Raw genomic sequence first — 54,380 nt, 5'->3', positions numbered from 1 at the left:
AGCGCCTGCAGAACGCGGACTACGTGGTCCCGGTCGTCAACCGCGCCCGCGCGGGCGGACCCCGGGTCGCCCGGGCGCTCGACGCCCTCAGCCGGGTGCTGACCACCCGCGACCTGGCCTCGCTCAACCAGCAGGTGGACAGCTGGCGGCGACTGCCGGAAGACGTGGCCCGTACGTATCTGGAGCGCAAGGGGCTGCTGTGAGCCGGGGGCGGGTGCGGCCGGTGGCGCGGTCGCCCGCCGCCTGGTCAGGCCTCGGCCACCGAGTCGAAGCGCACGTCCTCGCGGGCGACGCCCCTGGCCTCCGCGTCCACCGAGCGGCGCAGCGCCTCGTGCAGCTTGACCGGGGTGAGCACACCGAGGAAGCGGGCGCCGTCCAGGACCGCGACCCAGCCCGCGTCGTGCTGGAGCATCACGCTGAACGCCTGCTTCAGCGGGGCGCCCACCGGCAGCCAGGCCCCCATCCGGTGCGCCAGATCGGCCACCCGGCTGCCCTCGCCCGCGCGGGCGGCCTCGTCGATGCCGATCCAGCCGTGCAGATCGCCGTCCGAGTCCAGGACGACGGCCCAGCGGCCGCCCTCCTCGCGCAGCCGGTCCGCGGCCCGGGCGGCGGACTCGTCGAGGCGGGCCACCGGGGGCTGTTCGAGGTCGCTGGGTTCGATGGCGGTCACCGAGAGCCGCTTGAGCCCGCGGTCCGCGCCGACGAAGGAGGCCACATAGTCGTTGGCGGGGGTGCCGAGCACCGCCCCCGGGGTGTCGTACTGCTCGATGCGCCCCTCGCCGTAGACCGCGATCCGGTCGCCGAGCCGGACGGCCTCCTCGATGTCGTGGGTGACCAGGAGCACCGTCTTGCGCACCGCCGACTGCATCCGCAGGAACTCCTCCTGCAACTGCTCGCGCACCACCGGGTCCACGGCGCCGAAGGGCTCGTCCATCAGCAGCACCGGCGGATCGGCGGCCAGCGCCCGCGCCACGCCCACCCGCTGCCGCTGGCCGCCGGAGAGCTGGGCCGGATAGCGGGGCCCGTAGACCTCGGGGTCGAGCCCCACCAGGTCGAGGAGTTCCCGGGCCCGCGCGCGGGCCCGCGCCTTCTTCCAGCCGAGCAGGGCGGGCACCGTCGCGGTGTTGTCGAGCACGGTGCGGTGCGGGAAGAGGCCGACCTGCTGGATGACATAGCCGATACGGCGGCGCAGCCGGACCGGATCGACGGAGGCGATGTCCTCGCCGTCGACGAGGATCCGCCCCGAAGTCGGTTCGATGAGCCGGTTGACCATCATCATGGTCGTGGTCTTGCCGCAGCCCGACGGGCCCACCAGGGTGACGAGTTCGCCCTCGCCGACCTCGAAGCTCAGCCCCGCCACGGCGACCGTGCCGTCCGGATACCGCTTGCCGACCTCTTCGAACCGGATCATCCACTCACGCTAAGGGCGCAGCCCCGCCCCCGCCCGGCGGGAGCGCCCCACGAGTGGCCGACCACCGCCGGATGCCTACCCTCGGACCATGACCGATTCGCCCGAGGCCCCGCAGTCCCCGCTCACTCCGCTGCCCGAGGACTGGCAGCGGGCGCTCGCCGTCGTCGCCCACCCCGACGACCTGGAGTACGGCTGCGCGGCCGCCGTCGCCACCTGGACCGACGCGGGCAAGGAGGTCTCCTATCTCCTGGCGACCCGGGGCGAGGCGGGCATCGACACCCTCGACCCCGCCGTCTGCGGCCCGCTGCGCGAACGCGAGCAGCGGGCGAGCGCCGCCGTGGTCGGGGTCTCGGCGGTGGAGTTCCTCGACCACCGGGACGGGGTGGTCGAGTACGGCATCGCGCTGCGCCGGGACATCGCCGCCGCGATCCGCCGCCACCGGCCCCAGCTGGTGGTCACCCTCAACCACCGGGACACCTGGGGCGGCACCGTCTGGAACACCCCCGACCATGTGGCGGTCGGCCGGGCCGCGCTCGACGCGGTGGCCGACGCGGGCAACCGGTGGATCTTCCCGGAGCTGCGCGAGGCCGGACTCGAACCCTGGGACGGGGTGCGCTGGGTGGCCGTCGCCGGGACCGACGCCCCGACGCACGCCGTGGACGCCACCGAGGGCCTGGAGCGCGGGGTGCGCTCCCTGCTCGAACACCGCACCTATATCGAGGTGTTGACCGAGGAGGACCCGGAGAGCTACTGCCGCTCCTTCCTCACCGGCTTCGCCGAATCCCTCGCCCCGCGCTTCGGCGGACGGCCCGCGGTCGCCTTCGAGCTCTTCGGCCGCTGACCGCGCCCGCCCCGGCCGGTCAGCCGTTCGCCCACAGGAGGTCGACCTGGGCGGCCTCGCTCGCGTTCGGTACCGCGTTGGTGCAGGCGGGGCCCGGTCCGCCTCCGGACATCAACTCGCTGCACGGGCCGGAGAAATGGTCCGGCAGGCCCAGGATGTGCCCCGTCTCGTGGGTGACCACGCGCAGCGGAGCACCGACGGGCAGGAAGACCTGGCCCTGGCCGTGCCCGTCGGTGTCGGTGTGGGCGCTGCCGTCGGTCTCGACGTAGCTGAAGTCGGCGGCGCCGTCGACCTCCTTCAACTGCACCGCTTCCACTGCCGAGTTCCAGATGCTGGTGCTCTGGGCGATCTTCGCGTCGAGGCTCGGCGCCAGGTCGTCGTTGTAGGTGAGCACCACGGTACGTACGGACTGCCCGGTCCCTTGTCCGGTCTGCTGCTCGGCGCTCGCGGTCCCGGCCGAGAGCGCGGCCAGCGCGAGGCCCAGTGCGGCGGCCGCGGTCCGGCGGGCGCGGATCCGGGGCCCGGGGCGTGCGGTGCGGGTGCGGTTCATCTGGTCCTCCTCGCCTCGGCGCCGGGTGCACCGGCCGCCGTTCGGTTCACCGTCGTCCAGCAGTCTTGGCCCGTCAGCCGTGGCCGGGGAGACGGCAACGCGCCATTCCCGCACGGGACTTGGGCCGCGCGAATCTGCCGCGCGCGGAGTATGCGCCAAGCGGGGCGGGGGTGGATTCGGTCCGTGCGGTTGTGCGCCGCTCTGGTCCAGGCCTATGTTCCAAGCTGCGCGTTCCCGGCCCGAACCGTGCACCTCTGTGCATGGAGAGGGGTCGAAGTCCGCCGGTCCTGCTGGTACTTGATGGGTTCTGTGGAGGACGAAAGTGCGACGACGTCTGTCCCGCTCGGTTGTGCTCGGTGCCGTGACCGCCCTGCTGGCGCTCTCGCTCGGCGCCCCGTCCGCCGGGGCCGCGCCCCCGCCCGGCAGCCCTCCGCCGATCACCCCGGCCCCGCAGTCCGCCACCGTCCGCGCGGACTCGGTCACCCTCACCGGGGCCGTCACCCTCGTCGCGGGCGAGCGGAGCGACCGGGCGGCCGTCCAGGTCACCGAGCGGGCGCTCAAGGACGCCGGAGTCCGCCGGATCGTCCGCGCCGACGGGCCGCGCTCCGGCCGTCTCACCGTCTGGGTGGGCGGCCCCACCGAGCAGCAGGCCTCGGCAACCGCCCTGCGGGCACTGGGACTTGACGGTCCCTCAGGGCTGCCGGAGGGAGGCCACGTCCTCGGCATCGGCGCCGGGCGCATCGTCCTGTCCGGGGTCGACGCGACCGGTACGTACTACGCCGCCCAGTCCCTGAAGCAGGTCCTCGACGGCGGATCGCACCCGGGCCGGAAGCTGCGCGGACTGGAGGTCCGCGACTGGCCGGCGACCCCGATCCGGGGCGTCATCGAGGGCTTCTACGGCTTCCCCTGGTCGCACGAGGCCCGGCTCGACCAACTCGACTTCTACGGCGCGCACAAGATGAACATCTACGTGTACTCGCCGAAGGACGACCCCTATCTGCGCGAGAAGTGGCGCGAGCCCTACCCCGCCGACCAACTCGCCCGTATCAAGGAGCTGGTGGACCGCGCCCGGGAGCGGCACGTCGAGTTCACCTACGCCCTCTCGCCCGGACTCTCCGTCTGCTACAGCTCGGACGCCGACGCCGAGGCGCTGACGGACAAGTTCCGGACGCTGTGGGACATCGGGGTGCGTACCTTCGCGGTGCCGCTGGACGACATCAGCTACACGGACTGGAACTGCCCTGCGGACGAGGAGCGTTGGGGCACCGGCGGCGGCGCGGCCGGTGCCGCCCAGGCCCATCTCCTGAACCGGGTGAACAAGGACTTCATCGCCGCGCACGAGGGCGCCGAGCCGCTCCAGATGGTTCCCACCGAGTACTACGACGTCAAGGAGACCCCGTACAAGAAGGCGCTGCGTGAGCAGCTCGACAAGGACGTCCTGGTCGAGTGGACCGGGGTGGGCGTCGTCGCCCCCACGATGAGCGTCGCGGAGGCGAAGCAGGCCCGCTCGGTCTTCGGGCACCCGATCCTCACCTGGGACAACTACCCGGTGAACGACTATGTGCCGGGGCGCCTGCTGCTCGGCCCCTTCACCGGCCGTGAGGCCGGGCTCGCCGAGCAGCTGGCCGGGATCACGGCCAACCCGATGGTGCAGCCCTACGCCTCGAAGCTCGCCCTGCACACGGTCGCCGACTACACCTGGAACGACCGCGCCTACGACCCCGCCGCCTCCTGGAAGTCCGCGCTGCGGGAACTGGCCGGGGGCGAGGGGCGCACCGCCGACGCCCTGGAGTGGTTCGCCGACGCCAGTCACGAGTCCGCCCTCGACCCGCGGCCGGCGCCCCGACTCGCCGCCTCCGTCGAGAAGTTCTGGCGGGACGGGGACGCGGCCCGGCTGGACCGGGACCTCGCGGCCTTCGGCAGGGCGCCCGCGGTCCTGCGTGCCCACCTGCCCGAGCAGGGCTTCCTGGACGACGCGGCCCCCTGGCTGGACGCCGCCGAGGCCTGGGCCGCCGCCGACCGCACCGCCCTCGACATGCTCACCGCCGCCCGCTCCGGCGAGACGGCACGGGCCTGGAAGCTGCGCCAGAAACTGCCCCGACTCCTCGCCCACGCCTCCTCGTTCACCGTGGACGTGCTCGACGGGCGGAAGGTGCGGGCCCTGGTCGCCGAGGGCGTGGCCGACACCTTCGCCGACGAGGCCACCGCCGCCTTCGACCGGCTGCTCGGGGTCCCCGGCCGCCCGAAGGCGGGCTCCGACCTCGGCACCCATCAGAGCAACGCCCCGGCCCGGATGACCGACGGCGACGACCTGACGTACTACTGGAGCGACGGCGCCCCCGGGCCCGGCGACGCGGTCACGCTCGACCTGCGGTCCGTCCGGGAGCTGGGCACCGTCACCCTGGCGATGGGCACCCCCGGCAGCCCGGAGGACTACCTCCACAAGGGCGTCCTGGAGTATTCCGCCGACGGCAAGGACTGGAAGGAGCTGGAGGCCTTCACCGGCCGCGAGGAGGTCACCGTCACGGCGCCCGAGGGCACCGAGGCGCGCTATCTGCGGGCCCGGGCGAGCGCGGCCCAGGAGAACTGGCTCGCCGTAAGGGAGTTCGGGATCAGCGGCCGGGTCGCGGAGGTCACCGGCGGGCCCGCCGCCGCGGAGGGCAGCAGCCTCGCCTCGGCCGCCGACGGGGACCCGGGCACCCTCTACCGCGCCGCCCGCGCCCCCGAGGCGGACGAATCGCTCACCGTCACCCTGGAGTCCGCCCGCGAGCTGACCTCGCTCACCGTGCTCCAGCCCGAGGGGCACGCGGTCGCGGCCACCGTCGAGGTGCACGGCGAGGAGGGCTGGCGCCCGGTGGGCGAGGTGGCCCGGCCGTTCGACCGCCTGGACGTCAAGGGCGGCGCCGACGCCGTACGCCTCCGCTGGCGGGCGGGCGGCGCGGCCCCGCAGATCGCCGAGGTCATCCCCGGCTGAACCCGCCGTGGGACCGCCCAACGGCCGTATGCAGGCACGCTGTTGGACCCGTGACGAGAAGCCGCCGCAACGGGCGGCCCCCGGGAGTGCACCCGAGGGCCGCCCGTCCGCGCCGAGTTGACGACCCGTCAAGTCGCCCCGGGCGGCACGAGGGTGGCGGTGAACCGGTGGTGGACATCGGGACAACACCTGCCGCGGGCCTGTCTGCCCGGCCCCCGGGACCGCATACTCGCTCAGGTCCCCACGGCGTCCCACCCCCGGAGGCAGCATGCCCCTCACCACGCGCAGGAGAGCCCTCACCGCCCTCGGTGCCGCCACCGCCGCCGGAGTCGCGGCACCCGTACTGTTCGGCGGCCCCCTCGCCCCGGCCGCCCGCGCCGCGTCCGCCACCGGGGGCCACCGCCCCCGCCCGCACTGGCGGGCGCACGCGCACAACGACTACGAGCACCCCCGGCCGCTCCTCGACGCCCTGGACCAGCGGTTCGGCAGCGTGGAGGCGGACGTCTACCTCGTCGAGGGCGAGCTCCTGGTCGCCCACGACCCCGTCGACCTCGATCCGCGGCGCACTCTCGAATCCCTCTACCTGCGCCCGCTGCGCGAACGCGTCCGCGCCAACCACGGCTGGGTGTACGGGGGCCGGCCCCGGCCGCTGCAACTGCTCGTCGACCTCAAGACCGAGGGCGCGAGCACCTACCTGGCGCTCGACCGGGTGCTGCGCCGCTACCCGGAGCTGTTCACCGGCTTCCGCCACGGCCGGGTGCGGCGGCGCGCGGTCACCGTGGTCGTCTCCGGCGACCGCGCCGCCCGCGAACCGATGGCGGCCCAGGACACCCGGCTCGCCTTCTACGACGGCAGGCTCACCGACCTCGGCACCGCGGCGGACGCCTCCTTCATCCCGCTGATCAGCGACAACTGGGCCCTCAACTTCGGCTGGCAGGGCACCGGCCCCTTCCCGGCCGCCGAACGCCAGAAGCTGCGCACCCTGGTCGCGGGCGCGCACGCGCGCGGGCAGCAGCTGCGGCTCTGGTCCACGCCCGACCTGCCGGGACCGGCGCGCGAGGCGCTGTGGGGTGAACTCCTCGCGGAGGGCGTCGACTTCCTCAACACCGACGACCTCGCGGGACTCGCCGCCTTCCTCACCGCGCACGGCGCCTGACCCGCTCGCCCCGGCCGTCCGCCACGACGAGTCCCACCCGTTCGGGGGACACGCCGGAGCCCGGAACACTCCGCCCGCTACGCGACACTTGCGGCCAAAAGCCGCGGTGTCGACGTGGCGGAGGAGTGTGACGTGGCCATTTCCATCTCTGTGGTGCTGCTGCTCGCGATCTTGGCGGTGGTCTTCATCCGCAACGGCGCGATGAAGGTCTCCCACGCGATCGTCTGCATCCTGCTCGGCTTCTACCTGGCGGGCACGAGCATGGCCCCGACCATCAGCGACGGTCTCACCGCCACCGCCGAGATCGTCAGCAGCCTCGACCCCTGAGCCCGCCCCCGCCAGACGCACGGCGGCGGCCCGGCGACGGCACCCGGACGGATCCGGGGCGCCTTGTCGCCGGGCCGCCGCCTGCGCGCCGTCAGGACGCGTTGACCAGGCTTATGTACCGCTGCCAGTCCCAGTGCGGGCCCGGGTCGGTGTGGTCGGTCCCCGGTACCTCGGCGTGCGCGAGGATGTGCGTACGGGTCTTGGGGATGCCGTACTTGTCGCAGATCGAGGCGGTCAGCTTGGCCGACTGGATGTACATGGCGTCGGTGAAGTACTGGGGCTTGTCCACCCAGCCTTCGTGCTCGATGCCGATGCTGCGGGTGTTGTAGTCCCAGTTCCCGGCGTGCCAGGCGATGTCCTTCTCGCGGACGCACTGGGCGACATGCCCGTCCTTGGAGCGCACCACGTAGTGCGCGGAGACCTGCTTCGCCGGGTTCTGGAAGATCTTGAGCGTGTCGGCGTAGGTCTCCTGGGTGACGTGGATGACCACGTAGTCCAGGGAGTAGCTGCTCGGGCGGCTGGAGACGGTGTAGTTCTGGGTGCTGGCCGGCTTGCTCTCGGCCGGGGGGTAGTCGCTGGTGCGGGTGCCCGCCAGCGCCCGGCCGCCGAGGGGGAGCAGGGCGGCGGGCACGGCGAGCGCGGCGCCCTGCAGCAGGCGGCGTCTGGTGGGGGAGTACGGTGCGCGTTCCATGGCTGAACTGCCTCTCGTGGGGGACCTGTCGGACCGGAGGGGGCGCTGTGCCGGGGAGCGGTGGTACGGGGACGCCGCGGAGCGGAGCACGGCGCGGCGCCCACTGACTCGGGCCGCGGTGCCCCCTTACCGCGGACGCTCGGACGGGGCAGCGCGGCGGAGCGCCCCGGCGGTGGTCATCGGGCCGACCGGAGTCGGCGGAAGTACCGTACGGCGCAAGGGTGTTGGGGCGGAAGAGTGCCGTCTGCACAGAACCGGGAAAGGCTGCCGGGGCGGCAAAGGCCCAGCGGGACGCGCGTTGCTCGGGCAGGCGCCGTACGGCGGAGGGCGACCGCTCCGCTCCGGCGGCGGAGCCGCCCGCCCGGCCTCGGACGGACGAACGGGCGTGGCACACAAGGCCGTTGCCCGGCGCGAGCGCGACCGCCCGTGCTCACCCTTCGGCGGACACCGCCGCGCCGGGCTGGCGCGCGCCCCTCGGGTGCGGGATGCTGTGCGGCCAGTGCGGCGTGCAGTACGGCGTGTCAGGTACGAAGGCGGAGAGTTCATGGTGACAGCAGGGCCCGAGGGTCAGTCCGACATCGAGCCGGGTACGTACGAGATCGAACCGGGCGCCTCGACCGTCCGGTTCGCCACCCGTGCGATGTTCGGTCTTGTGCCGGTGCGGGGCAGCTTCGCCCTCCGGGAGGGCCGGATCACGGTGTCCGAGCCGGTGGAGGCGTCCTCGGTGGAGGTCGTGATCGACGCCGGGGGCTTCGACTCCGGCAACCGCAAGCGCGACGAGCACGTGAAGTCCGCCGACTTTCTGGACGTGGCCGCCCACCCGGGCATCGCCTACCGGGGCACGGGCGTCAGCCGTACCGCCGAAGGGGCCACGCTGCAAGGGGAGTTGACGGTCAAGGGCGTCACCAGGCCGGTGGCCGTCACCGTCGATGCCGTCGCGGTCGAGGGCGGCCGGCTCACCGCCCGGGGCACCGCGACCGTCGACCGGTACGCCTTCGACATCACCACCGCCAAGGGCATGACCGGCCGCCGCCTCACCCTCACGCTGGACATCGTCGCCAGTCGTTGAGTCGTTGAGTCGTTGAGTCGGCGAGTCGGCGAGTCGGCGAGTCGGCGGGGACGGGGGCGGGGCCGGGGAGCGCCCCGCCCCGTCCTCGTACGGGGGCGCCGATGCTCCCGGCCCGGCGCCCCCCCCGATGAACCGGGCGCCGGGCCTGTCCGGACGCCCCGATCAGCCGTCCCCGGCGGTCAGCGAGAGTGCCGTGGCCGGATCGCTCTGCGGGGCTCCCGCCTGTCGCCATCCGTCCGCCGCTCGGGCGAAGGGCCACCAGCGGCCCTCCTCGTCCAGCCGGAGCTGGCGTTCCCCGCCCGGTTCCGTCCAGCGGTTGCCCGTACGCTCCAGCGGGGGCGCCTCGCCGTCCGCCCACGCCGTGGCGAGCCCGGACCGGGCGCGGGTCAGCTCCGCCTCGGCCGGTTCCCACTGCTCCGCGAGGACCCGCAGCCCGCTCGCCCCGCCCTCCCGCCAGGCGCGCAGCTCGGCGGCGAGGTCCTCCGGCGCCGCGCCGAGGGCGGCGGTCAGCCGTGCGGCCACCGGCGGGGGCGGGTCCGCCGCGAGGAGCCGTACCGCGTCGGGCCGGAAGTCGAGCGGGGTGTGCTCCGGGACGCGGTCCGGGGCCAGGGCCTGGGCGAGGAGGCGGCGGGCCTCGGCCGCCGCGGTGGCGGCGAGGAAGGCGAGCGCCTCGGCCTCGACCGGGGCAGGCGGCGCCGACTCCGTGTCCAGGGAGGGGAGTTGGGGACCGGCGGCGGGCACAGGATCCGGTGCGGGGACCCCGGGCAGGAGGGAACCCGCGGCGAAGGCCTCCCGGGCGTCCACCCCCGCTTCGGCGGTCTCACCCGCGGCCGGGCGGCTGCCGCGCTCCTGCAGGGCGGCCACCAGCGAGGCCTCGCCGAGCCCGCGAAGGAGCAGCAGGACGAAGGGGTCCTCGTCCAGAAGCCGGGCGGCCTGGTAGCACAGGGCGGTGCTGTGGGCGCAGTGGTCCCAGGCCCCGCAGTCGCACTTCGCCTCCAAGTCGCCGATCTCGGGGAGCAGTCCGACCCCGGAGAGGGCGGCGTCCTCGGCCAGCTCGTGCGGCATCTCGTGGGCGAGCAGCGCCGCCACATGCCCGGCGCGTTCGGCCGCCATGCCGAGCAGGCGGTCCCACTGGGCGGTGTCGAAGCGCTGCAGCAGCACATCGGTGCGGTGCCCGCCGCCGTCCCGGTCGCGGACCATCGCGGTCAGCCGTCCGGGACGCACCGAGACGGCGCCGACCGCGCCGGAGCGCGCGAGCCGGTTGCCCGCCCGGAGCCCCGCGGAGTCCAGGGCGGTGTCCTCCAGCGCCTTCACCCAGGCGCGCCCCCACCAGCTCACGGCGAAGGCCCGGCCGTGCGCCGGGGGCGCGGGGGCGAAGACGAGTTCGGTGTCGTCGTCGGTCTCAGGGGTCCGGGGCCCGGTGGGTGTCTCAGCCATCTGTTCCTCCCTGGAGGCTTACCAGCGCGGCCAGTTCGGCGTCGGTGAGTTCGGTGAGCGCCGCCTCGCCGCCACCGAGCACCGCCTCCGCGAGCGCCCGCTTGCCGCGCAGCAGGGCGTCGATACGGTCCTCGACGGTGCCCTCCGCGATCAGCCGGTGCACCTGCACCGGGCGCGTCTGGCCGATGCGGTACGCGCGGTCGGTGGCCTGGGCCTCGACCGCCGGGTTCCACCAGCGGTCGTAGTGGACCACGTGGGAGGCGCGGGTGAGATTGAGGCCGGTGCCCGCGGCCCTGAGCGAGAGCAGGAAGACCGGGACCGTGCCGTCCTGGAAGCGGTCCACCATGGCCTCGCGTTCGGCGACCGGGGTGCCGCCGTGCAGGAACTGGCTGCGGATGCCGCGCTCGGCGAGCCGTGCCGCAAGGAGGCGGGCCATCCGTACGTACTGGGTGAAGACCAGTACCCCGGTGTCCTCGGCGAGCATGGTGTCCAGGAGTTCGTCGAGCAGGGCGAGCTTGCCGGAGCGGCCCGCGAGGGCGGGGCTCTCCTCCTTGAGGTACTGCGCCGGGTGGTTGCAGATCTGCTTGAGCGCGGTCAGCAGGCGCACGATCAGCCCCCGGCGGCCCATGCCGTCCGCCGTGGCGATCTCGTCGAGCATCTCCCGGACGACCGCCTCGTAGAGCCCGGCCTGCTCGGCGGTGAGCGGGACGGCGTGGTCGGTCTCCGTCTTGGCGGGCAGCTCGGGGGCGATGCCCGGATCGGATTTGCGGCGGCGCAGCAGGAAGGGCCTGACGAGGCGGGCGAGCCGGTCGGCGGCGGCCGGATCGGTGCCGCGCTCCACCGGATCCGCGTACCGGGTGCGGAAGTCGCCGAGGCGGCCGAGCAGTCCCGGGGTGGTCCAGTCGAGGATCGCCCACAGCTCGGTGAGGTTGTTCTCCACCGGTGTGCCGGTGAGGGCGACCCGCGCCGGGGCCTCGACGGTGCGCAGGGCCCGGGCGGTCGCGGAGTACGGGTTCTTGAGGTGCTGGGCCTCGTCGGCCACAAGGAGGGCCCAGGGCGCCGCGCGCAGGCGTTCGGCGTCCAGGCGCATGGTGCCGTACGTGGTCAGCACCACCTCGCCGGGGGCGAGACCGTCCAGTCCTCGGGCGGGGCCGTGGTGGCGGCGGACCGGGGTGCCGGGGGCGAAGCGCTCGATCTCCCGCTGCCAGTTGCCGAGCAGCGAGGCCGGGCAGACCACCAGGGTGGGGCCCGCGGTCGCGGGGTCCTGCTGGCGGTGCAGATGCAGCGCGATGAGGGTGAGGGTCTTGCCGAGGCCCATGTCGTCGGCGAGGCAGCAGCCGAGCCCGTTCCCGGTCAGCCGGGCGAGCCAGGCCAGGCCCCGGGCCTGGTAGTCCCGCAACTGGGCCCGTAGAGCCGCCGGTTGGGGCAGCGTAAGGGCGTACTCCGGGGCGGTGAGCAGATCCCGGAGCCGGGCGAGGCGGCCCGAGGCGGCCACCTCGACCTGCTGCCCGCCGATCCGGGCGGTGCCGGTGAGGGCGGCACCGAGAGCCTCCACGCCCCGCAGGGTGCCCCCGGGGCGCTCGCGCAGCGCGGCGGCCCGGGCCGGGTCGACGAGCACCCACCGCTCGCCGAGCCTGACCAACGGGCGTGCCGCTTCGGCGAGTTGGTCCAGCTGCGCGGCGGTGAGCCGCTCCTCGCCGAGGGCGAACTGCCAGCGGAAGGAGAGCAGCGCCTCCGGGTTCAGCAGGCCGGAGGATCCCGTGCTCTCCTCGCCGGAGACGACCGCGCGGGCCGAGAGCCCCCGCGCCAACTGCTTGGGCCAGTGCACCTCGACCCCCGCTTCGGCGAGCAACCCGGCGCCGGGGCCCAGGAGTTCGGCGACCTCCTCGTCGGCGAGCTCCACCGCCCCGGGCACCGCCGAGGCGAGCAGCGGGTCCAGCGGCGGCCAGTGCCGGACCGCGCGGCGCAGGGCGAGCAGGGTGTCGGTCCTGGCCCGGGGCCCGAGCGCGGCCTCGGCGCCGCTGTCCGGGGCCCACAGCAGGGCGGCGTCCACCACGAGCGCCGGATCCTCGGCACTGTGCACCTGGAGCACGGCGCGGAAGGGCGCCCCGCTCCCGCCGTCCCGGCCCTCCGCGGCCCCGGTGAGCCCCGGCGCCTCGATCCGCAGCGAGAGGCGCAGGCCGCCCCCGTGCAGTACGGCCAACTCCTCCGCCCAGGTGGCGAGTTCGGGCCGCGGCTCGGTGCCGGTGCCCGCGAAGGCCGGGCCCCCGGCGGCCACTTCGGCGGCGGCGGTACGCGGCAGCCCGTCGGCCACCGCGTCGAGAAAGGCGCGGACCAGGGCGCCGGGCTCCGCGATCCGCCGGCCCTCGGTGCCGGGGACGGGCAGATTGTGCGCCAACGGCGGTGCGGAAGCGGCGAGTTCGAGCAGCCGCCGGTTCTCGTCGGGCTCCAGTGGTGCGCAGCGCCACTCGTCCGCGCCGTCCTCCCTGAGCCCCGGCAGCAGCCTGCCCCGCGCGATCAGCGTGAGGGCGTACAGCGCCGCCGCGCCCCAGAAGCGGACGGCGGGATGCGCCTCGGGGTCGGTATGCACCCGGCCGAGGACGGTCAGCGCCTCGGGCACCGGGAGCGCGAGGGTGCGCACCGCGCCGATCCCGGGTTCCCCGTCGGGGCCGGGCAGTACGAGGTCGAGCGCCGCACCGGCACCGGGCAGCGGCGCCTCCTCCTCCGGCGCCCAGAAGTGGACCCGGCCGCCGCGCGCGGTGCCGGGCACGAAGACGGCGCGGCAGCGCGACAGGCCGGCGTACGCGGGCGGCCCCGCGGCGGAGTGTCGGATCCGTACCGCGGCGGTCTCTGAGGTGGGGGAGACGCTGATGAGAAGGCTCCTCAAGTTTGACTAATAGGGCTGGCGGCGGTTGATGGTACAGCACCCGGACGGGTTGCCGGGCCGCCGTGAACGTGCCCTCGGAGCCGGGGCGGGAAAGCCACATCACGGGACAAACCGCAACCCGGGGGGTGGGCCCAACCCCCCTCCCGCCCAGGGGAGTTCCCCCCTGTCGTCCGGGTGCTGCCGCCATGGTGGCGCCGAGCTGCGGTTTCTACCGTGAGGGAGGTCCATCCGAACCCCGCAGAGCGGAGCATCCGCCATGTCCCCAGCCCTGGCCGCGCCCACGGAACCCCCGGGCGACGGCATCCCGCGCGCCGGCGGCAGCGAGTTCACCCCGCTCCTCAAGGCGGTCAAGGAGGCCGGGCTCCTCGACCGGCGCACCCGCTGGTACGCGGCGGCCGTCTGCGGCAACGCGCTCGCGCTGGCCGCGGTGGTCGGCGCGATGGTGCTCGCCGGGGACCACTGGTGGACCCTGCTGCTCGCGCCGCCGCTGGCCCTGTTCGGCGCGCGCACCGCCTTCCTCGGCCATGACGCGGGCCACGCCCAGATCACCGGCAGCCGCGCCCGGAGCCGGCTGATCGGCCTGGTGCACGGAAACCTGCTCCTCGGCATGAGCTACGCCTGGTGGAACGAGAAGCACAACCGCCACCACGCCCACCCCAACCACATCGACAAGGACCCCGACGTCCTCGCCGACGTGCTGGTCTTCACCCGCCACCAGGCCGCGGTCCGCACCGGGCTGCGGCGCCTTCTCACCCGCCACCAGGCCTGGCTGTTCTTCCCGCTCACCCTCCTCGAAGGCTTCGCCCTCAAGGTGCACGGCGTACGGGACCTGCGACGGCAGCCGCCGCGCGAGCGGGCCGTGGAAGGCACCCTGCTCCTGGTGCACGCCGCGGCCTACACGAGCCTGCTGCTCACCACCCTGTCGCCGCTGCGGGCACTGGTCTTCCTCCTCCTGCACCAGGCGCTCTTCGGCCTCCACCTGGGCCTCGCCTTCGCCCCCAACCACAAGGGCATGCCGATGCCCGACCCCGACGGCGCACCCTGGGGCCATCTGCGCAAGCAGGTCCTCACCTCCCGCAACATCCGCGGCGGCCCGGTGACCGACTTCCTGCTGGGCGGACTCAACTACCAGATCGAGCACCACCTCTTCCCGAGCATGCCGCGGCCGAACCTGCGCCGCGCCCAGCCGCTCGTCCGGGAGCACTGCCGGGCCCTGGACATCCCGTACGCGCAGACCGGGCTCGTCGACTCCTACCGGCAGGCGCTCGGGCATCTCCACGAGGTCGGCGAACCGCTGCGCGCCGCCCCCGGGGGCCGGTGACCTCAGTTCGCCCTCTCCTCCCCGGCCGTCCGCCCGGGCTCCTCGCGGCCGAGGAAGTGGAAGCCGGGCCGGGGGTGCATCAGGAAGTCGTGGTGCGAGATGTTCCAGGCGTAGGCGCCCGCGAGCGCGAAGACCACCCGGTCGCCCGCGCGCAGCCCGGCTGCCGGGACCCCGCGGGCCAGGACGTCCTTGGGCGTGCACAGCTGACCGGCGAGGGTGACCCGCGCGCCGCGCGCCGCGGGGCGGGGCCAGGGGTGCGGCCAGGGCGCCGGGGAGGGCAGCACCGTGCAGGGCTGGTCGTGGCCCTTGGTCGCCGGGGTCCGCAGATGGTGGGTGCCGCCGCGCAGCACCGCGAACTCCTCGCCGTGGCTGTGCTTCACATCGAGGACCTCGCTCGCGTACCAGCCGCAGTACGCGGTGAGGGCCCGCCCCGGCTCGATGCGCAGCCGGAGCCCCTCGTACGCGGCCGACAGCCGGGCCAGCCCCGCGCCGTAGGCGGCCCAGTCGAAGCGCTCGCCGGGGCGCGCGTAGTCCACGGCCATCCCGCCGCCCGCATTGACCTCGGCCACCGGGAGGCGGTGGCGGCGGCCGAGGGCGAGTGACCACTCCACCACCCGCCGGGCGAGGGCGAGTTGGGCCTCGGCGCCGAGTCCGCTGGCCAGATGGGCGTGCACGCCGCGGAACTCCAGGTGCGGGCAGCCGCCGTCGGTGAGCAGAGCCAGGGCGTGGTCCGCCTGAGCCGGGTCCATGCCGAAGGGGGTGGGGCCGCCGCCCATGGCGAGCGCGTTCCCGGCGAGGGCCTCGCCCTCCACCCTCAGGTTGACCCGGATCAGCACCCCCAGGCGCGTGCCCGGCACCACGGTGGTCGCGAGGCTCTCCAGCAGGTGGAGTTCGTGGACGCTCTCCACGTGGAAGCGCCGTACACCGCTCCGCAGGGCGCCCGCGATCTCGGCGGGCGTCTTGCCCGGGCCGCCGAAGGCCAGCACCGCCCCGGGCACGGCCCCCGCGACATGCGCCGACTCGCCGCCCGAGGAGACCTCGAAGCCGTCCACGTACGGGCCGAGCGCACGGAGGATCTCCACCTCCGGGTTGGCCTTCGCGGCGTAGTACAGCTCCACCCCTGGGGGCAGCGCCGCCCTGATGCCCCCCAGGTGGGCCCGGAGCGCCGCCAAGTCGTAGAGGTAGGCGGGCAGTTCCTCGCCGGACAGGGCGAGCACGCGGGCCCGGACCTCGGGCGTGGGCGGGGTCATCGGGGGCTCCAGCCGGTGGGGTGGTCGTCGGGGTGCGCCGGGTCCGCGAGCAGGTTCCGGGCCAGTGGTGAGGGCAGCCGGACATAGGCCGCCTCCCGGTCGGCCTTGCGGGCCCAGCGGGTCAGCAGATTGGCCTTGGCGGGCAGCGGCACCCCGTCGAGGAGACCGGCCAGCCGCGGCGGGTGGCCGTGCGCCGCCGCGCAGGAGCGCAGGGTGGTGCGCACCCGGGCCCAGAGCGCGGCCTCCACCTGCGGGTGGAGATCAGCGAGCACCGCCAGCATCTCGGCCACATGGTTGACGAGCAGGCAGTACACGACCCGGTCCCAGCCGCGCTCGGCGTCGTACGTCATCGGGGCCGCGACCTCGGCGGGCAGCGCCGCGAGGGTGGCCGCGTGGTGCGAGGGCAGCAGCTTGGTGCCCTCCAGATCGCGGAAGAGGACCTGGGCCGGGCGGTGGTCCGCGTCCACGCAGAGCAGGACGTTCTGCAGATGGGGTTCGAGGACGATGCCGTGGTCGAAGAAGGCGGCGAGCACCGGCGGGATCAGCAGGTCCAGATAGGCCGCCCACCAGTCGAGCGCCTCCCGCGGACCCGCCCCGTCCAGGAGCCGCGGCAGCTGGGCCGCGCTGGAGGGGTACTCGTCGGCGACCGCGGCGGCGAGCAGCGCCGTCGTCCCCGGCAGCTGCCGTGCCGCCAGGCCCTCCCGCACGATCAGCCCGAAGCCCTCCAGGAGGTCCAGGTCGGGGCGTCCGTCCGCGCCCGGCAGCGCCAGACTCCGGTAGCCGGGCTCGCGGAGCACCGCGCTGCCGGGGAAGCGCCCCGCCAGCTCGTCGAAGGCGGGCCCGAGCAGCCTGCTCAGGGTCACCGCCCCGGTCAGCTCGTACGCGGAGTTCTTGCGCAGGCAGTTGGTGATGCGCACATTGAGGCTGAACTTGAGGAAGGTCTCGCCGTCGTAGAGGGTGCGCACCGAGGCGGTCGGGGCGAACCGGGCGCCGCCCGGGCCGAGTTCGCGTACGTCCCCGCGGGCGAGCGCGGACCGCAGCGCCGGGTTCTCCCGCAGCAGCGCGTACTGCCAGGGGTGCGTGGGCAGCAGCCGGTAGCCCTCCGGCAGCGGTCCGGACAGGGCGTCCAGGGCGGCGGTGGCACCGGGCCGTACGGACTCCTCGGCGAGCAGTTCCGCGCGCACCGCGAGCAGCAGCAGCGGGAAGGCGGCCCGTGCCTCCGGCGCGAACGTGCGCCAGTCCGCGCTGCTGCCGGAACGGGCCTTGGGCGTGGGGTGGAAGCGGTGGCCCAGCGGCAGCGCCTGCTCGGAATCCAGGTAGGCGGGGCGGCCCGCACCGGCGGCCGGTCCCGCCGCCCGCAGCGCGGCGAGGGCGGCGGAGACGGTGCGGTGGCTGGAGTCGAGCTGGTCGAGGAACTCGTCGTTGTCCACCCCGGTGCGCAGCGTCAGCTCGGTGTGCACGTACTCGGCGATCCCGCGCCAGCCGATCTCCCGCCAGCTCGCGCCGGTCCGCACGGTCACCGGGCCGGTGAAGCGGTGCGCGCCCAGCAGCGAGGTGCGGCGCAGGCCCACCGCGAGCACCACCCCGCAGTGCGGCAGCCGCAGCAGCAGCCGGTCCCCGGACACCGCGGACTGGTGCTCGGGCCCCGAGACCTCCCGCAGCAGGCAGTTGAGGAGGTTGTAGGAGACCGCCTCCTCCGGAGTGGGCAGGGCCGTGGGGGAGGCGGACACGGTGGTGGCCGGCGGATGGGCGAGCGGCGGATCGGTCAGCGAGGGCATCCAGGGCTCCTGCGGGTGCGGGCGGGCGGTCCGGGACAGAGCGGTCGCGGGCGCCGGGGCGCGGCGGCGACCGGGAAGCGGGCACTCCCACCGGGACCGGTGTGCGGACCGGGGCGGACCTCGTCTCGCCCGGTCCCGGGAAGGCGGGGCATCGAGCCGGGGCGGGCCCTCGGGAAGAGGCCCGCGGCCGTGCCCCGCGGTGCCGGGCCGAGGTGCGGCCAGGTCACCGCAACGCCCCGGTCGGCGAGAGGTAGTTGGGCCCGGTCGTGTAGTGCTTGTTGATGTCCGCGGCGCCCGAGCGCTCCTTGGAGAGCAGGGTCCCCGCGCTCACCATGGCCTTGACCGGCAGGTGCGGTGCGTCGAGGACGTACTCGCGAAGGAGCGCGCCGGACTGCCCCTGGCCGGTGCCGAGTTGAGAAGCGGCTTCCTCAAGCCGGGTGCGCACCAGGCCCAGCAGCTCCGGCAGGGGTGCCCGGCCGAGGCGGGCGAGGGCGAAGGCGTAGGCGCCCGCGCACAGGTGCAGGGTGATGGTGGTGAAGACGTCGAGCACCGGCTTGTCGTGCTCGGCGCAGATCCGGGGATCCGCGAAGTCGCTTGCGCGGGGCGCCTGTCGGCCGAGCCGGGCGCGCAGCCTGGTGAGGTTGATCCGCGGTCCGTCGTCGTCCTTGAAGAGCAGCCGCAGCCGGGTGCCGCCGGACTCCTCGTCGAGGACCAGGGAGATGTTCTGCTGGTGCGACTCCAGGGCGATCCCGTAGCCGAGGAGCATCGACTGGTAGCCGAGGAGCAGGCGCCACAAGTCGTCGAAGAGCGCGAGGAGTTCACCGCCGTAGAAGCGGTCCGCGAGATGTTCGGCCACCAGAGCGCCGCCTGGGGCCGGGCCGAGGAGCGCCGCCAGCGGGACCACCACACTCCGGTCGAGTCCCGGGGGCTGGCGCCGGCAGAGCACCGCGAGGAGTTCGTGCCCGGCGTGCGCGTAGACCCGCTCGTCGGCGTGCAGGATCGCCGGGGCGTAACGGGGCTCCCGCGCCAGCACCTCTGCGAGCAGCCGCTGGACCGTGGCGCCGTCGGCGAGGGTGCCCGGCTTGATGGTCCGCCGGTTCCGGCGCCCCAGGGTGGCGGTGGCGAGCGGCAGTTTGAGGTGGAGCGCCGGGTCCCGCAGGCTCGCCACGGTGCGCAGGGAGAGCGTCGGCGCCACCTCCAGGTGTGCCCGTTCGGCGAGGACCGCGGCGTCGGCGAGGCCCCGCTCGCGCAGCGCGCCCGCCAGGGGCGCACCCCAGGTCAACGGGTGGACCGGCAGCATCAGATGACTGCCCTCCAGCCGGGGCAGCCCGAGCCGCGCGGGTGTGGGCCAGGACTCCGGAAGCCGCTCTGCGGTGCCGGGCACGGTGACCGCCTCCCGGGGCAGCGCCAGCCAGCGCAGCGCGAACCTCGGCTGGAACTCCGGTGCGTAGGACCGCAGTTCGTCCTCACCGAGGCCGGAGCGGGCACGGGAGGCCGGATGCACGGGGTGGTCGAGCCGGGCCGCGAGCGATTCGAAGCCCAGGCCCCCGCGGAGCCCCGACCACCGTGCGGGCGCCGGACCATGACGCTCCGTCAGCGCCTGCTCGGCCCACTCGGCCGTCCGCGCGTGCAGCCGCATCGCCGCCAGAGCCTCGCGGCACTCCTCGGCGAAGTGCCCGAAGCCCTCCCGGTCGGCGGGGTCGGCGAGTGCCCCGAGTGCGGCCAGGACGTCCGCCACCGTGGTGAGTTGCCTCCCGGCCGGCTCGTGCACCAGCCGGGGAAGCCGGGCCGCGTACGGGTGCTGGAAGCCCTCCGCCTCGACGGCCAGGGCGAGTGCGGAGCCGTCCGGGAGCGGCCGGCGCAGCCAGCCGCCGTCGGCGCGCTCCTCGTACCGGCTGCGGCCGCGCATCCCCACCACGTCCTCGCGCAGCAGCGCGGAGAGCACCCGCAGCAGCAACTCCCTTTCCTGGGCGTCCGGTTCGGCTGCCTCACGGGGGTACGGAGCGGCCGGGGCCGGTACGCCCGGTGCGGCCTGCGGTGCCGCGCCGGGCCGCCCGCTCACGGGGTGATCTCCCAGCTCCGGTTCGCGAAGAACTCCGCCGCGACCCGGGAGAGGGCCTCGCTGTCGGTGCCCGTGGCGCGCAGGATGCCGAGGTAGTCGCGGTTGGTGCCGTAGTGCTCGTGCCGCTCGCCCAGCGGGCGCAGCGGGCGGTAGGCGAGACGGACACCGTCGACCGTGCGGTCCAGCGCGGCGGGCGCGGCGGTGAGCGTCCCGGCCCGGTCCGCGAGCGCGTACTGCACCCGCCCCACGCCGCCCTCGCGGGCGCCCAGATCGCGGGGGAGCGGCTCCCCGAAATGGGTCCGCAGCACCAGCTCGAACAGCGGCAGGCCGAGGAGATCGGCGAGCAGCAGATCGCAGTGGTCCCCGGCGATACGGTAGTTGACCTCGACCAGCCGCACCCGCCCCGACTGCAGGATGAATTCGGTGTGGCAGGCCCCCAAGCCGACGCCGAGCGCGCCGAGTTGGGCACGCACCTGGGTGAGCACCGGCGCGGAGTGGGCGGCCGTGAAGTCCAGCCGCTCCTCGATGAACCGGGGCGGCGGCGAGACCGTCGTGTGGAAGCCGCCGAGGAGGTGCAGGTGTGCGCCGTCGCCGAGGGTCTCCGCGGTGTACAGCTCGCCTTCCAGGTACTCCTCGGCGAGGAGCGCCGCCCCGGGCCTGCGCTCCCGGATCTGCCGCGCGAGCGCCACCAGTTCCCGCGGCCCCTCGGCGAGGAACACCTCCTCGCTGGCCACGCCCTCCCGCGGTTTCACGACACAGGGGTACGGGAGGTCGGCCGACGCGAGCACCGACGGGTCGTCCAGAGCATCCAGCTCCACCGCGCGCACGGTATCCACTCCCGCCGCCGCCAGGCAACGGCGCATCTCCGCCTTGTTCTTGCACCGCAGCGCCGCCTGCCAGTCCTTGCCCGGCAGCCCGAAGTAGGCCGCGGCGAGGGCCGCTTGGGTCTGGAGGTGGTCGCTGTTGGTGAAGATCGCGTCCGCGGGGCGGTGCGCGGCGATCCGGGTCACCACGGCCCGGAAGTCCCGCACCTCGCAGGCGAGGATCTCGCACCCGACCGCGCCGGCCGCGTGCGCCTCGGGCTGGTCGGTCAGCAGCACCACCTCGACGCCGAGCCGGGCCGCGGCGGGCAGAAAGCCCTCGGTGGCCGAATCCGTCGGGTTGAGAGCGAGCAGGTACATCCGCATCGACGAGGTCCTTCTGTACGGGGTCCCCGGCGCGGGACGGGCGGCGCGGGGCGGGAGGGCGTCCGGGAGTTCCGGTGCGGCACGCCCCGCACCCGGCTCGCCGGACGGCGGCGGGGGCCGGTCCGAAGTCCGCCGGGCGCACCCGGAGTTCAGGGCGACGGGGCGGACGTGGCGCCGGCGGGGCGGGCGGACCCGGCCCGCGGTGGAGCGTGGGGGCGGGGCCGGTGGCACATCGCAGCGGGACACGGTTGCGCCTGGGTGCGCGGGAGTGTCCGGGCGGCCGCCAGTGCGCCGGGGGCGGCGATGGCGGTTCGTTTGCGGATGGGCACGGGGGGTCACATTAGGTTAGGTATGCCTAATGAGCAAGTCGACCCGCTGGTCAGAGCGGGTCCGAGCCATTCTTCAATTCCCTTGGCGGGGGCGGGGTTTGGGGCTTGTGGAAGTGCCGTCGGGCGTGGTCCCGGGTGGTACGGGCGGGCGTGGGCCCGGGCGGTGCGGTGGCGGAGCCCGGGGCTCCGGTCGGTCCCGGCGTGGGGTCCGGGGCAGGGGGCGTACTCCGTCGGCTGGCGCGCCGGGCCCGGTCGGCCGGACCATGGGGGTGGTGCCCCGGGACGCCCCGGGGGAGATCAGGGTCGTCTCAGGGGCGCCCGGCGGAACCGTCGGAGCCCGGGCGTCGTTTCCCTGACAGAGGGGCGGCACCCGCCGCCGAGGAGGCGAGGCGTATGTCGAACAGAGCGAAGGTCGCCGCGGGCGGTGTCGCGGTGGGCCTGCTTCTGCTGATCTGGCTGCCCTGGTGGGCTGCCCTGCTGATCATCGTCGGGGTTCCGGCCGTCGCCTATCTGGCGCTCGACCCCTCGCAGCGGCGCCGCCTGCGCAGGGTGAGCCGCAAGGAACTACGACGCTGACCGTACTGCCGCATGCGGTGCGGAGTGTGAGCATGTCCGCCAGCCCTGGGGCGACTGATGCGGCCCAGGGCTGCCGCCGTGAACGAGGGCTGGTGCGCCCCTGCTCAGGCGGGGCGCACGGCCATCCGGTCGAGGGCGTCGAGGAGTGCGGGCAGGGCGCTGCCGCGGCCGACGGGCAGGACCTCGCCGGGCTCCTCGTCGAGCAGGACGAAGGCGATGTCGTCGGTGCGGGCCACCATGGACCAGCCCGGTCCGTCCACCCGCAGCGTACGGGCGTTCTCGTGCGCGAAGGCCGAGCGGACCCGCCCCACCGGGGGCTGCCGGTCGAGGTATTCGTGGGCCTCCGCGAGGACGCGCTTGACTCCGGGGTGGGACCCGGTGTCCGCGGACGGCGCCGGGGGTTCTTCTGCCGGGGAGGTCCCCTCGGCGGGTTCTCCGCCCGCAGCCGCGGCGGCACCGGCGTCGCCCCCGTCGTCCGTGGCGCTCCGGCCGGTCGCCCCGGAGCCACCCCCTGAGCCGGTTCCGGAATCAGTCCCAGAACCGGCCCCGGAGTCGTCCCCGCCTTGAGCGCCTTGCGTGCCCTCCGGGCCGGTACCTGCCGCACCCTCCGAGGCCTCGGTGCTCCCCGGGGTCTCCGCGCCCTCCGCCCCCGGCAAGGCGAAGTCGGCGTCGTCGATCTGTGCCCGCCAGGCCGCCCACTGCAGGGCGATCTCGTCGGCGCCCAGGCGGCGTTGGGCGGGGCCCCAGCTCTCCGCGTCGGGCGGGGAGAGCGGGCGCTGGTCCTGGAACTCCGGGTCGGGCGCGGGGTCGTGCGGGGCGGGTACCCCGGGTGTGGCGACCGCCAAGGCGAGCGGCCAGCCCGGGAGCGCCGCCACCACGGCGCGCTCGTCGGGGGAGAGATCGTACTCCATTCCGCAGTCCCAGGAGGCGATCGCCACGGCCACCAGCGAGACGTCGTCCACCACGACCGTCCAGCGGGCGCCCTCGCCGTCCTGGCCGAGGACGAGTCCGTAGCCCTCCGGCGCGGGCTCCATCCCGAGCGCCGCGCAGGCCTCCGGATAGTCGTCGCCGAGCACGCTCGGGAACTGCGCGGGCGTCAGCAGCACCGCCGTGAGCACATACAGCGCGTCGTCCTCGGCGCCGGTCACCTCGTCCGTCGCGGCCATGCCCGGCCCTCCCCTTGCGGTATCCGTCGGCGCACCCTAACCACTGCCGGTGGAGCGCGTCGAGGCCGGTGAGCAGGAAACTCCCGTGCCGAAGGGGCCCGGTCGCGCCGCAAACCGGCGCAAGTACGGCCTTGTTCTGCGCCCGGAGCGGAGGTTCCGGTTCCGTGAACGGTCGGCCCCCCGCCGTGCGGAGGCGGCTCACGGTGCCGTGCGGAGCCGTCCCAAGGTCTCCCGCAGCCAGGCGAGTTCGGCCTTGCTGCCGGCGCGGGCGATGGTGAGCATGCCCCGGCGGAAGGGGTCGCCGAGCTCCTCGGCGGTCAGCGGCACCTCGCCCGCGTAGAAGAAGCTCGTCGGCTCCTGGAGGAAGGTGAGCCTGCGCTCCAGGACGGCGGCCTGTGCGGCGGCGTCCGGCAGATGGCGCAGGAAGGCGAGGACGGTGAACCAGCGGTTCTCGTCGGTGATGTCGGGCCCCTGCGCCCCGCCCAGCCTGCGCAGCAGCTCGCCGCGCCCCTCCTCGGTGAGGCGCAGCGTGTGCCGGGGCGCGGCGACGGCACCCGGCTCGGTCTCGCGGGAGAGGAGCCCCGCCTTCTCCAGGCGCTTGATCGCGGGGTAGAGGGTGCTCTCCGCCACGGGGCGTACGTGTCCGGTCAGTGCGGTGAGGCGTTTGCGCAGCTCGTACCCGTGTAGCGGGGTGTCGAAGAGGAACCCGAGGATGGCCAGCTCCAGCATGTCGCCCAGTCTGCACCACCGTCGCCGGGCCGCCCGGGCCGCCGTATGCCTCGACTGCGTAATACCTCGTGTGCGTAGTATTGTTCGCCGACCGGCCGCCCGCCACCGAAGTGGGGCATTCTGCAGTGGTGGCCGCGGTCGTCTTCTGTGTTCGCGGCGCTGTTCTGTGGCGCTGTTCTGGAGTGGTGTTCTTCAGGGGGGAGCGGTCATGCGGCAGACGCGGTTCGACGGCAAGGGGAGCCGGATCCGGTGGACCGAGTCGGTGGGCGCGGGCCCGGCGCGGGTGTTCGTGCACGGACTCGGCTCCGCCTCGGCGGTCCAGCACGCGCATCTCGGCGCCGATCCGCGGCTCGCCGGGCGGCGGACCCTGTACGTGGACCTGCCCGGGCACGGCATCAGCGACCGGCCCGCGGACTTCGGCTACACGCTCGCGGAACACGCGGACGCGCTGGCCGCGGTGCTCGACTTCGCCGCGACGGGGCCGGTGCAACTGGTCGCGCACAGCATGGGCGGCGCCGTCGCCCTCGTACTGGCCCGGCGGCGGCCCGAACTGGTGGGCGGCCTGGTCCTCACCGAGGCGAACCTCGACCCCGATCCGCCCGCCGAGGCGGGCAGCAGCCGGATCGCCGCGTACACGGAGGCCGACTTCCTCGCCTTCGGCTTCCCGGAGGTGCTCGACCGGGTCGGCGCGGGCTGGGCGGCGACCATGCGGCTCACCGACCCGCTCGCCCTGCACCGCAGCGCGGTCTCCCTGGTGCGGGGCTCGCGGCCGGTGATGCGTGAGATCCTGCGGACGCTGCCGCAGGACCGGGTCTATGTGCAGGGCGGTCGCAGCGGCCCGCTCGACGGCGCCGAGGAGCTTGTCCGGCACGGCGTCCGCGTCGTCACCGTGCCGGGGGCCGGGCACAACGTCATGTTCGACCGGCCGGAGGCCTTCGCGGAGGTGCTGGCCGCCAACTGAGCGGTGCCCTGCGGGACTTCGGGTCGAGCGAGGCTGCCGTACGCGGGTGCCCGTGCCGCTCGATGGCGGCGCACCGTTGCTCAGCCGCTCAGCCGCTCAGCCGCTCAGCTGCTCAGCCGTCCGCCCGCTGTGGCGTCAGGCAGGGGCTCAGGCGCGAGTCTCCGGACGCCTGGTGGCGAGGACGAGGTAGCGCTTCTCCTCGTCCGTATAGGAGTCGAGGCGCCAGCCCGCGGCGTCGAGCAGGGGGGCGAGGCGGGGGCGGGCGCGCAGGTCGTCCTCGGTCAGCTGTCTGCCGTGCCGGGCGGCGAGGGCCGCGCGGCCCAGCGGGTGGAAGAGGGCGAGCCGTCCGCCCGGGCGTACCACGCGGGCCAGTTCGGCGAGAGCGCGCGCGGCGTCGGTGAGGTGGCTCAGCAGCCCGGCCGCGAACACCGCGTCGAGCGCGCCGGAGGCCAGCGGCAGCACCTCCGCGTCGGCGAGGAGCAGCCGCGCGGCGCGGTTCCGGCCCTTCCCGGCGGCCTGGTGCAGCATCGCCGCGGTGAGGTCCGCGCCGAGGACCGTGCCCGTCGGCCCCACCGCGGCGCGCAGCGGAGGCAGGGCGCGTCCGGTGCCGCAGCCCGCGTCGAGCACCCGGTCGCCGGGACGCAGGCCCAGCTCGCCGACGGCCGCCGCGAAAGCCGGGTCGTCGTCAGGGAAACGGTTCTCCCAGCGGGCGGCGCGTTCGCTGAAGAACCGCTGGATCTCGGCGCGGGCGGCGGCCGTGCCCGGGTGCTCGCTCATCCCGCCATGCTGCCCCATCCGCCGGACCGGTTCACGACTCCCCGGTGCGGGACAGCGGACCCGGGCCTCAACTCATCGGCAGCCGGGGCCGCTTGCGGACGCTCTTCTTCTGCTCGGCGGCCTCCTCGGCCTTCACGACGGCGGCGTACTCGTCGACGTACTCCTGGTCGGACAGGCGCAGGATGGCGTACATGATCTCGTCCGTCACGGCGCGCAGGATGACCCGCTCGTCCTCCATGCCCGCGTAGCGGGAGAAGTCCAGCGGCTCGCCGAAGCGGATGGCGATCCGGCGCAGGCTGGGCAGGCGCTGCCCGGGCGGCTGGGCCTCGAAGGTGCCGATCATCGCGCAGGGGACGACCGGGACCCCGGCCTTGAGGGCCATCGCCGCGACGCCGACCTTGCCCTTGTAGAGGCGACCGTCGTGCGAGCGGGTGCCCTCCGGGTAGATGCCGAGCAACTCGCCCTTGCCGAGCACCCCGAGGCCCTCGCGCAGCGCCGCCTGGCCCGCCTTCTTGCCGGAGCGGTCGACCGGGATCTGCCCCACGCTGTGGAAGAAGGCGGCGGTCAGCCGGCCCTTGATCCCGGGGCCCGTGAAGTACTCGGCCTTGGCGAGGAAGGTGATCCGGCGCTTGAGGATGGCGGGCATCACGAAGTGGTCCGAGAAGGACAGGTGGTTGCCCGCGACGATGGCCGCGCCTTCCTCGGGTACGTGCTCGAGTCCCTCGATCCGGGGCCGGAAGGCCAGCCGCAGAAATGGTCCCAGAAGGACGTATTTGAGCACGTAATAGAACATGTGGGGGCTCCTCCTGGGGGCCGGGGCCTCGTACTGACAGCGTCACCCCAGCTCAGGGGGATGGCGGAGGGGGACAGTGTAGGCCGCGATGATCGAGGGCGGAACGGCCGGGACGGGGTGAGTTACCCGTAGTACGGCCGCGTGCGTCCGGAGCACGGTCCGGCGCACGCGGCGAGGGCGGGATCAGGTGGTCTGTGAGGCGACCATCCCGACCGTGATCAGGCCCAGCATCACCCAGCCGAACCAGAGCCAGCCGTTGCTGCCGAGTGCCACTGTGTAAGCCGTCACCAGGACGAGCGTCCCCACGGTGACAACCCCCATGGCCTTCGTAGAACCGGGCATCGCGACACCCTTCTCACGGTGACCGCGCTCCCCGGCGCGATCACAGCCTCCCTCCATCCTCCCCGCCCCCGCCGCTCTTGGCCAGAGCCCGGAGCTGGGGGCCGGCGGCGGACGCTCAGCCCTCGCGGGCGTGCAGGGAGGCCAGATAGGCGTTGTACGCGGCCAGCTCCTGGTCGCCGTCCCGGTCCGCGGCACGGTCCTTGCGGCGGGCCTGGCGCTGTTCGGAGCGGTACCACTGGTACAGCAAAGCGAGCAGGACCAGTACAGAGGGCACCTCGCTGAAGGCCCAGGCGATGCCGCCGGCCGCGGTCTGGTCGGCGAGCGCCTCGATGCCGAGCGAGTCCGGGGGGTTCTCGTAGGTGCCGATCATCGGGCTGCTCGCCATCATCAGCGCGATACCGAAGAAGGCGTGGAAGGGCATCCCCGCGAAGAGCTCCAGCATCCGCATCAGATAGCCGGGGCGGTGCGGCCCGGGGTCGATGCCCATGATCGGCCAGAAGAAGACCAGGCCCACCGCGAGGAAGTGCAGCATCATCGCCAGATGCCCGGTGCGCGACTCCATCAGGAAGTCGAAAAGCGGCGTGAAATAGAGCCCGTACAGGCTCGCGATGAAGAGCGGGATGGTGAAGGCCGGGTGCGTGAGCACGCGCAGCAGGCGGCTCTGCAGGAACATCAGGAGGATCTCGCGCGGCCCCTTGCGCCCGCGCCCGGCCACCGGCAGCGCCCGCAGCAGCAGCGTGACCGGGGCGCCGAGGAGCAGCAGGATCGGCGAGAGCATGCTGATCACCATGTGCTGCACCATGTGCACGCTGAACATGACCATGCCGTAGTCGTTCAGCTTGGTGCACATCATCAGGAGCACGCTCAGGGTGCCCAGGGTGAAGGCGATCAGGCGGCTCACCGGCCAGTCGTCGCCCCGCCGCCGCAGCCGCAGCACGCCCCAGCCGTAGAACACGAGGGCCAGCACGCAGCCGGCCAGGAAGACCGGGTCCGTCGACCAGGCGAGGCCCCGGCCCAGCGTGAACGGCGGCAGATCGGTCATCGTGCCGTGCCCGCTGTGATCCATCCGCCGGCTCCTGATTCGTGCTGATTGCGCGTGCTTGGTCCCGCACCAGGGTAGAACCGGCGCCCGCCGCCTCCGCGGGCGGGGGCGGCGCGCGCGGCGGGTGGCCTCAGAGCACCACGCCGGCCTCGTCGTAGCGCGCGTCGGGCACCGTCTTGAGCGTCTCGACCGCCGCCGCCAGCGGGGTCCGTACGATCTCGGTGCCGCGCAGCGCCGTCATCATCCCGAACTCGCCCGCGTGCACCGCCTCCACCGCGTGCCAGCCGAAGCGGGTGGCGAGCACCCTGTCGTACGCGGTCGGGGTGCCGCCGCGCTGGACGTGCCCGAGGATCACCGGGCGGGCCTCCTTGCCGAGGCGGTCCTCGAGTTCGAGGGAGAGCTGGCGCGCGATGCCCGCGAAGCGCTCGTGGCCGTAGATGTCCTTGGCGCCCTCGTCGAAGTCCATCGTCCCGGCGCGGGGCTTGGCGCCCTCCGCGGCCACCACGATCGCGAACTTCTTCCCGGCCGAGAAGCGTTCGCCGACCCGCGCCGCCAACTCCTCGATGTCGAAGGGGCGTTCCGGTACGACGATGGCGTGCGCCCCGGCGGCCATGCCGGAGTGCAGGGCGATCCAGCCGGTGTGCCGGCCCATCACCTCGACGATCAGGACACGCTGGTGCGACTCGGCGGTCGTCTTCAGCCGGTCCAGGGCCTCGGTCGCCACGCCCACCGCGGTGTCGAAGCCGAAGGTCACATCGGTGGCGGCGATGTCGTTGTCGATGGTCTTGGGCACGCCGACGATGGGCAGCCCGCTGTCGGAGAGCAGCCGCGCCGCCTTGAGGGTGCCCTCGCCGCCGATCGGGATGATCGCGTCGAGGCCGAGGTCGGCGACATGGCCGCGGGCCCGCTCCACGCCGTCCCGGAGCTGCGCGGGCTGCACCCGCGAGGAGCCGAGCACGGTGCCGCCGCGGGCCAGGATGCCGGAGACGGCGTCCAGGTCCAGCTTCCGGTAGTCGCACTCGAGCAGGCCGCGCCAGCCGTCGTGGAAACCGATGACATCGTCGCCGTGGTCGACCACGGCGCGGTGCACGACGGAGCGGATCACGGCGTTCAGACCGGGGCAGTCGCCGCCGGAGGTGAGGACACCCATGCGCATAGCCCGGAAAACCTTTTCAACGTGGGCTGACGACCGGACTTCACCGTCCGGATGACGCCGCTCACCCTACCGGCGCCGTCCCGGAATGCGGAAAACCGCGTCCGCCTGCTGGGACGCGCGCCGCCCGCCTGAGCAAGGCGCGGCTCAGGCGGGCCCGGCGGCCTTCTCAGGCGGGCGCGGCGGTGCTCAGGCGGGCTGCTGCGCCGCCGTGATGCGCTCGGAGCGCAGCGCCTCGTACCAGCGGTCGTCGGTCGGCGGCAGTGCGTTCACGTCCAGCGCGAGGCGCAGCAGCAGGTCGGCGATCTGCGGATTGCGGGCGAGCACGGGCCCGTGCATGTACGTACCGAAGACGGTGTCGTTGTACGCGCCCTCGGTGCCGTCGCCGGTGCCGTTGCCCTTGCCGAGGCGGGTGCGGGCGAAGGGCCGGGCGGTCGGGCCGAGGTGGGTGATGCCCTGGTGGTTCTCGAAGCCGGTCAGCTGCGGCAGGCCGAGCGGGGGGTCGATGTCGCCGAGGACGTCGCCGACGCAGCGCTCGCCCTCGCCGCGGGTGGAGACCACATCGAGCAGGCCGAGGCCGGGCTGGCGCTGGTCGAGGTCGTTGATGAACTCGTGCCCGAGGATCTGGTAGCCCGCGCAGACCGAGAAGATGATCGCGCCGTTGCCCGCGGCGCGGGCGAGGCCGCTGTCCCGGCGCAGCCGCTCGGCCGCGAGCCGCTGCGGGCGGTCCTCGCCGCCGCCGATCAGATAGATGTCGCCGGAGGTGGGCACCGGCTGGTCGCTGCGCACGTCGATACGGGTGACGTCCAGGCCCCGCTGGCGCGCCCGACGCTCGACCACCAGCGCGTTGCCCTGGTCGCCGTAGGTGCTCAGCAGGTCCGGGTACACCCACACCAGGCGCAGGCTGTTGTCGCTCATGCTCGTCAATCCTCGCTGGTCAGTTGCCGACGCGGCGGCGCAGGTCCTGGAAGGCGGTGTAGTTGGCGATGACCTCGATACGGCCCGGAGGCGCCATCTGGACGGCCTCGTCGAGGTTCTGGCACACCTGGAAGCTCTGGTGCGCGACCTCCAGGCGGACCGCGAGGTCCAGCTTGCGGTCGCCGATCACGAAGATCGGGTGTCCGGTGAGCCGGGTGTAGTCGACGTCCCACAGCCAGGAGGTGTCGGTGCCGTCGGCGCCGCGGGCGTTGACGGAGAGCACGACCGGCGTCGGCGGCTGGTCGATCAGGGAGAAGGTCTCCAGCCAGCCCGCGGGGTTCTTCGCGAGCAGCAGCCGCAGGTCGCGGCCCTGGAACTGGACCACGTCGTAGCGTCCGGCGACCGCCTGCACCTGGTACATCCGCTCCAGGGCGACCTGCGGGGGCACCCCGAAGACGGCGGCGACCGCGGCCGAGCTGGCGGCGTTGGCGCGGTTGGCGCGCCCCGGCAGCTGGAGGTGGATGGGCCAGGCGGAGCCGTGCGGGTCGAGGACGTACTCGCCGTTGAGGGCCCAGCTCGGCGCCGGGCGGCGGAATCCGCACTCGCCGCAGAACCAGTCGTCGCCGGGGCGCTGCATCACACCGCCGCAGGACGGGCAGGACCAGGCGTCGTCCTTCCACATCTGGCCCGCCGCCACCCAGACGACGTTCGGTGAGGAGGAGGCGGCCCAGACCACCAGCGGGTCGTCGGCGTTGGCGATGACGACGGCCTTGCTGCCCGACAGGCCCTCGCGCCAGTGCTCGGCGAGCATCCGGGTCTCGGCCGCCCGGTCGAGCTGGTCCCGGGAGAGGTTCAGCAGGGCGATGGCCTTGGGCTCGGTGTCGCGGGCCACCCCCGCGAGGTACTTCTCGTCCACCTCGATGACGCCGAAGCGGGCGTCCGAGCCGCCCGCGAGGGCGGAGGTGATGCCCGCGGGCATATTGGCGCCGAGCGCGTTGGAGACCACCGGGCCCGCCGCGCGCAGGGCCTCGGCGATCAGCCGGGTCGTGGTGGTCTTGCCGTTGGTCGCCGAGACCAGAATCACGTCCAGGTGCTGGGCGAGCCGGCCAAGGAGATCGGGACTGAGCCGGAGGGCGACCTTGCCGCCGATCACCGACCCGCTGCCGCGGCCCGCCGCACGTGAGACCGCCGCGGCCGCCTTGCCTGCCGTCACGGCCAGTCTGGCCCGCGGCGGCAGCGGCTCCGTGTTGCCTGCCATCGTTTTGGATCCTCCTCGCGTACGCCGCCGCGTCTGCCCCGGCATCGTGTGCCCTCAGCCTATCGAGATCTCGTCACCGGCCTGAACTGCGGCACCACCAAGGCCCGGTGGAACATCCCGGAACGTACGCTTGCGGCCATGCCGCACCGCCCGATCCCGGGTGCCTCCGGGCACCCCCGCCCGCTGACCCTGCTCGGTGACGAGATCCTGCGCCGCCCCTGCGCCGAGGCGGTCGACTTCGGGCCACGCCTGGAGCACCTCGTCGAGGACCTCTTCGCGAGCATGTACGCGGCCGGCGGGGTGGGTCTCGCGGCGAACCAGATCGGCGAGAGTCTGCGCGTTTTCGTCTACGACTGCCCGGACGACGAGGAGGTGCGCCACCTCGGGCACCTGGTCAACCCGCGTCTGGTGGCGGCCGACGGGATCGAGCTGCGCGGACCGGAGGGCTGCCTGTCGCTGCCGGGCCTGGAGGCGGGCACCCCGCGCTTCGACCACGCCGTGGTGGAGGGCGTCACGGCGCGGGGTGAGCCGCTGCGGGTCGAGGGCACCGGCTTCTTCGCCCGCTGCCTCCAGCACGAGTGCGACCACCTCGACGGGCTGCTCTACCCCGACCGGATCACCGGCTGGCGCCGCCGCAGGGTGCTGCGCGCGGCGGCCCGTACGGCATGGGGGAAGGCGGTGGCGGCCCGGGCGTGAACCCGTCGCTCGCGGGCGTGGACCGGCTACAGGGCCCGGTCAGAACCCGGGTCCGCCCTCGCGGTCGTCGGCCTCGGCCAGTCGGCCCCAGAGCAGGTCGGTGAGCCCGCGGACCAGTTCGGCCCGCGAGCACGGCCGCTCGCCCAGCCACCAGTCGCCCGCCGCGTGCATCATGCCGACGATGCCGTGGCCCCAGACCCGGGCCAGCTGCGCCCCGCCGGGGCCGAGATCGATCCGGTCCTCGATGACCTCGGCCAGCTCCTCGCCGAGTCGGCGCAGCAGGGGCACCGAGTGCACGCCCACGTCGAAGCCGCCCTCGCTGCTCGGCGGCGACTCGGCCGGGTGCATCAGGAAGCGGTAGACCTGCGGCCGGGACTCGACGGCCAGGAGGTAGGTCTCCAGGGTCGACTCCACGCGCCGCCGGCGGTCGGCCGGGGCGTCCAGGGCATCCCGCAGGGCCCGCAGCAGCGCGTCGGTGTGGCGCTTGGCGAGCGCCGCGTACAGGCCGCCCTTGTCACCGAAGTGGCGGTAGAGGATCGGCTTGGTGATCCCGGCCTCGGCGGCGATCGCGTTCATCGAGGCGCCGGGCCCCTCGCGCAGGACCACCCGGTCCGCGGCCTCGAGCAGTTGCCGGCGACGGCGCTCCGCGGGCGCCTCCGGTCCGGACTGCTGCCTGGTGTTCATGAGCTCTCCCCACCCGTGATGATCCGGTCACGCCGGGGCAACGTAACACCCGCGGAGAGGCGATGGTGGACACGGGAGTTGACACGACCTACCCGCCGGTAACATAATCGCGTTACCTCAAGTAACACGCATGTGGATCGCACCCGCTGGAGGGGTCATGTCCGAGTTCACCATGGATCTCAGTGAAGAGCAGAAGGAAATCCGGGAGTGGCTCCACGGCTTCTCGGTCGACGTGATCCGTCCTGCCGCCGCCGAGTGGGACGAGCGCGAGGAGACCCCCTGGCCGGTGATCCAGGAGGCCGCCAAGCTCGGCATCTACTCGCTGGACTTCTACGCCCAGCAGTACTTCGCCCCGAACGGCCTCGGCATCCCGATGATCATGGAGGAGCTGTTCTGGGGCGACGCGGGCATCGCGCTGTCCATCGTGGGCACCGGCCTCGCCGCCGTGGGCGTCGTCGCCAACGGCACCGAGGAGCAGATCGGCACCTGGATCCCGCAGATGTACGGCGACGCCTCCGAGGTGAAGGTCGCCGCCTTCTGCTCCTCCGAGCCCGACGCCGGCTCCGACGTCGGCTCGATGCGCACCCGCGCGGTCTACGACGAGGCCAAGGACGAGTGGGTCCTCAACGGCACCAAGACCTGGGCGACCAACGGCGGCATCGCCAACGTGCACGTCGTCGTCGCGAGCGTCGACCCGGAGCTCGGCACCAAGGGCCACGCCTCCTTCATCGTGCCGCCCCGGACTCCCGGGCTCTCCCAGGGGCAGAAGTTCCAGAAGCACGGCATCCGCGCCTCGCACACCGCCGAGGTGGTCCTGGAGGACGTGCGCGTGCCCGGTTCCTGCCTGCTCGGCGGCAAGGACAAGCTGGACGAGCGCCTCGCCCGCGCCCGCGAGAAGGCCAAGAAGGGCGGCGAGCGCGTGAAGAACGCCGCCATGGCGACCTTCGAGGCCTCCCGCCCGGCCGTCGGCGCGATGGCGGTCGGCACCGCCCGCGCCGCCTACGAGGTCGCGCTCGACTACGCCAAGACCCGTGAGCAGTTCGGCCGCCCGATCATCGACAACCAGGGCATCGCCTTCCAGCTCGCCGACATGCGCACCCAGATCGACGCCGCCCGGCTGCTCGTGTGGCGGGCCTCCTGGATGGCCGCCAGCGGCCAGGCCTTCACCGCCGCCGAGGGCTCCCAGTCCAAGCTCTTCGCCTCCGAGGTCTCCAAGAAGGTCACCGCCCAGGCGATCCAGATCCTCGGCGGCAACGGCTACACCCGCGAGTACCCGGTGGAGCGCATGCACCGCGACTCGGCGATCTACACGATCTTCGAGGGCACCAGCGAGATCCAGCGCCTGGTGATCGCCCGCACCCTGGCCGGCGTGCCGATCCGCTGACCCCCGGCCCGGATCCGGGGACCCGGCGTACAAGAAGCGCCTGCACCCTCCGGTGGAGCCGGAGGGTGCAGGCGCTTTCCCGTCCCTGGCGGGGAGAGCCCCGGCCGGACGGGGGAATCACGGCCGGGGCTCGTACGAGGTGGACACGGGCGGCGGTCGCCTCCCGGCGCGGGGCTCCACGGGGCTTCAGCCGGACGATCGTCCCCGTGGGCGAGATGATGAGGCCCGGGGTCACAGTCCCGCCCGCGTCCACACTGTGAAGAACGACAGGCCGGGTCCCGGTGTTCCCGGCGCCGCCCGCCCGCGGGCGTGAGCCTGCTATACGCCCTCCCAGACCGTGGTGGCGTTGCAGAACTCGCGGATGCCGTGGCCGGCCAGCTCGCGGCCGTAGCCGGAGCGCTTGATCCCGCCGAAGGGGAAGGCCGGGTGGGAGGCGGTCATGCCGTTGACGTAGATGCCCCCGGCCTCCAGGCTCCGCTCGAAGCGGGCCACCTCGGCCTCCTCCCGGGTCCAGACATTGGAGCTGAGCCCGAAGGAGGTGTCGTTCGCCACGGACACCGCCGCGCTGATGTCCGGCACCCGGTACAGGCAGGCGACCGGGCCGAAGGTCTCCTCGCGGTGGATGCGCATCTCGGGGGTGACCTCGGCCAGCACCGTCGGCGGGTAGTACCAGCCCGCCGCGAGCGCCTCCTCGGCGGGCCGCTCGCCCCCGCAGAGCACGACCGCGCCCTTGGCCTTGGCGTCCTCGACCAGTTCCTCCAGGTCGGCGCGGCCCTGCTCACTGGCGAGCGGCCCGACGTCGGTGCCCTCCGCCGTCGGATCGCCCACGGTGAGCGCCCGCATCCCCGCCGTGAAGTACACCGAGAAGGCCTCGTACGCCTCCTCGTGGACGATGAACCGCTTCGCCGCGATACAGGACTGGCCGTTGTTCTGGACCCGGGCGGTCACTGCCGTTCTCGCGGCCTGCTCCAGGTCCGCGGAGGGCATCACCACGAAGGGGTCGCTGCCGCCGAGTTCCAGGACCGTCTTCTTGATCTCGTCCCCGGCGATCGCGGCCACCGAGCGGCCCGCGCCCTCGCTGCCGGTGAGCGTCGCCGCGGACACCCGGCTGTCGCGCAGGATGCCCTCGACCGCGCCGGAGCCGATCAGCAGGGTCTGGAAGCAGCCGGGCGGGTATCCCGCCTCCCGGAAGAGGTCCTCCAGGTAGAGGGCCGTCTGCGGGACGTTCGAGGCGTGCTTGAGCAGGGCCACGTTCCCGGCCATCAGCGCGGGCGCGGCGAAGCGGACCACCTGCCACAGCGGGAAGTTCCACGGCATGACGGCGAGCACCACACCGAGCGGCCGGTACACCACCCGGACCCGGGCGGCGCCGGAGTCCTCGACGTCCTCCGGCCGCGGCAGTTCGTCCGCGAGCAGCCGCTCGGCGTTCTCGGCGTACCAGCGCATCGTCTTCGCGCACTTCGCCGCCTCGGCCCGGGCCTGCGCCAGCGGCTTGCCCATCTCCGTGGTCATGGTGCGCGCGATGCTGTCCCGGTCCCGCTCCAGCAGCTCGGCGGCGCGGCGCAGCAGCTCGGCGCGCCGGGCGTAACCGGTGCTGCGGTAGTCCGCGAAGGCGGAGGAGGCGGTGGCGATCCGGCGCTCGATGTCCTTCTCGTCCAGGGGGTCGAACGTCTTGAGGGTGCGGCCGTCGGCCGGATTCACTGTCGCGATGGGCATGGCTGCGACCTCCTGAGGGCTCACTCCGACCCTGACCCGCCACGTCCGGGGGCGCAACGCGGCACGGACGCGCCCCTCGACACGGCGCCCGCGCCCTCCTCCCCGGGCGCCTTGCCCACCAGGGCGCTCGACTCCGCCCCCAGGCGCCCGGCCACACCGCAAAGCGCTCGGCTCCACACAAGGCGCTCCCCTCCGGACCAAGGCGCTCAGCCGCACCTCGATGCGCCCAGCCACACCGCAAGGCGCTCGACTGCGCACCAAGCCGCCCGGTCGCCCACCAAGGCGCTCCGCCGCACCCGAAGTGCTCGGCTACGCGCCCAGGTGCTCCGCGAGCCGTTCCAGGAACACCGACTGCGCCTTCACCACCAGCCCGGCCGCCTCCTCCAGCGGGAACCAGGCCACCCGGTCCAGCTCCGGAAAGCTCTGCTCCCGCCCGGAGCCGCGGGGCCACTCCATGGTGAAGGTCCCGGGCACCACCGCGGCCGGGTCCAGCTCGCCCTCCACCGCCCACACCGTGACCCGCTTGCCACCCGACTGGCGGACCTCACCGAGGTCGAGGGCCGGTCCCTCCGGCGCCGGGAGCCCCAGTTCCTCGGTGAACTCCCGCCGCGCCGCGGCCCAGGCGGGCTCGGGATCCTCGTACTCGCCCTTGGGGACCGTCCACGCGCCCGCCTCGCGCCGCGCCCAGAACGGTCCGCCCATGTGCCCGAGCAGCACCTCGGTGCCGGGCACCCGGCGGAAGAGCAGCAGTCCCGCGCTGCGCCGCGCGCTCATCCCGGCCGCCCTCAGGCACCGGCCGCGAGCACCGTGTCCACGGTGTCCGCCTCGGCCGCCGGTTTGTCCTCGCGGTAGCGCACCACGCGCGCGAAGCGCAGCGTCACCCCGGCCGGATAGCGGCTGGAGCGCTGGAGGCCGTCGTAGGCGATCTCCACCACCAGCTCGGGCCGCACCCGCACCACGTGCCCGTCGTCCGAGGTGGCCAGCTCCCCGAGCCGCTCGGTCTGCCAGTCCAGCAGCACGTCCGTCAGCCCCTTGAAGGTCTTCCCGAGCATGGCGTACGTACCGTCCTCGCGCCGCGCGCCCAGATGCAGATTGGACAGCTTCCCGGTGCGCCGCCCGTGGCCCCACTCGGCGGCCAGGACCACCAGGTCGAGGGTGCGTACGGGCTTCACCTTGAGCCAGGAGGCGCCGCGGCGGCCCGCGCTGTACGCGGCGTCGAGACCCTTGACCACCACGCCCTCGTGGCCCCGGGCCAGGGTCTGCGCGAGGAACTCCTCGGCGCGTTCCCGGTCGTCCGCCGCCCGCGGTGCGCCGAGCACCAGGCGGCGTACCCGCATCGGTTCGGGGACGAGCGAGGCGAGCCGGGTGTGCCGTTCGGTGAGCGGCAGCGGGAGCAGGTCGGTGTCGTCCAGGGAGAGGACGTCGAAGAAGACGGGGCTCAGCGGGAGGGCGGCCGCGGCGGCGGCGACATCGGAGCGGGAGCCCACCCGGCCCGCGATGTCCTGGAAGGAGCGCGGCCGCCGCTCCTCGTCCAGGGCGATGACCTCGCCGTCCAGGATGAACCGCTCCTTCGGCAACTCCAGTGCGGCGCGGGTCAGTTCGGGCACCCGGGCGGTGATCTCCTCCAGGGTCCTGGTGTAGACGCGCACCCCCTCGCCGTCCCGGTGCACCTGTACGCGGATGCCGTCGAGTTTCTCCTCGACCGCGCAGGGGCCGAGCTTGTCCAGCGCCTGGGCGACCGAGGAGGCGCTGCGGGCGAGCATCGGCTGCACCGGGCTGCCCAGCGTCAGCCGGAACTCCGCGAGCGCCTCTTCGCCCCGCGCCAGCACCGCCGCGGCGACCGGCTCCAGGGAACCGGCCAGCATCACGGCCCGCCGCACCCCGGCCGCGGGCACCCCCGCCGCCTGCGCCAGGCCCTCGGCGGCCACCGCGTCCAGGGCGCCCTGGCGGACCTCGCCGGTCAGCAGCCCGGTCAGGAAGCGCTGCTCCTCCTCGGTCGCGGCGCCCATCAACTCGCCCACCAGGCGCCTGCGTTCGGCCTGCGAACCGGCGCCGGAGACCTCGCCGAGCGCGGTGAGGGCGGCGTCCACCGCTCCGACCGTCAGGCTCGGCGCCGAGGCCGCGGGCGGCGGGTCCTTGAGGCTGCTCCAGCCGACGCCGATCCGGCCCTGCGGCAGCCGCCCCGCCAGATAGGCGGCCACCAGGGGAGCCTCGGACGGCTCCGCGGCCCGGAACAGCTCGGCGAGCAGTGCGGTCTTACGGGACCGCGCGGGAGTACCGGCGACCTCCCGGGAAACCTGGGCCAGCTGTGCGAGGAGCATGCAGCCATGGTGCAACGGAAGCCGGGCGTACGCCCTGCGGCAGCGGCGCGCCACGCAGGGGCGGCGGCCGGGATCCCGCCCTCCGAACGACCCGGCCCTCCGGGAAGGCTCCGCCGACTTCGACAGGCAAACTTGCAAGTTCACCTGCGCAGTGTCTACGGTCGGGCGCATGCCCCCCTCCGCCACCGAGCCCGCACCGGAGCAGCTCGCCGCCGAACTCACCGACGTCATGCGGCTGTTGGTGCGACGGCTGCGCGGAGAGGCCCGGGACTCCGGGCTCACCCCCTCCCAGCGCTCCGTCATGGCGCGGCTCGACGCCGAGGGGCCCGCGACCACCGCGGCGCTGGCCAGGGCCGAGTTCGTCCGGCCCCAGTCGATGCGGGGGACCCTCGCCGCCATGGTGGAGCAGGGCCTCGTCGGACGGCGCCCCGATCCGGACGACGCCCGGCAGTCCGTGCTCTTCCTCACCGGCGAAGGGCAGCGCGTCCTCGCCTCGGTCCGCGCCGCCAAGCACGAGTGGCTCACCGCCGCGCTCACCGAGGAACTCGGCCCCGGCGAGCGGCGCACGGTGGCCGAGGCGAGCCGCCTCCTCGCCCGCGTCGTACGCCACTGAACGCCCCGCCGCCACTGAACGCCCCGCCCCGCGCGGGCACCCCCGCAACCGAAAGGCCGGACCCATGACCGCCACCCGCCTGGACCCCGTCACCGCGCTCGTCGTGATCGACCTGCAGAAGGGGATCACCGCGCTGTCGACGGCGCAGCCCGCCGAGCACATCGTGGAGCGTTCCGCCGCCCTGGCCAAGGCCTTCCGCGCCAAGGGGCTCCCGGTCGTCCTGGTCAATGTGACCGGCGGGGCGCCCGGCCGCACCGAGCGGCACCTCGCCGGTGGTGAACGGCCCGCCGACTGGGCGGAGTTGGTGCCCGGCCTCGGCGCCGAGGACGGCGACCTGCGGATCAGCAAGCAGCAGTGGGGCGCCTTCCACGGCACCGCCCTCGACCTTGAACTGCGCAGGCGCGGGGTCACCCAGATCGTCCTCGCCGGGATCGCGACCAGCATCGGCGTCGAGTCCACCGCGCGCGCCGCGCACGAGCACGGCTACCACGTGACGATCGCGACCGACGCCGTCACCGACATGGACGAGGCCTCGCACACGCACGCGCTGACCAGGATCTTCCCGCGCCTCGGCGAGACCGACACCACCGAGGCGCTGCTCGCCCTCCTCGGCTGAGGCCCGCGGCAGGACGTACGGGCGGTCCCGCCGCGGTCCGTTGCGAGGCCGCCGTCGCCCCGGTTACCGCTCCCCGGTTACCAGTCCCCGTCCGAGACCGGCTTGCCCGGGGCGTCGCCGAGCAGTTTCACCTGGTCCGGCGAGGGCTGCTGCCAAGGGGTGTGGTCCTCGCCGAGCCACTCGCCGACCGGCTGCACCGAGGCGAGGCCCTCGGAGGGCGCGAGATCGGTGCCGCTCTCGTCGTAGTAGTCGTACCAGGGCAGACCGGCCCGGGTGTACGCGGCGCGGTCGACCGGGGAGGGCGGCGGCTCCTCGCCGGTGATCAGCCGCCACTGCGGCGGGGTCACCAGGTGGACGAAGACCCGGCCCGCGGCGCTCGACTCCCAGTCGGTGGGCGGCCGTTCGTCCTCGTACACCTCCTGGCGCATGGTGCCGCCCGCGCCCATGCCCATGGCGGCGCCCGCCGCGGCCATCGGTGCCGCGCCGCCCGGTGCCGGTGGCGGGGCGGCACCCCACCCGCCGAACTGGGCGGCGCCGCGGGCCAGTTCGGCCCGGCGGGCGGCCTCCTCGGCCCGCCAGGCGTCCAGCACCGCCGGGCGGAGAGTGAAGCTCTGGAGCTGCAGTCCGCCCCAGGTCTCCTCGCCGGTCAGCTGCCCCTCGACGGTGGCGCCCATGCCGAGCGGCACCGCGACGAACTGACGCACCGTGCCCTTCCCGGAGTTGATGCCGTCCAGCCAGGGCTGACGGGGCAGCGTGAGGTAGTTCTGCGGGGACCGGTCGAGCGTGTCCGACCAGGGGCTGCCGGAGACCGCGCACACCTTGCCGACGCCGACCTGGAGGGCGGCCGGTTCGCCCGAGTCCACGCCGAAGCTCAGCCACATCGCCTCGCGCAGGTACACCGGCAGCATCACCCCGCCGCGCCGCAGCCACTCCGGCGGCGCCGACTGCGGATAGTCCGCGACCGCGCGCACCGGGAACTCGCCGAGTCCCGGCGGCAGCGGATGCGTCCCGGTCTCCGGCAGCCGCAGCGTCCGCATGAAGCGCACCCGCACCTTCCCCGGCAGCACCACTGTGTTCTGGTCGATCCGCGCCGATTCCGCCACCGGTTGTGTCCCTCCGTACGACTGGTCCTCGCCCCTTTCCACGAGCGGCGGCCCCGATCGGTTCCCGGTGCGGCGCCCCCGCGCCCACGAGGCGGCCGTACCGGCTCTGACCACGGGTAACATCCCTACCGCCGAAGCCGACAAGCAGGAGGACGCGTGCCCGTGACAGCCGATGTGCCGGCCCGACTGCCCGAGATCCTCGCCGCCGCGGCCGAGGACAGCGGCGGCGCGCTGTGGCGGCTGGCCGCCGAGCCGCGGCAGCTGGACGCCAACCTGGTACGGATCGCCCCGCACGGCGGCGTCGGCGCCCACCGGGAGCAGGTCCTCGACGTGCTGCTCTATGTCGCCGAGGGCGGGGGCACCCTGCTCAGCGGCGGCCGGGAGCAGCCGCTCACCCCGGGCACCGTGGTCTGGCTGCCCCGCGGCTGCGAGCGCGCGCTCTCGGCCGGGCCCGGGGGCCTGGTGTACCTCACCGCGCACCCCCGGCGGCCCGGGCTCAGCATCCAGGGAGCGGGGACCGGCCCGGCCGCGGCGGCCCAAGGAGGCGAGGCGGCCTGCCAGTTGCACCGGGTCTGCGCCGACTGCGGCAGGCTGGCCGGGGAGTCGGACGCCCGCTACTGCGCCCGCTGCGGCGCCGCGCTGCCGCACGACTGAACGGGTGCCGCGGCGGGCAGAGAGCCACGCACGGGACACGCGGCACGGACGCGGTACGGCACGGAAGACGGCCGGGGGACGAGAATCCGGGCGGGGACGAGGACCTGCACGGGTACCGGGCCCCGCGCCCGGAGCCGTGCCCGCCCCGCACCCACGTACACCCACCCACCCGTACACGTACACACGCACCGCTACAGCGAAGGATGAGGCCCCATGGCGCAGCAGGTGAAGGCAGTTGTCGCGCACGCGGTCGGCGAGCCGGTCCGCATCGAGACGATCACCGTGCCCGACCCCGGACCCGGCGAAGCCGTGGTGAAGGTGCAGGCCTGCGGCGTCTGCCATACCGATCTGCACTACCGGGAGGGCGGCATCAACGACGAGTTCCCCTTCCTGCTCGGCCATGAGGCGGCCGGGATCGTCGAGTCGGTCGGCGAGGGGGTGACCGACGTGGCGCCGGGGGACTTCGTCATCCTCAACTGGCGTGCGGTGTGCGGCCAGTGCCGTGCCTGTCGGCGCGGACGGCCCTGGTACTGCTTCGACACCCACAACGCCAAGCAGCGGATGACCCTCGCCGACGGCACCGAACTCACCCCCGCCCTCGGCATCGGCGCCTTCGCGGAGAAGACCCTGGTCGCCGCCGGGCAGTGCACCAAGGTCGACCCCTCGGCCTCCCCGGCCGCGGCCGGTCTCCTCGGCTGCGGCGTCATGGCGGGCATCGGCGCCGCGATCAACACCGGCAACGTCGGCCGGGGCGACTCGGTCGCCGTCATCGGCTGCGGCGGGGTCGGCGACGCCGCGATCGCGGGGGCCCGGCTCGCCGGGGCCGAGAGGATCATCGCCGTCGACATCGACGACGAGAAGCTACGCACGGCCATCCGGATCGGCGCCACGCACAGCGTCAACTCCCGCAAGGAGGACGCCGTGGAGCGGATCCGCGAGCTGACCGGCGGCTTCGGCGCGGATGTCGTCATCGAGGCGGTCGGCCGCCCCGAGACCTACGAACAGGCCTTCTACGCACGGGACTTGGCCGGAACGGTGGTCCTGGTCGGGGTGCCGACCCCGGAGATGAAGCTCGAACTCCCGCTGCTCGACGTCTTCGGCCGCGGCGGCTCCCTCAAGTCCTCCTGGTACGGGGACTGCCTGCCCTCCCGCGACTTCCCGATGCTGATCGACCTGTACCGGCAGGGACGGCTCGACCTGGACGCCTTCGTCACCGAGACCATCGCCCTGGACGAGGTGGAGCAGGCGTTCACGCGCATGCACGAGGGCCGTGTGCTGCGTTCGGTGGTGCAGTTCTGATGGCCGCGCGGATCGAGCACCTCGTCACCTCGGGCACCTTCTCCCTCGACGGCGGGACCTGGGAGGTGGACAACAACGTCTGGATCGTGGGCGACGACGAGGAGGTCGTGGTCCTCGACGCCCCGCACGACGCCGCGGTCATCGCCGAGGCGGTCGGCTCCCGCACCCTCAAGGCCATCGTGTGCACCCACGCCCACGACGACCACGTACGGGTGGCACCCGCGCTCGCCGAGCGCACCGGTGCCCCGATCCTGCTGCACCCGGCGGACCGGGAGCTGTGGGACCGGACGCACCCGGGGCGGGCACCCGACGGCGAGCTGGCGGACGGGCAGGAGATCACGGTGGCCGGCACCGTCCTGCGGGTCATCGAGACCCCCGGGCACTGCCGCGGCGCCGTGAGCCTCTACGCGCCGGACCTCGGCACCGTCTTCACCGGGGACACCCTCTTCGCGGGCGGCCCCGGCGCCACCGGACGCTCCTTCAGTGACTTCCCGACCATCGTCGAGTCGATCCGCACCCGGCTGCTGACGCTGCCGCCACAGACCGAGGTCCGCACCGGCCACGGGGAGAGCACCACCATCGGGGCCGAGGCCCCGCACCTGGACGAGTGGATCGCCCGCGGCCACTGACCGCACGCCCATCCCGGCCCGGGACCGCGCGGTACGCACGGAAGGGTCGGGGGCGGTGTGCTCCACCCGCCCCCGACCTCAGCGCACCCGCGCCGCCCGGCGGTTGCCGTGCCGCAGCCGCACCGCCGAGTCCAACTCCTCGGCACCGGTGGCCCGCCGCAGATTCTCCAGCGGCCCGGCGGCCAACTCCCCGAGCAGCGGCCCCGGTTGACCCTGAGTGCTCAGCTGCAGCGTCACCCGTACCCGGAGCCGTCCCTTGCGTCCGCCGCCGATCCGTACGCTCCCGGCCGCCACCCCGGGGTGGCGCTCCAGCTCCTCCGCCACCGCCGAGGCGAGCGCGCGGGTGCGCAACCGCAGCCAGGGCCGGGGCAGATGGAGGATCCGCCTGCGGCCGGTGGCGGTCTGCGCGAAGAACCACCACAGCAGGAGGAGCACCAGCAGCGCCAGCGCGCCGATCACGGCGGTGTCCCACCAGCCGCGTGCCTGCAACTCCGCCCAACGCTCCCGGTCGAGCAGCCGCGAGCGCGGGGAGGGGCCGCGCCACCAGCCGGGCAGCCGCTCCTCGGCGAAGCCGCTGACCGCGAACCAGGCGCCCGTGCCCGCGAGGGCCAGGCCGAGAACACCGAGCAGGACCCGGTTCACCGCGGTGCGCATCATCGACCGCCCTCCTCTTGCCGCTCCGGTCCGCCCGGGTCGTCCCGCTCAACGTCCTTGCGCAGAGAGAGAGTCGGCCGCACGACCGTGGAGTCCGCCGCGGGTCCGGCGCCGTCCCGCCCTGCTTCGCGGGCCCCGCCACCGGCGGCGTCCGGAGTCGGCTCGTACGGCAACTCCGGCCGCTCGGGGGCGAGTTCGGGTACGGGCGGGGCGGACCCGGGGGCCCGCCAGTTCTCGTCCGCGACCAGCCGCAGCCGCCACTTCACCGGCCGGGCGAAGCCGCACCCCGCCACGGCCTCGGTGAGGGCCCGCCGTACTTCCTCGCCCACCTGCTCCAACTCCCCGAAGCCGACGCGGACATGCACCCGCGCCCGCCTGCGGCCCATCCGTACCCGGGCCGAGCCGACGCCGTTCTGGGCGAGCACCGCGTCCCGCAGCACGAGCGCGGCGGCCGGACGGTCGAGGGTGGCCGCGAGCCGCGCGGCGGGGGAGTCGAGCGGCAGCCGTCCGCGCAGCCCGGGAGTGAGCGCCAGGAAGACCATCAGGAGCCCGAGCAGAGCGGTGCCCGCCCCGGCCCAGGAGACCCAGCTGTCGGAAACCCGGGCGTCCGCGAGACTGTCGAAGGCGTGCGTCCGCCAATCGGCAGCGCGGCGCCCGGTGCGTACCGCCACCACATCGGCGAGTACCGCCCCCGCCGCGCCCGCGAGCACCAGGGCCACCAGCGCGGACGGGATCCGCCGCGGGGACCAGGGCCGCCGGGTGCGGTGCCGGGGGGTGTTTGCCGCCTCCGCCGCCCGCGGCGGCGCCCCGCCGAGCCGTCCCAGCTCGCCGGGGGTGGCGAGCCGGGCCACCGTCACCCGCGTGCTCGGCACCCGCAGGCCGGTCAACTCCTCCGTACGACCGCTCACATGACGCCTGATCAGCTCACCGGACTCCGGCAGGTCCGAGGGGTAGGGCAGGCGCACCTCCAGGGCCAGGTGGGCGGTGCGCCCGCGCCGGGACAGGCTGACCTTGCGGGCGGTCTTCGCCGCGGTGACGGCCTCCGAGGCGGCCCGCTCGGCGATCTTGCGCACCACCCGGTCGGCGACCTCGGTCGCCCCCCGCTCGGCGGCGGGTTCCATCAGCGCCTCCGCCCCTGCCCGGAGAGGAACTCCCGCAGGTCCACGCCGTCGTCGAGCAGCCGCCCGACCACGAAGCCGACCGCACCCAGGGCGGCCACCAGCAAGAACGCGCCGAACCCCCCGAACCACCCGGCGAACCCGAGGGCCATGCCCACCGCCAGGCCAAGCACCGCTCTGCTCATCCCTCTTCCTCTCCCCTTCGACTCACTCGCCCCGACCCGCCGCCGGGCTCCGGCCGCCCGGCCGCGCACGCACCGCGCGCCGGGCCCCTCGGCCCGGCGCGGCGGCGACCCGGCTGCCGGCTACTCCACCCGCGACTCGACGGGGGAGCCCTCCGCGTCGTCGCCCGGCAGGTGGACGTCGTTCACGGCGACGTTGACCTCGACGACCTCCAGGCCGGTGATGCGCTCCACGGCGTCGATGACGTTCTCGCGGACGTCGCGGGCGACATCGGTGATGGGCACCCCGTACTCGACGACCAGGTCGATGTCGATCGCGGTCTGCCGCTCGCCGACCTCGACCTTCACCCCGCGGCCGACATTGGGCCGCCCGCCCGGCACCCGGTCGCGTACCGCGCCGAGCGTGCGGGAGAGGCTGCCGCCCATGTCGTGCACACCGGGGATCTCGCGGGCCGCCATGCCCGCGACCTTGACGACGACGACATCGGCGATGGAGGTCTTGCCGCGGTTCGCCGCGGGTTCGGCGACACCGCTCGTCCCGCTCGCGACGGTCGTGGAGTTGTCGCCTGCGGCGCGCCGCTGCGGCTTCGAGGCATCGCTCGCGACGGTGGAGACTTCCTGGGTGGTGGTCATGCGGGTCTCTCCTTGGAATCCCTCGGCACGTGTGGCCGTGTCTGGTCGTTGGACACGGCACGGCAGCCGGATGTCACGCGGGTTCGAGGATTTTTTTCCGACAGTCCGGAGATTTTCCCGCCGTGGGTGGCAGAAGAAGAATTCCGGTCCTGTCGCGTGACGTTTCGCGCCGGGCCGTGTCGAACGGTTACGCCCACCAGAGTCGAAGAGGAGCGGTCGATTGCCCGGCGACGGGAACCACACCTCCGGACCCACCCCGTCCGGACCTGCCGCCGACCCCGGCGACGAACTGCTCGCCGCGCGCGCACGGGAGGGCGACGAGGGCGCCTTCGAGACCCTCGTGCACCGCCACGGCCCCGCACTGCTCAAACTCGCCGTCCGGATCCTCGGCGACACCGCCGAGGCGGAGGACGCCGTCCAGGAGGCCTTCGTCAGCGCCTGGCGCAGGCTCCCCGAATACCGGGGGGAGGCCGCCTTCCGTACCTGGATGTACCGCATCGTCACCAACCGCTGCCTGAACCAACTGCGTTCGCGCCGCCCCGCGGCCGACCTCGACACGGTGCCCGAGCCCGCGGCGCCCGAGCACGAGGCCTCGCCCGCGAGAGCCGCGGAGTCCACGGCGGCCATGAAGGCGCTCGGCACCGCCCTCGCCGAGCTGTCCCCCGAACAGCGGGCCTGCTGGGTCCTGCGGGAACTGCACAATCAGTCCTACGAGGAGATCGCGGAGGCGGTCGGAATCACCCACCAGGCGGTCCGCGGCCGGATCTTCCGTGCGCGCCGCCATCTGACGGAGGCGATGGGAGCATGGCGTTGAACGCGAACCCGGTGCCGCCGGACGACGACCTGCCCGACACGGAACTCCTCGACTGCGGACGGAGCCTGGAGTCGGTCTGGGCCGTCCACGACGCCGAGGGCCCACCCGACCCCCACCTGCTCCGGTGCCCGCACTGCGCCACGGCCCTGCGCGAACTGCACGCCCTGGACGACCTGGTCCGCCAGGCCCGCTCCGCCGACGAGGACACCGCGGCGGCCGACCCCGCCCGGCTGACCGCCCGCGTGATGGACATCGTCCGCCTCGAACTGCGCCCCGGGCGCAGCCTCCCGCTCGGCGAGGCGGACGAGGACCTGTGGATCGTGGAGGCCGCGGCCGCCAAGTCCTTCCGGGCGGCGGCCGACGCGGTCCCGGGCGTGCGCGCGGGCAGCTGCCAGGTGCTCCCGCTGACACCGGGAGCCGGTCGGGTACGCGGACCGGTGACCGTGCGCCTGGAGGTCGCCGCCGCCCTGAGCTGGAACCTCCAGGACGTCGCCGAGGCGGTCCGCACCGCCGTGACCTCGGCCGCCGTACAAGCCCTCGGCCTCGACGTACGGGCCGTGGACGTCGCCGTGATCGACATCCTGGACGACGAGGACGCACCGGACGGGGGAGACCGCGGATGACCACCGAGGACAGCAGCAGCCGCAGGCAGGTGGAGGAGGCGGTCGCCGCGGCGGCGGCCGGGGTCCCGGGCGTCGCCTATCTGCGCCCCGGGCTCACCGGACTGCTGCGCGCCCGCACCGCCCGCCTGGTGCACGGCACCGCCGGGCCGGAACCGGTCTCCGGGGTCCGGGTCCGGCTCGGCGCCGACCGCAGCACCTGGCAGATCGAGGTGAAGCTGACCACGCTGACCGGGCATCGGGCCGTCGACGTCACCCGGGCGGTGCGTACGGCCGCGAGTGCCGCGGCCGGTGCGCTGCTCGGGGTGCCCGAGGCCCGGGTCGCGGTGAGCGTGACGGTCACCGGGGTGCTCTGAGCGCGCGCCGTCACACGCCCTCCCGCCGCTCGGGGGCCGAACCGGGCTCCAGCGGCGGGCAGTTGACGGCGAGATAGGAGCGGCACATCGGCCGCGGGGCGCGCCGCAGCCGCGGGCGCACCGACTTCGGCCGGACGAAGAGGGCAGCCGCGGCGGAGGCGGCGAGGAAGAGCCCCGCGGTGAGCAGCGCGGCCCGCCGGAAGGAGGCGTCCACCGCCGGGGCCGAGGTGTAGGCGTCCCCCGAGAGCCCCACCACCAGGGGCAGCGCCGCCACGATGAGCAACTGCGCCACCCGGGCCGCGGTGTTGTTCACGCCACTGGCCAGACCGGCGCGCGCCGAGTCCACCGAGGCGAGCACGGTGGCGGTCAGCGGCGCCACGAACAGGCTCATCCCGAGGCCGAGGACCACCACCGCGGGCAGCACCTCCGTCGGGTACGAGGCGCCCGGGCCGACCCGCAGCATCAGGAGCGCCCCGGCCGCCCCGACCAGCGGACCGGCGATCAGCGGCGGCGCCGGGCCGATCCGCTTTGCGAGGGCGCCGGTGCGCGAGGAGAGCAGCAGCATCAGCGCGGTGATCGGCAAGGTGGCGATCCCGGCCTGGAGGGCGTCGTAGCCGAGGGTGGTCTGCAACTGCACCGGCAGGAGGAAGAGCATGCCGCCGATGGCCGCGTACAGGCACAGGGTCATGCCGTTGGTCGCGCTGAACAGCCGGGAGCGGAAGAGGGAGAGCGGGAGCATGGGATCCGCCCGCCGCCGCTCGACCGACAGGAAGGCGAGCCCCGCGGCGAGCGCGAGCAGCGCGGAGAGGCCCACCTGGAGCGCGGAGTCGTGGGCGGAGGCGCCGATCAGGGCGTAGCTGACCCCGCCGAGGAAGAGCGCGGCGAGGACCGCGCCCCGGACGTCGAAGGGCTGCTGCCGGGCACCCTCGTCGCGGCTCTCCGGCACGAACTTGACGGCGAGCGCGAGCACCACGGCGGCCAGCGGCAGATTGATCAGGAAGATCCACCGCCAGCCGGGCCCGTCGATCAGCCAGCCGCCGAGGAAGGGTCCGAGCGCCCCGGCCACCCCGGTCAGGCCCGACCAGGCGCCGACCGCGCGGGCCTGGTCGTCCGGATGGAAGGAGGCCCGCACCAGGGCGAGCGAGCCCGGCGTCAGCAGGGCGCCGCCGACGCCCTGCAGCGCGCGGGCGCCGATGAGGACGCTCTCGTCCGGGGCGAGTCCGCACAGCGCCGAGGCGAGCGCGAACCAGCCTGCCCCGAGCAGCAGCGCCCGGCGTCTGCCGATCCGGTCGCCGATCGCCCCGCCCCACAGCAGCAGGGCCGAGAGCGTCAGCATGTACGCGTTGACCACCCACTGGAGGGTGGACAGCGAGGCGTCCAGATCACGCCCCATCCGCGGCAGGGCGACGTTGACGACCGTGCCGTCGAGCATGGCCATCCCGGAGGCGAGGACCACGCAGACCAGCACCCCGCGCCCGCGGGCGGAGGACAGCCGCAGTGTCCCGGCAGCATCTTCGGTACCGCTCATGCCACCAGCTTGTCGGCCCGCGGAGCCCGCCGCCTCCGGAAACGCGGAAACGGCGCGGCCCCGCGAGGCCGGGTGTGGAGCCGGTCGCGGGGCCGCCGTGTACGTGATGCCGTCAGTCGTGTACGTGGTGCCGTCAGCCGCCGTTGACGGCGTCCGAGAGTGCCTGGTCGGCCGCGGCCGCCGAGGACTTCCACAGCGTGGTCACCGGCTCCCAGACGACCACACCGTCCGGCGCGCCGAGCGAGGCGGCCGGGAAGCTGCGGCCCTGGTGCGAGGGGTCACCGGCGACGGTCACCGAGTCGACGACCCGGGCATCGGGGTTGTCGAGCCTGCTGGTCGTCCGCACCGAGGCGTACGCGGTGGCGCCCGGCTTCACCCGGTACGGGGCGCTCTCCGACGGCGGCACCGGCTGCGCCGCGCCGTCCAGGTCGCCGAAGGTCACCGTCGGGATCTGGTCGACCACGCAGGCACGGGTGGCCCGGTTGGTGACGCTGATGTGCAGGACGTCCGGCAGCTCCGTACCGGTGGCCTGCACGGTCAGCTGGTTCTCCCGGCAGGTGGTGTCGGCGGAGGCGGCCGGGCCGCCTGCCCAGGCCGCGGGCGCGGTGGCGGCGAGCGCGGCGACCGCCGCCGAGGCGGCGAGGATGGAACGAGCGCGCATGGTGTTTCCCCTGTTCGAAAAGCGTGGTCAGGGCTCGTGTGCCCGGTCGGCGCGCGGCTCGCGCGCCGCACCGGAGGAAGAAGCTGGGTCCCTGTACGAGCCGGATACCACTAGTGACTGCCGAGCAGCCGCCGAGGTTGCACGGCCGGGGAGGGTTCCCCCGATCGGCCGCGGGTTCCGCCGGGGGTGCGTGCCTCGGCACCCGGCGGGGGCCGTTCCGGCGTGGACTGCCGACGAGTCAGCATGGCCGGAACCGGGCGCAGTTGACCGCCCGGCCGGTATCCGGGGACGGCCGCGGGCTCCAACTCGGCGATGGCGACCTGCTGTTCTGTACGGCAGGGGAGTGGCAGCGGGTGTCCGGCAGCAAGTGCCCGGTGGCTACGGCAGCGGGAAGCCGAGCGCCTCGGCGGCGCGCTCCGGGGTCGGCTGGTTCCACCGTTCGGCCATGGCGGCGGCGCTGGAGAGCGAGCGCGGTTCGGCCACATCGAGGTACAGCCGGCCCGCGAGGTGGTCCGTCTCGTGCTGGACGATCCGGGCGGGCCAGCCGGAGAACACCTCGTCCAGGGCCGTGCCCGCCGCGTCGAGCGCGCGCAGGCGCACTCGCGCGTGCCGGGCCACCACCGCCCCCCAGCCCGGCACGCTGAGGCAGCCCTCGAAGAAGGCCGCCCGGCGCTCACCCACCGGTTCGTAGACGGGGTTCAGGAGCACCCGGAAGGGCAGTGGCTCCCGCTCGCGCGCACGGCGGATCTCCTCGGGGACCTCGGCCGTGTCCTCCAGCACCGCCAGCCGGAGTGCGAGCCCGACCTGCGGTGCGGCGAGGCCGACACCGGGTGCCGCGTGCATGGTCTCCCGCATGGCCTCGATCAGCCGCTCCAGCCGGCGCGCACCGAGCTGCCCCTCGTACGCCGCGGCCGGACGCCGCAGCACGGGATCGCCCGCGGCGACGATCGGCAGCGGCAGCGGACCGTCGAGCAGGGCATCGACCTGGGGGACCAGCGCGTCTGAGGACATGCCCCCAGGATGCCAAGTCCGCGCGGCGGGCGGGGCCCCGGGCCGTCGCACGGGCGACCTCAGTGCACGCAGAACTCATTGCCCTCCGGGTCCGTCATGACCACCCACTCCCCGGCGGGCTCCTGGACGTGCCGCTGGACACCGGCGCCCAGGGCGCGCAGGCGCTCCACCTCCGCCTCCCGCTCCCCGGCCGGGCCGTGCAGGTCGATGTGGAGCCGGTTCTTGCCCGTCTTCCGCTCCTTCGAGGGCACCCGGTTGAAGAGCAGCCGCCGCCCGAGACCCCCCCCGCTCTCGGGGTCGTAGGGGTCCTCGGGATGGCGCACCCCGGCGGCGTCGCGCCAGGCCTTGCGGCCGTCGCGGTCGAGCAGGATCTCGGGAGGGACGGCGCCGAGGCCGAGCAGCTTGCCGATGAGCACGCTGTGGTCCTCGACCTCGTAGTGCAGCGCGGCCGCCCAGAAGGCGGCCTGCGCGTGCGGATCACGGGCGTCGACGACGAGCTTCCAGTGCACGGGAGTTGCGGTCATGGTCACCACTTATAGAGCCCGGCACTGACAACACCGCCGAGCCACTCTTCTCGGCCACCCGGCGGGAGTAGGCGGAGCGGCGCGTCAGGGGACCCGGCGCTCAGATGTCCTCGCGGGCATGGGAGTTCGCTTCCAAGGGGGGATAGCCCGGGTCACCGGTGTTGTGGTCCGGGCCGTCCGCTGCCGGCTGGCGGTGGCCTTCCGGGAGGCAATCCGGCTCATGGGAGATATAACCGGCGAGGGCCAGATTCGCGCCGGTCTGGAAACGGCTGGTGGCATTCGCCTGTTCCATGATCTGGGCGATATGGCGGCGACAGGTGCGGACACTCATACCGAGTTTCCGCGCGACATTCTCGTCCTTGTGGCCCTGGGCGAGGAGTTTGATGATGGCGTGCTTGAGATTCTGCGTGATGTGCGGGGTCGCCTGGGTCGTAGGGGTGTAGGGGGTGGCGTTGTTCCACAGGTGGTCATAGGTCTTGCAGAGAAAGGCGACCAGCGTGGGTTCCCGGATCAGGGCCGCGCCCGGCCGCCGGTGGGTGATGTTCTGCTCGGGCAGGAACACCGTTTCGCGGTCGTAGATGATGATCCGGTCGATGAGTTGGTCGGTGGTACGGACCTGGGCGCCCTGATCGGTGATCGTACGGATGTAGTTGACCGTGGTGAGATCGGTGCGCGCGGTGTGCTGGTAAAGGTGCTTGATAGTGAGCCCGCGCTGAAGATTGTGGAGCGTCCGGGGACGGGCGTTCTCCAGAATATCCGCGGGCCGCGGGCCGCCGGGCTGGGCGGTGAGGATTTCCTTGGTGGCGTTCAGCCCGTGGTCGTTGAGTGTTTTCTGCAGCGTGGCGATATCGGTGATGATGTCGAACGCCTCGGTGTGGTTCCGGTGCTGCCTGCTCTCGTAGTACAGCGGCTGGAGCGTCTGCATCCGGTTGCGGGTGTGCGTGACCGCCTTCTGCAACTGCTGGATGTGGTGCTCGGTGGTGGCGAGGAGTTCGGCGGTGGCCGCGTCCGGGCTGAGCGGGATCAGCGTGCGCGGCTGGCCCGGGACCGGCTTCAGGAGGTGGAGCTGGGTGAGCGTGTGCGTGATGTCCTCGGCCTGCTCGGCGGTCAGCCCGAGGACCTCCATGATGTGGTCGGCCTGGTAGCGGCCGTTGAGCACGGCGTGCCGGTAGGCGCTCGCGGTGAGGTCGTCGAGGTGGTCGAGCGTGGGGGTGTGCAGCGTGTGCTGCAGGGCGTCGGCCGTCTCGCGGTCGGTGTGCGCCTGCGGCCGGCCGGAGGAGGGCGGGCCGCTCCGCTCGTGCGGGGCGCGCGCCTCGGGGACCGCTGCGCCGGGGCCGGCCGCCGGGTGGTCCTGGTCGGCGGGGTGGGGCGCGGGCTGGGAGCGGGGGGCTGGTTGGGCGTCGTCCATGTGCCGGCTGGGGTTCGTGTCCTCGGCGCCTTCTGTGTGGGGAGTGGGCGTCCCGGGGGCGGCTGGGACGCCGTCCGCGGAGCGGTGGCCGACCGGGCTCGCGGTCGCGTCGGGGGGGAGACCGGTGGTGCGGGCGTGGGTGGGCTTGTCCGTTTGCTCCGTGGGGGCACGGGTGGTGTTATTCGGGTCGGTTTCGGACATCCCTGGTTCTCTCCCCCGGCTGAAAGTGCATCGTGCCTGACAACTTTACGTCACCGGCATTGGGTTGGCGGGTTTCGGTAAGCGGCATGCTCGCACGGTCACCGACCGTTTCTCCGCCTCCGCTGCGTAAATGCCCGGCCGCCGCAAGGTGTGGGTAAGGCCACTGTGCGCACGGCGGGTCGGCCGGGTCTTTGTCCCGCCTTCCCGAAGCCTCGGTGGAACTGTGAATTCCGTTTAGCGGAAAGTGATTGCGCCGGTACGCAGACGGGTCCGGTTCCGCTGACGGGGCATGTACCGAGGGGTACGGGATCGCCGTCCCGCAAGCCCCGTGCGGGGCCGGATCCTGATTACCCGTGAGTTTCGTCGCCGGGTTTCCCGTACTTTCGCAAAACCGGACCGCTTTCCTCTTTTCCCTTTGCGGTGACGGTTTGTCCACCCGCCCGCCGGGCCGCCGGGGCAAGGCCGCTGCCGGTCCCCGGTCCCGCGGCGGGCGGAGCGGGTCCGTCGGTGCGCGGGTGCAAAGAGCCGGTCGCGGTGGGCCTCGGTCTGCCTGGGCCGGGGGCATGTGGGGGAACTGCCCGCGCGGCCGGTACGGAGAAACCGAAAGTGCCGTAAACGGTTTTTGTCAGGCTTGTTTCGCGGAAGGGCGCGGCGGGCCACGGCGCCCGTACGCGGGCGGATCCTCCCCTCGCGTACGGGCCCGGCTGCTCAGTTCTGCCGCGCCGGCGGCGGTGCGGTCGGCAGTACCAGGGCCTCCGGCGGCTGCCCGGCCGGGCACAGCAGTACGAGGCGTTCCGGCGGCGTTCCGGCGGGGGGCTCGCGCAGGGTGCCGATGAGCGTGGCCGCGCCCTCGGGGGTGTGGCGGCCGAGGGTGGTTTCGAGGGCCGGATCGGGGGCCGCGACCACGAGATGGGTGGGTTCGCTGGCCGTGGTCCAGGGTTCGAGTCCCAGGGCGCTCATGGCGAGTCGGGTGTCGGGGGCGAGGGGCAGCAGGTCCGGGTCGACGGCGGGGGAGAGGCCGGTCTCCTCGGCCAGGGCGGTCAGCGTCGCGGCCAGACCGCCGGTGCTCACCGGGCGGATGCCGCGCAGAGCCTCCGGATGGCCCTGGTGGAGACGGGTGAACAGGCCGGTGAGCGGCCGTAGCCGAGCGTGGATCAGCTGCTCGTAGCCGAGTTGGTGGCGGGTGGCCAGGAGGTGGGTGCCGTGGTTGCCGAGGGGGCCGGTGAGCCAGAGCCGGTCGCCCGGCCTCGCCGGTGCGGTGGTGGGGGCGGCCGGCAGCAGGCCCGTGCCGGTGGCCGTCAGGTAGAGCTGGTCGGCCTCGCCGGTGCGGACGACGCCGAGGTCGAAGCCGCCGAGCGGTACCTCCGCCTCGGCCAGGCTCTCGCGTACCGAGGCGCTCAGGGCGCGCAGGCGCTCCAGGGAAAGACCCGCCTCGACCACCGCGGTGAGGCTGAGGGCCAGAGGGCGGGCGCCTTGGGCGGCAAGGGCGTTGACGGTGGCGCAGACCGCCAGGCGGCCGATGTCGCCGTCCGGCCAGAAGGGCGGCTCCGGGGTGAAGGTGCCGGTCGTCCAGGTCAGGCGGCCTCCGGCGGGCACCGGCGGCGGTTCGGGTGTGCTCACGTCGGCGAGGGCGGCACGGAAGAGCGCGGTCAGCGAACGCTCGCCCCGGGCCTGCCCGAGCGTGACCTGACCGGCGGGCCAGGGGAGCGGTCCGCCCGTCCCCTGGCCCGCGGTGTCCGTGTCCCGGAAGCGCGTGAGCTCCGCGGGGTGGCTCATCGGCTCAGCCGGTACCGACGCGGAAGCGGTTGATGGCGTCCAGGTGCTTGGCGCGCAGTTCGTGATTGCGGACGCCGAGTCCTTCTTCGGGGGCGAGGGCGAGGACGCCGACCTTGCCCTGGTGGAGGTTCTTGTGGACGTCGTAGGCGGCCTGGCCGGTCTCTTCGAGGGAGTAGACCTTGGAGAGGGTGGGG

At 74.0% G+C, this 54,380-nt stretch carries 51 protein-coding genes and 1 pseudogene (1 of these 52 running past the window's edge); 19 read left to right on the top strand and 33 right to left on the bottom strand.

The window, feature by feature from the left end; translation table 11 throughout:
• On the top strand, window positions 1-203 hold the 3' end of the coding sequence (locus HFV08_RS28985; protein ID WP_168543493.1) for an ABC transporter substrate-binding protein. Its footprint begins 754 nt before the window's first position; the window shows 203 of its 957 coding nt (coding positions 755-957); the start codon falls outside the window, past its left edge; its stop codon occupies window positions 201-203.
• A 44-nt stretch (window positions 204-247) separates the two neighbouring features.
• On the opposite strand, the gene HFV08_RS28980 is transcribed toward HFV08_RS28985, so the two are convergent.
• Window positions 248-1,411 carry a betaine/proline/choline family ABC transporter ATP-binding protein gene (locus HFV08_RS28980; protein WP_168543491.1) on the bottom strand — a complete coding sequence of 388 codons (1,164 nt, stop codon included), beginning with the start codon at window positions 1,409-1,411 and terminating at the stop codon, window positions 248-250.
• An 88-nt stretch (window positions 1,412-1,499) separates the two neighbouring features.
• Here HFV08_RS28980 and HFV08_RS28975 point away from each other — a divergent pair, with 88 nt between their 5' ends.
• Window positions 1,500-2,252 (top strand): PIG-L deacetylase family protein, encoded by a 753-nt coding sequence (locus HFV08_RS28975; RefSeq protein ID WP_168543489.1) that lies wholly within the window; start codon window positions 1,500-1,502, stop codon window positions 2,250-2,252.
• 19 nt (window positions 2,253-2,271) lie between these two features.
• On the opposite strand, the gene HFV08_RS28970 is transcribed toward HFV08_RS28975, so the two are convergent.
• Window positions 2,272-2,802 carry a snapalysin family zinc-dependent metalloprotease gene (locus HFV08_RS28970; RefSeq protein ID WP_168543487.1) on the bottom strand — a complete coding sequence of 177 codons (531 nt, stop codon included), beginning with the start codon at window positions 2,800-2,802 and terminating at the stop codon, window positions 2,272-2,274.
• A gap of 322 nt (window positions 2,803-3,124) precedes the next feature.
• Here HFV08_RS28970 and HFV08_RS28965 point away from each other — a divergent pair, with 322 nt between their 5' ends.
• From HFV08_RS28965 to HFV08_RS28955, 3 genes are all read left to right on the top strand, one after another.
• Entirely contained in the window at window positions 3,125-5,776 is a 2,652-nt protein-coding gene (locus HFV08_RS28965) for a beta-N-acetylglucosaminidase domain-containing protein (protein WP_312885872.1), read from the top strand.
• Between the two features lie 268 nt (window positions 5,777-6,044).
• A complete protein-coding gene (locus HFV08_RS28960; protein WP_168543485.1) occupies window positions 6,045-6,932 on the top strand; it encodes a phosphatidylinositol-specific phospholipase C/glycerophosphodiester phosphodiesterase family protein in 888 nt (295 codons plus the stop codon).
• A 132-nt stretch (window positions 6,933-7,064) separates the two neighbouring features.
• Entirely contained in the window at window positions 7,065-7,259 is a 195-nt protein-coding gene (locus HFV08_RS28955) for a hypothetical protein (RefSeq protein ID WP_168543483.1), read from the top strand.
• A 91-nt stretch (window positions 7,260-7,350) separates the two neighbouring features.
• On the opposite strand, the gene HFV08_RS28950 is transcribed toward HFV08_RS28955, so the two are convergent.
• Window positions 7,351-7,950, bottom strand: a complete 600-nt coding sequence (locus HFV08_RS28950) for an N-acetylmuramoyl-L-alanine amidase (protein WP_168543481.1) — start codon at window positions 7,948-7,950, stop codon at window positions 7,351-7,353.
• Window positions 7,951-8,494: 544 nt separating this feature from the next.
• Here HFV08_RS28950 and HFV08_RS28945 point away from each other — a divergent pair.
• Window positions 8,495-9,019, top strand: coding sequence for a YceI family protein (locus tag HFV08_RS28945; RefSeq protein ID WP_168543479.1), 525 nt, complete (start codon window positions 8,495-8,497; stop codon window positions 9,017-9,019).
• A 162-nt stretch (window positions 9,020-9,181) separates the two neighbouring features.
• Here HFV08_RS28945 and HFV08_RS28940 read toward each other — a convergent pair whose 3' ends face one another.
• Entirely contained in the window at window positions 9,182-10,456 is a 1,275-nt protein-coding gene (locus HFV08_RS28940) for an SWIM zinc finger family protein (RefSeq protein ID WP_168543477.1), read from the bottom strand.
• Window positions 10,449-13,289, bottom strand: a complete 2,841-nt coding sequence (locus tag HFV08_RS28935) for an SCO1167/SCO6262 family helicase (RefSeq protein WP_312885876.1) — start codon at window positions 13,287-13,289, stop codon at window positions 10,449-10,451. Before HFV08_RS28935 ends, HFV08_RS28940 begins: the two co-directional genes overlap by 8 nt.
• Before the next feature lie 310 nt (window positions 13,290-13,599).
• Between HFV08_RS28935 and HFV08_RS28930 the strand changes: the two genes are divergently transcribed.
• Window positions 13,600-14,664, top strand: a complete 1,065-nt coding sequence (locus HFV08_RS28930; RefSeq protein WP_168543473.1) for an acyl-CoA desaturase — start codon at window positions 13,600-13,602, stop codon at window positions 14,662-14,664.
• Between the two features lie 2 nt (window positions 14,665-14,666).
• On the opposite strand, the gene HFV08_RS28925 is transcribed toward HFV08_RS28930, so the two are convergent.
• The 4 genes from HFV08_RS28925 to HFV08_RS28910 all read right to left on the bottom strand — a co-directional run bounded on the left by HFV08_RS28925 (window position 14,667) and on the right by HFV08_RS28910 (window position 20,941).
• Window positions 14,667-15,914: a type III PLP-dependent enzyme gene (locus tag HFV08_RS28925; RefSeq protein WP_168543471.1), complete on the bottom strand. Its 1,248-nt coding sequence runs from the start codon at window positions 15,912-15,914 to the stop codon at window positions 14,667-14,669.
• A complete protein-coding gene (locus tag HFV08_RS28920; RefSeq protein WP_168543469.1) occupies window positions 15,911-17,692 on the bottom strand; it encodes an IucA/IucC family protein in 1,782 nt (593 codons plus the stop codon). The genes HFV08_RS28925 and HFV08_RS28920 overlap by 4 nt, the downstream gene beginning before the upstream one ends.
• 223 nt (window positions 17,693-17,915) lie before the next feature.
• Window positions 17,916-19,754, bottom strand: a complete 1,839-nt coding sequence (locus tag HFV08_RS28915; protein WP_376770749.1) for an IucA/IucC family protein — start codon at window positions 19,752-19,754, stop codon at window positions 17,916-17,918.
• On the bottom strand, window positions 19,751-20,941 hold the full coding sequence (locus tag HFV08_RS28910) for an ATP-grasp domain-containing protein (protein ID WP_168543467.1): 1,191 nt from the start codon (window positions 20,939-20,941) through the stop codon (window positions 19,751-19,753). Before HFV08_RS28910 ends, HFV08_RS28915 begins: the two co-directional genes overlap by 4 nt.
• Window positions 20,942-21,663: 722 nt before the next feature.
• Between HFV08_RS28910 and HFV08_RS28905 the strand changes: the two genes are divergently transcribed.
• Window positions 21,664-21,846, top strand: a complete 183-nt coding sequence (locus tag HFV08_RS28905; RefSeq protein WP_168543465.1) for a tail-anchor membrane protein — start codon at window positions 21,664-21,666, stop codon at window positions 21,844-21,846.
• Between the two features lie 104 nt (window positions 21,847-21,950).
• Here HFV08_RS28905 and HFV08_RS28900 read toward each other — a convergent pair whose 3' ends face one another.
• The gene (locus HFV08_RS28900; protein ID WP_168543463.1) at window positions 21,951-23,012 is read right to left on the bottom strand and encodes a hypothetical protein; all 1,062 of its coding nucleotides are present in this window, start codon (window positions 23,010-23,012) and stop codon (window positions 21,951-21,953) included.
• Between the two features lie 198 nt (window positions 23,013-23,210).
• On the bottom strand, window positions 23,211-23,741 hold the full coding sequence (locus tag HFV08_RS28895; RefSeq protein ID WP_168543461.1) for a PadR family transcriptional regulator: 531 nt from the start codon (window positions 23,739-23,741) through the stop codon (window positions 23,211-23,213).
• A gap of 208 nt (window positions 23,742-23,949) precedes the next feature.
• On the opposite strand from HFV08_RS28895, the gene HFV08_RS28890 reads away from it, so the two are divergent.
• Window positions 23,950-24,702, top strand: coding sequence for an alpha/beta fold hydrolase (locus tag HFV08_RS28890; RefSeq protein WP_168543459.1), 753 nt, complete (start codon window positions 23,950-23,952; stop codon window positions 24,700-24,702).
• A 147-nt stretch (window positions 24,703-24,849) separates the two neighbouring features.
• Here the strand turns inward: HFV08_RS28890 and HFV08_RS28885 are convergent, their stop codons facing one another.
• The 6 genes from HFV08_RS28885 to HFV08_RS28860 all read right to left on the bottom strand — a co-directional run bounded on the left by HFV08_RS28885 (window position 24,850) and on the right by HFV08_RS28860 (window position 30,985).
• Window positions 24,850-25,479 carry a class I SAM-dependent methyltransferase gene (locus tag HFV08_RS28885; RefSeq protein ID WP_168543457.1) on the bottom strand — a complete coding sequence of 210 codons (630 nt, stop codon included), beginning with the start codon at window positions 25,477-25,479 and terminating at the stop codon, window positions 24,850-24,852.
• A 67-nt stretch (window positions 25,480-25,546) separates the two neighbouring features.
• Window positions 25,547-26,272: a lysophospholipid acyltransferase family protein gene (locus tag HFV08_RS28880; protein ID WP_168543455.1), complete on the bottom strand. Its 726-nt coding sequence runs from the start codon at window positions 26,270-26,272 to the stop codon at window positions 25,547-25,549.
• Between the two features lie 457 nt (window positions 26,273-26,729).
• A complete protein-coding gene (locus HFV08_RS28875) occupies window positions 26,730-27,680 on the bottom strand; it encodes a cytochrome c oxidase assembly protein (protein WP_168543453.1) in 951 nt (316 codons plus the stop codon).
• 106 nt (window positions 27,681-27,786) lie between these two features.
• Entirely contained in the window at window positions 27,787-28,812 is a 1,026-nt protein-coding gene (locus HFV08_RS28870; RefSeq protein WP_168543451.1) for a 6-phosphofructokinase, read from the bottom strand.
• Window positions 28,813-28,998: 186 nt separating this feature from the next.
• Window positions 28,999-29,727, bottom strand: a complete 729-nt coding sequence (locus HFV08_RS28865) for a type 1 glutamine amidotransferase (RefSeq protein WP_168543449.1) — start codon at window positions 29,725-29,727, stop codon at window positions 28,999-29,001.
• A gap of 19 nt (window positions 29,728-29,746) precedes the next feature.
• Entirely contained in the window at window positions 29,747-30,985 is a 1,239-nt protein-coding gene (locus HFV08_RS28860) for a Mur ligase family protein (protein WP_168543447.1), read from the bottom strand.
• A 138-nt stretch (window positions 30,986-31,123) separates the two neighbouring features.
• Between HFV08_RS28860 and def the strand changes: the two genes are divergently transcribed.
• Complete coding sequence (gene def, locus HFV08_RS28855) at window positions 31,124-31,681, top strand: peptide deformylase (protein ID WP_168543445.1); 558 nt, start codon at window positions 31,124-31,126, stop codon at window positions 31,679-31,681.
• A gap of 39 nt (window positions 31,682-31,720) precedes the next feature.
• Here def and HFV08_RS28850 read toward each other — a convergent pair whose 3' ends face one another.
• Complete coding sequence (locus HFV08_RS28850) at window positions 31,721-32,365, bottom strand: TetR/AcrR family transcriptional regulator (protein WP_040255709.1); 645 nt, start codon at window positions 32,363-32,365, stop codon at window positions 31,721-31,723.
• Window positions 32,366-32,522: 157 nt separating this feature from the next.
• Here HFV08_RS28850 and HFV08_RS28845 point away from each other — a divergent pair, with 157 nt between their 5' ends.
• Entirely contained in the window at window positions 32,523-33,749 is a 1,227-nt protein-coding gene (locus tag HFV08_RS28845; RefSeq protein WP_168543443.1) for an acyl-CoA dehydrogenase family protein, read from the top strand.
• A gap of 318 nt (window positions 33,750-34,067) precedes the next feature.
• Here the strand turns inward: HFV08_RS28845 and HFV08_RS28840 are convergent, their stop codons facing one another.
• The 3 genes from HFV08_RS28840 to HFV08_RS28830 all read right to left on the bottom strand — a co-directional run bounded on the left by HFV08_RS28840 (window position 34,068) and on the right by HFV08_RS28830 (window position 37,786).
• Window positions 34,068-35,465: an NADP-dependent succinic semialdehyde dehydrogenase gene (locus HFV08_RS28840; RefSeq protein ID WP_168543441.1), complete on the bottom strand. Its 1,398-nt coding sequence runs from the start codon at window positions 35,463-35,465 to the stop codon at window positions 34,068-34,070.
• A 309-nt stretch (window positions 35,466-35,774) separates the two neighbouring features.
• Window positions 35,775-36,239 (bottom strand): NUDIX hydrolase, encoded by a 465-nt coding sequence (locus tag HFV08_RS28835; protein ID WP_168543439.1) that lies wholly within the window; start codon window positions 36,237-36,239, stop codon window positions 35,775-35,777.
• 11 nt (window positions 36,240-36,250) lie between these two features.
• The gene (locus HFV08_RS28830) at window positions 36,251-37,786 is read right to left on the bottom strand and encodes an ATP-dependent DNA ligase (RefSeq protein WP_168543437.1); all 1,536 of its coding nucleotides are present in this window, start codon (window positions 37,784-37,786) and stop codon (window positions 36,251-36,253) included.
• A gap of 169 nt (window positions 37,787-37,955) precedes the next feature.
• Between HFV08_RS28830 and HFV08_RS28825 the strand changes: the two genes are divergently transcribed.
• Both HFV08_RS28825 and HFV08_RS28820 read left to right on the top strand, forming a co-directional pair.
• A complete protein-coding gene (locus HFV08_RS28825; protein ID WP_168543435.1) occupies window positions 37,956-38,399 on the top strand; it encodes a MarR family winged helix-turn-helix transcriptional regulator in 444 nt (147 codons plus the stop codon).
• Window positions 38,400-38,463: 64 nt separating this feature from the next.
• Complete coding sequence (locus HFV08_RS28820) at window positions 38,464-39,015, top strand: isochorismatase family protein (RefSeq protein WP_168543433.1); 552 nt, start codon at window positions 38,464-38,466, stop codon at window positions 39,013-39,015.
• Between the two features lie 77 nt (window positions 39,016-39,092).
• Here the strand turns inward: HFV08_RS28820 and HFV08_RS28815 are convergent, their stop codons facing one another.
• Window positions 39,093-40,118 (bottom strand): hypothetical protein, encoded by a 1,026-nt coding sequence (locus tag HFV08_RS28815; protein WP_168543431.1) that lies wholly within the window; start codon window positions 40,116-40,118, stop codon window positions 39,093-39,095.
• 156 nt (window positions 40,119-40,274) lie between these two features.
• Between HFV08_RS28815 and HFV08_RS28810 the strand changes: the two genes are divergently transcribed.
• From HFV08_RS28810 to HFV08_RS28800, 3 genes are all read left to right on the top strand, one after another.
• On the top strand, window positions 40,275-40,772 hold the full coding sequence (locus tag HFV08_RS28810) for a cupin domain-containing protein (RefSeq protein ID WP_168543429.1): 498 nt from the start codon (window positions 40,275-40,277) through the stop codon (window positions 40,770-40,772).
• 213 nt (window positions 40,773-40,985) lie between these two features.
• Window positions 40,986-42,071 (top strand): S-(hydroxymethyl)mycothiol dehydrogenase, encoded by a 1,086-nt coding sequence (locus tag HFV08_RS28805; protein ID WP_168543427.1) that lies wholly within the window; start codon window positions 40,986-40,988, stop codon window positions 42,069-42,071.
• Entirely contained in the window at window positions 42,071-42,700 is a 630-nt protein-coding gene (locus HFV08_RS28800) for an MBL fold metallo-hydrolase (RefSeq protein ID WP_168543425.1), read from the top strand. The genes HFV08_RS28805 and HFV08_RS28800 overlap by 1 nt, the downstream gene beginning before the upstream one ends.
• 78 nt (window positions 42,701-42,778) lie before the next feature.
• Here HFV08_RS28800 and HFV08_RS28795 read toward each other — a convergent pair whose 3' ends face one another.
• The 4 genes from HFV08_RS28795 to HFV08_RS28780 form a co-directional block, all read right to left on the bottom strand.
• Window positions 42,779-43,357: an alkaline shock response membrane anchor protein AmaP gene (locus HFV08_RS28795; protein ID WP_168543423.1), complete on the bottom strand. Its 579-nt coding sequence runs from the start codon at window positions 43,355-43,357 to the stop codon at window positions 42,779-42,781.
• On the bottom strand, window positions 43,354-44,475 hold the full coding sequence (locus HFV08_RS31225) for a DUF6286 domain-containing Asp23/Gls24 family envelope stress response protein (RefSeq protein ID WP_210430921.1): 1,122 nt from the start codon (window positions 44,473-44,475) through the stop codon (window positions 43,354-43,356). Before HFV08_RS31225 ends, HFV08_RS28795 begins: the two co-directional genes overlap by 4 nt.
• Window positions 44,475-44,657, bottom strand: coding sequence for a hypothetical protein (locus HFV08_RS28785; protein WP_168543421.1), 183 nt, complete (start codon window positions 44,655-44,657; stop codon window positions 44,475-44,477). Before HFV08_RS28785 ends, HFV08_RS31225 begins: the two co-directional genes overlap by 1 nt.
• A 120-nt stretch (window positions 44,658-44,777) precedes the next feature.
• Window positions 44,778-45,287: an Asp23/Gls24 family envelope stress response protein gene (locus HFV08_RS28780; protein WP_040255736.1), complete on the bottom strand. Its 510-nt coding sequence runs from the start codon at window positions 45,285-45,287 to the stop codon at window positions 44,778-44,780.
• Between the two features lie 220 nt (window positions 45,288-45,507).
• On the opposite strand from HFV08_RS28780, the gene HFV08_RS28775 reads away from it, so the two are divergent.
• From HFV08_RS28775 to HFV08_RS28765, 3 genes are read left to right on the top strand one after another with little or no spacing between them, the layout of a single operon-like run.
• Window positions 45,508-46,101 carry an RNA polymerase sigma factor gene (locus HFV08_RS28775; protein WP_168543419.1) on the top strand — a complete coding sequence of 198 codons (594 nt, stop codon included), beginning with the start codon at window positions 45,508-45,510 and terminating at the stop codon, window positions 46,099-46,101.
• The gene (locus tag HFV08_RS28770; protein WP_168543417.1) at window positions 46,092-46,724 is read left to right on the top strand and encodes an Asp23/Gls24 family envelope stress response protein; all 633 of its coding nucleotides are present in this window, start codon (window positions 46,092-46,094) and stop codon (window positions 46,722-46,724) included. Before HFV08_RS28775 ends, HFV08_RS28770 begins: the two co-directional genes overlap by 10 nt.
• Window positions 46,721-47,077: an Asp23/Gls24 family envelope stress response protein gene (locus HFV08_RS28765; RefSeq protein ID WP_168543415.1), complete on the top strand. Its 357-nt coding sequence runs from the start codon at window positions 46,721-46,723 to the stop codon at window positions 47,075-47,077. Before HFV08_RS28770 ends, HFV08_RS28765 begins: the two co-directional genes overlap by 4 nt.
• A gap of 10 nt (window positions 47,078-47,087) precedes the next feature.
• On the opposite strand, the gene HFV08_RS28760 is transcribed toward HFV08_RS28765, so the two are convergent.
• The 7 genes and pseudogenes from HFV08_RS28760 to HFV08_RS28730 all read right to left on the bottom strand — a co-directional run.
• Window positions 47,088-48,605, bottom strand: coding sequence for an MFS transporter (locus tag HFV08_RS28760; RefSeq protein ID WP_168543412.1), 1,518 nt, complete (start codon window positions 48,603-48,605; stop codon window positions 47,088-47,090).
• Between the two features lie 133 nt (window positions 48,606-48,738).
• Complete coding sequence (locus HFV08_RS28755) at window positions 48,739-49,266, bottom strand: DUF4232 domain-containing protein (protein ID WP_168543410.1); 528 nt, start codon at window positions 49,264-49,266, stop codon at window positions 48,739-48,741.
• Between the two features lie 378 nt (window positions 49,267-49,644).
• Window positions 49,645-50,277, bottom strand: a complete 633-nt coding sequence (locus HFV08_RS28750; RefSeq protein ID WP_168543408.1) for a peptide deformylase — start codon at window positions 50,275-50,277, stop codon at window positions 49,645-49,647.
• A gap of 59 nt (window positions 50,278-50,336) precedes the next feature.
• Window positions 50,337-50,801: a VOC family protein gene (locus HFV08_RS28745; protein ID WP_168543406.1), complete on the bottom strand. Its 465-nt coding sequence runs from the start codon at window positions 50,799-50,801 to the stop codon at window positions 50,337-50,339.
• A gap of 100 nt (window positions 50,802-50,901) precedes the next feature.
• A complete protein-coding gene (locus HFV08_RS28740) occupies window positions 50,902-52,209 on the bottom strand; it encodes a helix-turn-helix domain-containing protein (RefSeq protein ID WP_210430920.1) in 1,308 nt (435 codons plus the stop codon).
• A 909-nt stretch (window positions 52,210-53,118) separates the two neighbouring features.
• Window positions 53,119-54,186 (bottom strand): AIR synthase related protein, encoded by a 1,068-nt coding sequence (locus HFV08_RS28735; RefSeq protein ID WP_168543404.1) that lies wholly within the window; start codon window positions 54,184-54,186, stop codon window positions 53,119-53,121.
• Between the two features lie 4 nt (window positions 54,187-54,190).
• A pseudogene (locus HFV08_RS28730) lies at window positions 54,191-54,380 on the bottom strand (crotonyl-CoA carboxylase/reductase); the annotation flags it as partial.

It is taken from the genome of Streptomyces physcomitrii, assembly GCF_012273655.1.
GTDB classification, from domain to species: domain Bacteria; phylum Actinomycetota; class Actinomycetes; order Streptomycetales; family Streptomycetaceae; genus Streptomyces; species Streptomyces physcomitrii.
Note: the sequence above shows the minus strand (reverse complement) of the source record. Positions and strands in the feature narration are given on the sequence as shown.

Excerpts from the sequence above, each read along its gene's own strand:
- HFV08_RS28940 (WP_168543477.1), bottom strand. The coding sequence starts at position 10,456 with ATGGCTGAGACACCCACCGGGCCCCGGACCCCTGAGACCGACGACGAC.
- HFV08_RS28745 (WP_168543406.1), bottom strand. The coding sequence starts at position 50,801 with ATGACCGCAACTCCCGTGCACTGGAAGCTCGTCGTCGACGCCCGTGAT.
- HFV08_RS28945 (WP_168543479.1), top strand. The coding sequence starts at position 8,495 with ATGGTGACAGCAGGGCCCGAGGGTCAGTCCGACATCGAGCCGGGTACG.
- HFV08_RS28800 (WP_168543425.1), top strand. The coding sequence starts at position 42,071 with ATGGCCGCGCGGATCGAGCACCTCGTCACCTCGGGCACCTTCTCCCTC.
- HFV08_RS28840 (WP_168543441.1), bottom strand. The coding sequence starts at position 35,465 with ATGCCCATCGCGACAGTGAATCCGGCCGACGGCCGCACCCTCAAGACG.
- HFV08_RS28860 (WP_168543447.1), bottom strand. The coding sequence starts at position 30,985 with ATGGCAGGCAACACGGAGCCGCTGCCGCCGCGGGCCAGACTGGCCGTG.
- HFV08_RS28925 (WP_168543471.1), bottom strand. The coding sequence starts at position 15,914 with ATGACCCCGCCCACGCCCGAGGTCCGGGCCCGCGTGCTCGCCCTGTCC.
- HFV08_RS28795 (WP_168543423.1), bottom strand. The coding sequence starts at position 43,357 with ATGATGCGCACCGCGGTGAACCGGGTCCTGCTCGGTGTTCTCGGCCTG.
- HFV08_RS28750 (WP_168543408.1), bottom strand. The coding sequence starts at position 50,277 with ATGTCCTCAGACGCGCTGGTCCCCCAGGTCGATGCCCTGCTCGACGGT.
- HFV08_RS28950 (WP_168543481.1), bottom strand. The coding sequence starts at position 7,950 with ATGGAACGCGCACCGTACTCCCCCACCAGACGCCGCCTGCTGCAGGGC.
- HFV08_RS28735 (WP_168543404.1), bottom strand. The coding sequence starts at position 54,186 with ATGAGCCACCCCGCGGAGCTCACGCGCTTCCGGGACACGGACACCGCG.
- HFV08_RS28920 (WP_168543469.1), bottom strand. The coding sequence starts at position 17,692 with ATGCCCTCGCTGACCGATCCGCCGCTCGCCCATCCGCCGGCCACCACC.
- HFV08_RS28885 (WP_168543457.1), bottom strand. The coding sequence starts at position 25,479 with ATGAGCGAGCACCCGGGCACGGCCGCCGCCCGCGCCGAGATCCAGCGG.
- HFV08_RS28875 (WP_168543453.1), bottom strand. The coding sequence starts at position 27,680 with ATGGATCACAGCGGGCACGGCACGATGACCGATCTGCCGCCGTTCACG.
- HFV08_RS28890 (WP_168543459.1), top strand. The coding sequence starts at position 23,950 with ATGCGGCAGACGCGGTTCGACGGCAAGGGGAGCCGGATCCGGTGGACC.
- HFV08_RS28975 (WP_168543489.1), top strand. The coding sequence starts at position 1,500 with ATGACCGATTCGCCCGAGGCCCCGCAGTCCCCGCTCACTCCGCTGCCC.
- HFV08_RS28850 (WP_040255709.1), bottom strand. The coding sequence starts at position 32,365 with ATGAACACCAGGCAGCAGTCCGGACCGGAGGCGCCCGCGGAGCGCCGT.
- HFV08_RS28960 (WP_168543485.1), top strand. The coding sequence starts at position 6,045 with ATGCCCCTCACCACGCGCAGGAGAGCCCTCACCGCCCTCGGTGCCGCC.
- HFV08_RS28845 (WP_168543443.1), top strand. The coding sequence starts at position 32,523 with ATGTCCGAGTTCACCATGGATCTCAGTGAAGAGCAGAAGGAAATCCGG.
- HFV08_RS28895 (WP_168543461.1), bottom strand. The coding sequence starts at position 23,741 with ATGCTGGAGCTGGCCATCCTCGGGTTCCTCTTCGACACCCCGCTACAC.
- HFV08_RS28970 (WP_168543487.1), bottom strand. The coding sequence starts at position 2,802 with ATGAACCGCACCCGCACCGCACGCCCCGGGCCCCGGATCCGCGCCCGC.
- HFV08_RS28830 (WP_168543437.1), bottom strand. The coding sequence starts at position 37,786 with ATGCTCCTCGCACAGCTGGCCCAGGTTTCCCGGGAGGTCGCCGGTACT.
- def (WP_168543445.1), top strand. The coding sequence starts at position 31,124 with ATGCCGCACCGCCCGATCCCGGGTGCCTCCGGGCACCCCCGCCCGCTG.
- HFV08_RS28880 (WP_168543455.1), bottom strand. The coding sequence starts at position 26,272 with ATGTTCTATTACGTGCTCAAATACGTCCTTCTGGGACCATTTCTGCGG.
- HFV08_RS28785 (WP_168543421.1), bottom strand. The coding sequence starts at position 44,657 with ATGAGCAGAGCGGTGCTTGGCCTGGCGGTGGGCATGGCCCTCGGGTTC.
- HFV08_RS28820 (WP_168543433.1), top strand. The coding sequence starts at position 38,464 with ATGACCGCCACCCGCCTGGACCCCGTCACCGCGCTCGTCGTGATCGAC.
- HFV08_RS28930 (WP_168543473.1), top strand. The coding sequence starts at position 13,600 with ATGTCCCCAGCCCTGGCCGCGCCCACGGAACCCCCGGGCGACGGCATC.
- HFV08_RS28865 (WP_168543449.1), bottom strand. The coding sequence starts at position 29,727 with ATGAGCGACAACAGCCTGCGCCTGGTGTGGGTGTACCCGGACCTGCTG.
- HFV08_RS28835 (WP_168543439.1), bottom strand. The coding sequence starts at position 36,239 with ATGAGCGCGCGGCGCAGCGCGGGACTGCTGCTCTTCCGCCGGGTGCCC.
- HFV08_RS28755 (WP_168543410.1), bottom strand. The coding sequence starts at position 49,266 with ATGCGCGCTCGTTCCATCCTCGCCGCCTCGGCGGCGGTCGCCGCGCTC.
- HFV08_RS31225 (WP_210430921.1), bottom strand. The coding sequence starts at position 44,475 with ATGGAACCCGCCGCCGAGCGGGGGGCGACCGAGGTCGCCGACCGGGTG.
- HFV08_RS28805 (WP_168543427.1), top strand. The coding sequence starts at position 40,986 with ATGGCGCAGCAGGTGAAGGCAGTTGTCGCGCACGCGGTCGGCGAGCCG.
- HFV08_RS28825 (WP_168543435.1), top strand. The coding sequence starts at position 37,956 with ATGCCCCCCTCCGCCACCGAGCCCGCACCGGAGCAGCTCGCCGCCGAA.
- HFV08_RS28900 (WP_168543463.1), bottom strand. The coding sequence starts at position 23,012 with ATGGCCGCGACGGACGAGGTGACCGGCGCCGAGGACGACGCGCTGTAT.
- HFV08_RS28770 (WP_168543417.1), top strand. The coding sequence starts at position 46,092 with ATGGCGTTGAACGCGAACCCGGTGCCGCCGGACGACGACCTGCCCGAC.
- HFV08_RS28765 (WP_168543415.1), top strand. The coding sequence starts at position 46,721 with ATGACCACCGAGGACAGCAGCAGCCGCAGGCAGGTGGAGGAGGCGGTC.
- HFV08_RS28905 (WP_168543465.1), top strand. The coding sequence starts at position 21,664 with ATGTCGAACAGAGCGAAGGTCGCCGCGGGCGGTGTCGCGGTGGGCCTG.
- HFV08_RS28740 (WP_210430920.1), bottom strand. The coding sequence starts at position 52,209 with ATGGACGACGCCCAACCAGCCCCCCGCTCCCAGCCCGCGCCCCACCCC.
- HFV08_RS28870 (WP_168543451.1), bottom strand. The coding sequence starts at position 28,812 with ATGCGCATGGGTGTCCTCACCTCCGGCGGCGACTGCCCCGGTCTGAAC.
- HFV08_RS28780 (WP_040255736.1), bottom strand. The coding sequence starts at position 45,287 with ATGACCACCACCCAGGAAGTCTCCACCGTCGCGAGCGATGCCTCGAAG.
- HFV08_RS28910 (WP_168543467.1), bottom strand. The coding sequence starts at position 20,941 with ATGCGGATGTACCTGCTCGCTCTCAACCCGACGGATTCGGCCACCGAG.
- HFV08_RS28980 (WP_168543491.1), bottom strand. The coding sequence starts at position 1,411 with ATGATCCGGTTCGAAGAGGTCGGCAAGCGGTATCCGGACGGCACGGTC.
- HFV08_RS28760 (WP_168543412.1), bottom strand. The coding sequence starts at position 48,605 with ATGAGCGGTACCGAAGATGCTGCCGGGACACTGCGGCTGTCCTCCGCC.